The following is a 53,672-nucleotide window of genomic DNA, read 5'->3' as shown; positions in this document are numbered from 1 at the left end:
TTTAGTTTGTTTTTCACTACCTATATCATTCCACTAGTGTACTTGAAAAAAGTGGTTTCTTGGTTTTAGCCGAATCTTCCTGAGATGTAGTCTTCTGTTTCTTTTTTTCCTGGTTGTAAAAAGATTTTTTTCGTATCATCAAATTCAATCAGGTTTCCATCTAAAAAGAAGGCCGTTTTATCAGAAATTCGTGAGGCTTGGGAAAGATTATGGGTAACGATGATCATCGTATATTTCTCTTTCAATTCCAACAAGGTCCCTTCGATTCTCGCGGAAGAAATCGGATCTAGCGCACTGGTAGGCTCATCCAGCAAAATGATTTGCGGATCCACCGCTAGAACACGTGCAATACAGACTCGTTGCTGCTGACCGCCAGACAAGGACAACGCACTGGTATGCAATTTGTCTTTCACATCATCCCATGCAGAGGCAGCTTTTAAACTTTCTTCAACTACCTGATCAAAGACATGCTTGTCTTTTTCACCCTTTAATTTTAACCCATAAATGATATTTTCGTAAATTGAAAAAGGAAAAGGATTTGGCTGTTGAAAAACCATGCCGATTTCTTTACGCAATTCAACGGTATCCTGCCGAGGACTGTAAATATCCTGTCCTTTATATAGAACATTTCCGGTGATTGTCACATTTGGAATCAAATCATTCATTCGATTCAATGAACGCAGATACGTGGATTTCCCACAACCGGAAGGACCGATCATTGCAGTGATCTCCCCCTTGTTGATTCCCATAGAAATGCCTTTCAAGGCTTCTTTTTTTCCATAATATAAATGCAAATCTTTTGATGCAATAATTTCTTCTGCCATAAATGCCTCCGTTTTTCTCGACAACTTGGATTACCCAAAGTGGCCGGAAACATAATCTTCTGTCGCTTGGATTTTCGGGCGGGTAAAGATTTTTCTTGTCTTGTCATATTCGATTGCTTTTCCAAGATAGAAAAATGCGGTATAATCGCTGATCCGTGCCGCCTGCTGCATATTATGTGTCACAATTACAATCGTATAGTGTTCCTTCAAGTTTATCAGTGTTTCCTCCACCGTCCCAGTAGAAATCGGGTCCAACGCGCTGGCTGGTTCATCCAACAAAAGGATATCCGGTTTCATGGCGATTGCTCGGGCAATACACAGCCGCTGCTGTTGACCGCCAGATAGGGCCAAGGCACTTTTATCTAAACTGTCTTTGACTTGATCCCACAAAGCGGCTTGCTTCAAACTTGTTTCAACGATTTCATCTAATTTCTTTTTATTTTTTTCCCCATGGCGTTTAAGGGCAAAAGTGATATTTTCATAAATAGATTTACTGAAGGGATTTGGGCGTTGAAAAACCATCCCAATTCGTTTGCGCATTTCGTAAACGTCGACATTGTCCTGATTGACATCGACTTCTTTGTACATAATCTTGCCGGTAGTTTTCGTATTGGCGATTCCGTCATTCATTCGATTTAAAGATCGTAGATACGTTGATTTCCCACAACCGGAAGGACCGATTAATGCCGTGATTTTATTCTTTTCAAACTGCAAATCGACACCTTTGATTGCTTCGTTTTGTCCGTACCACACATGCAGATCTTCCGTGTATAACGCAATTTCCTGCTGTTCCTCCATCGTGATGATATGACGATCCTCTAAATTATATTTACTCATACTTGAATCTCCTTAAGCAGATGTCATTTTCTTATAAAGTCGTTTGCCCGCTGCCCGTGCACCTATGTTGAACAACAGTACAGCAATAATCAAAACAGCCGAAGCTCCAGCGGAAACCTGCACACCATCTGGCATCGTTCCTTCGGTATTTATTTTCCAAATATGCACAGCCAATGTTTCTGCTTGCCGGAAAATACTGATAGGGCTGGAAACACTTAATGGATTCCAATTACTAAAATCCAATGCCGGTGCGCTTTGTCCTGCGGTATAGATCAAGGCAGCAGCTTCTCCAAAAATTCTGCCTGAGCTAAGGATTACGCCCGTTAAAATTCCAGGGGTTGCTTCAGGAACAACCACTCGTGTCACAGTTTCCCAGCGTGACAAACCTAAGGCTAAGCCTGCTTCTCTTTGGGTGTAATGAATGGCTTGTAAGGATTCTTCCACATTTCTGGTTAATAAAGGTAAATTGAAAAAGGTCAATGCCAATGCACCGGAAATAATTGAGAAGCCATATTGAAATTGAATAACAAAAATTAAAAAGCCGAACAAACCGACAACAACTGATGGCAAAGAGCTTAGAATCTCGATGGATGTACGGATGACATCTGTCAGCCAATTTTTTCCCGCATACTCGGAAAGATAAATCCCTGCTCCCAAAGAAATAGGAAAACTGATTAGCATCGTGATAAACAGCAAGTAAAAGGAATTAAATAGCTGAATGCCGATTCCTCCACCCGTTTGATAAGCCTTCGAAGGTTGGGTTAAAAAGCTCCAAGAAATATGAGGTACACCTCGGACTAAAATATAAAGCAATAAGGCTGCCAAAATCAAAACAATGATTCCGGAGATTCCGTATAAAACCCCAGTGGCAATTTTATCTGAGCGTTTGGCATTCATTATTTCAGTGCCCCTTTCTTCCCAATCATGCGAATAATTATGTTAAATAGTAAGGACATCAATAGAAGAATCAATGCCAGTGACCATAAGACATTATTTTCCACTGTTCCCATGATGGTATTTCCGATACCCATGGTCAAGATGGATGTCAAGGTTGAAGCAGGGGTTACCAAACCGGATGGTAACAAAGCCGCATTCCCGATAACCATTTGAATCGCCAGCGCTTCTCCAAAAGCCCGTGCCATGCCAAAAACCACGGCGGTCAAAATCCCTGGAACTGCTGCACGTAAAACAACCTTATAAATCGTTTGCCAACGGGTGGCACCTAAAGCCAAGGACGCCTCACGATAATGGCGAGGAACAGCTTTCAAAGCATCTGCCGTCATAGTTGTTACGGTTGGCAAAATCATAATGAATAAGACAAACGTTCCTGCCAGAATCCCAAAACCAGTCCCACCAAAAACGGAACGAACGGCTGGAACAATGACGGATAACCCGATAAATCCATAAACTACAGAAGGAATTCCAACCAACAACTCGATGACTGGCTGCAAGATTTTCTGTCCTTGTTTTGGTGAAATTTCTGTCATGAAAACAGCAGCACCAATCGCAAATGGGGTCGCGATAATCGCTGATAAAAATGTCACAATAAACGAGCCGGCAATCATTGGCAAAGCCCCTACTAAAGGTTTGCCATTTGAACCAATTTGGCTAGGATTCCATTCAGTACCAAACAGAAAATCAAACACATTGATTCCATCCGTAAAAAATGTTGCCAATCCACGACTAGCAACGAAATAAAAAATCGACAGCACAACCAGAACAATCAATGCGATACATAAAAAGCTGATGATTTTTCCTCGTTGCTCAATTCGCGCACGCTTCGATTTCCTTAACAATACTTTTTTTACATCTTCCAAGAGGGCTCCTCCTCAATTTGAGTGTTTCATACCATACGCTCTTAGTTTACGCCGTCAACATCAATTTGCCTTTAACTTAATGTAAATTTTGTGTAAAGATTAGTTGACAATATTTCCCTGCCAATCCCGTTCGACTTTCATGTCAGAAATCGGGATGTAGCCCAGTTTGCCTACAATATTGTCTTGGACTTCATCTGACAGCATGTATTCCATAAATTCGGCTGTCAATTTTTCTGGTTTTCCTTTTGTATACATGTGTTCATATGCCCAGATTTTCCAATCATTCGTTGTCACATTTTCATCGGTGGGCGCTACTCCGTCAACCTTCAATGTCGCTACCGCATCCGTGACATAAGAAAAAGCAACATAGCTGATTGCCCCCGGCGTATCTGCCACGATTTGACGGACCATTCCACTGGAATCTTGTTCTTGGGCTCGGATGGCTGTTTTATCTTCCAACACCCACTTTTCAAAGGTGCCTCGTGTTCCACTACCGGCAGCCCGGTTTAAAATGACGATTGCCTGATCAGCGCCCCCAAGTTCTTTCCAATTGGTAATTTTTCCTAAGAAAATATCCCGTAAATCTGCTAATGCAATATCTTCAATTCCGATTTTTTTATTTACGATTGGTGTGATTCCCACCGCTGCGACTCTGTGATCCTGCAATTTTGATGCATCAATGCCGCTTTTTTCTTCCGCAAAAAGATCTGAATTTCCGATTTCAACAGCTCCAGATTGAACTTGACTTAATCCGGTCCCGCTGCCGCCTCCTTGTACATTGACAAATTTTCCCGGAAATTTATTTTGATATTCTTCAGCTACCGTTTCAACAAGGGGCTGTAAGGCGGATGATCCAACCGCTGTAATCGATTCTCCGCGATCGATCCATTTTGCACAGCCGGTCAAAAGTAGGATCATTCCCAAAAATGGGAGTAAAAATTTCAATTTTCTCATTTGATTTGCTCCTTAATTGGTTGATTAAAACAACTCTATTCTACCATTATCCACTAGGAATACGAAAGCCTTATTTACTGACCACCATGAAAAGAACCCCGAACTTTATTGTTCACTTTCTAAAATAGAAGCTGTACTAAGAAATCCAGGCTTGTTTCTACGTTTCTGTTTTCCTGCTCCTATGCCGAAAAAAAGCAAACCGAAACGATTTCCGGCTTGCTTTTATTTCTACAAAAAATTTTCTTATAATAATGGCGAAACCAAACGACCTAGTCCTTCTTTTAACTTGATCACCACACCTCGTTGTGCGTATCGTTCTTTTGTCAATACTTGCGATTTTTTTGAATCTTCTAAAAAAGCCTGCTGAACTTGTTGGGTGATTGCTTCATCATAAATGATTGCATTCACTTCAAAATCCAATCGGAAAGAGCGGACATCAATATTTGCCGAACCAACGGACACAATGCCACCATCGATAATCATCGTCTTGGCATGAACAAAACCATTTTCATAGGTTTCAATAATTGCCCCAAACTCGATTAGTTCTGCCGCAAAAGAATAAGTAGCCCAATAGACCAACGGATGATCCGGTTTGTTAGGGATTTGCATCTGCACTTTGACCCCTGACAATAATGCCAGTTTTAAAGCTTCATGAATTGATTCATCCGGAATATAATAGGGAGTTTGAATCAAAATTTCTTCCTTTGCCATGCTGATCATTTTCAAGTAAGTCATTTTGATTTGTTCAAACTTAGAATCAGGACCGCTTGTCACGATTTGAACCGCTTTCTTCCCATTTGACTGAATTGGCGGAAATAACTCTTTGGCATATTGGACTTCTTGAGTATGTTGGGAATTCCAATCCATTAAAAATCGGTTTTGCAAAGAATAAACAGCTGGACCATGTATCCTTAAATGATTGTCCCGCCAATAACCAAATTTTTTCACCAAACCTAAATACTCATTACCAACGTTAAATCCACCAGTATAGCCAATTTCTCCATCAATCACCACAATTTTTCGGTGATTCCGATAATTAATTCGGGGATTGATATAAGGAACAAATAATGGGAAAAAGAACGCCACGACACCACCATGTTCTTTCAAAGGTTGAAAAAAATTCTTGCGAACTTGCGTTGAGCCCCATGCATCGAGTAGTACCCGTACCTTGACTCCCCGTTTTGCTGCGTCTACTAATGCATTTCGGACCTCTACTCCTAAGGTATCATCCCGATAAATATAGTATTCAAAATGAATATGGTCCTTTGCGTGACGAATATCCTCAATCAATTGATCGAATTTTTCCCGACCATCGATAAATAATTGAATTTCATTAGTAGATGTATACAATGAATGCTCAAAAACCGTCAGCATATAAACTAACTGCTTGACGTTCACCTGTGCGGTAGATGGATGAGGAAATAAATCTCGCTTCAACGCTTGCCGTTGTTCTTCAATTTCCACATTCATCCCGATTTTTCCTTGCATTTTTAAATCGAAAATCTTATCCTTTGAAATTCCTCGGCCAAAGAAAATGTACAAAATAAAACCGACCACCGGAATAAACATCAATACCAGCAGCCAAGCCCAAGTTTGTGCCGTTTGTTTGCGTTCGCGGAAAACAATAATAAATGAAAGCAAAATATTTGCGACCGTCAAAATCGTAAACACATTTTCAGTAATGTACTGCACGTTTCTCCTCCTCTGTATTCTCTACTAAAGAATAGCGAAGTTGCGAAAAGAAGTAAAGGCATAACCGTTGATTTCTCCCCGTATTTCACATTTTTTCGTCAAAAAAGCACCCTGCAAAAATAGCAGGATGCTGTCAAAATCAATTGTTAAGCTTTTAAGAATCGACGCATGGAAATGATTGAACCAAGAGAACCGATTACCATACCCAAAACGACCATCAGTAAACAAATTTGCAACGTAAACGTATCCGGCTGCAATAAGCTGTAGTTGGAACGCAAGAGCATTGGATTGACTAAACGATAAACTTGACGATACCCAAAAACCATAATCAACACAGGAATCACAGCGCCTAAAAGACCAATCCAACCGCCTTCAAGGAAAAACGGCCAACGAATATACCCATTCTTGGCACCTACCAGACGCATGATCTGGATTTCCCGTTGCCGAGACAAAATAGTAATTCGAATCGTGTTGGAAATCAAAAACATTGCAACGAACAGCAGCAATACCGCTCCTGCTAAGCCCCAAGTTTTGACACCATCAGCGATTCCAAAGATTTTATCTGAATTGGCACCACCATAATCGGCTTTAAACACACTCGGCAGTTTAGCCGCTTCTTTTGAAATTTGTTTGGTGTAATCCGGACTCTGAGTGCTGACAACGAACACATCATAAAGAGGGTTACTGTCGCCTTCGAATAAATTCCAAGAATCTCCCATCGCTTTTTGGATTTTCTTTAATTCGTCATCTTTATTTGAAAAAGTGACTTTCTTTACGTGCTCAATCCCTTTTAATTCGGTTTCTAATTTATCAATATCCTCTTGTTTTGTACCAATATCGATAAAAACAGAAACATCCACGTTTTTTTCAATATCTTGTGCTAATTTTGTGGCATTCATGATAACTGCCATAAAAATTCCCACTAGAGTCAACGTAATGGTTACCGCACTGACGGAAGCGACTGTCATCCAGCCATTACGCTTCAGACTTTTCATGCTTTCTAAAAGATGTCGGAAAAAAGTTCTAATCATCGTATCCATATTCCCCTTCCGCTTGGTCACGAATTATCCGACCGTTTTCAATCGCAACCACCCGATGGCGGATCGTGTTAACGATCGTGCTGTTATGGGTTGCCATCACTACCGTCGTTCCTTGCGCATTGATGCGATCCAACAATTTCATGATTTCCCAAGAATTTTCAGGGTCAAGGTTTCCGGTAGGCTCATCGGCGATCAATACTTTCGGCGTATTGACGATTGCTCGGGCAATTGATACCCGCTGTTGTTCCCCACCAGATAATTCACTTGGAAATACCCGTACTTTATGTTTTAAACCAACCAAGTCCAAAACTTCCATGACACGTTTTTTGATGTCGCGTGGTTTTCTTCCGATAACTTGCATTGCATAAGCAACATTTTCATAAATCGTTTTCTTTGGCAACAATTTATAATCTTGGAACACGATACCGATTTCTCGACGCAATAAAGGAACATCACGGTTTTTTATTTTCAACAGGTCATAGCCTGCAACGTTGAGGGTACCCTTTGTCGCTTTTTCTTCACGATACATAAGTTTTATAAAGGTTGATTTCCCAGCCCCAGAAGGACCGACCACATAAACAAACTCACCTTGATCGATATTGATCGTGATATTACGGATGGCTGTAGTACCATTTGAGTACTTTTTCATTACATCCTTCATTTCAATCATGGCTATCTCTCCATCTTCTTTTATTCGATACTGACGTATTATAGCACGGGAATATTTCAGCATTTTTTCACAACTTTACAGTTTCATTTCAATTGAATGAAACTTGCTGATTCTTATGCTTTATTTAATTTCATTTTTAAATATGCATCAATAAATCCATCTAAGTCTCCGTCCATCACCGCTTGGACATTCCCAGTTTCATAATTGGTCCGATGATCCTTGACCATTGAATAAGGATGGAAGACGTAAGAACGGATTTGCGAGCCCCAACCAATCTCCATTTGATCCCCACGAAGAGCAGCGGCTTCTTGTTCTTTTTTCTCCATCTCCAATTGATACAATTTTGCCTTCAACATGCTCATGGCTGTATCCCGGTTTTGAAATTGTGATCGTTGTGCTTGACTGGCAACCACGATCCCTGTTGGAATATGTGTGATTCGAACAGCAGAAGAGGTTTTATTGATATGCTGTCCACCAGCACCGCTTGCCCGAAAAACATCGACTTTCAATTCATCCGGATTGACTTCAATATCAATGGTATCATCCAATTCCGGCATCACATCCACCGAACAAAAAGAAGTATGACGACGATTGGCTGAATCAAAAGGAGAAATTCGAACCAACCGGTGAACTCCTTTTTCTGATTTCAAATACCCAAATGCATTGTGTCCCTTGATTAATAAAGTCACACTTTTGATACCAGCTTCGTCCCCAGACTGATAATCCAGCATCTCCACTTGATAGCCATGCTGTTCGCTCCATCGCGTGTACATTCGCAAAAGCATGCTGCCCCAATCTTGAGATTCTGTCCCGCCAGCACCAGGGTGTAATTCTAAAATCGCATTGTTGCGATCGTAAGGTTCATCCAATAGCATCGCTAATTCATAGCTTTGCATTTTTTCCTGTAATTTCTGCAGGCGTTCTGACAATTCTGTTTCCATTTCCGAGTCAGATTCTTCCTCCAACATTTCTTCCATGACTGTCAATTCTTCCACTTCATCTGTCAATTGATGAAATTGATCGTAGGCTTCCTTACGGACATTGTTTTCACCGATGACTTGTTGTGCAGCTTCGGCATCATCCCAAAATCCCGGTTCTGCCATCTGAGCTTCCGCTTGAGCAATGTCTTCTTCCAACTGATCTAAGTCAAAGAGACCTCCTGAAGCTGACCGTTTTTTCTTTCATTTCTGTTAATTGATTTCGCATTTCCGCTAATTCCATTGGATAAGTTCCTCCTTAAAATGATGAAAATTTTTTAAAATTTCCACTGTTTTTTTCATGCAACAGAGGCTGGAACTTAACTCAACAATTGCGAGCTACGTCCCAGCCTTCCATTTCCACACGCGTATCTTTTAAAAGATACATTTATCGCCTAGATTCAGGCGTCTTTGCCATGACAATTTTTGTATTTTTTGCCGCTTCCGCATGGGCAAGGATCATTACGCCCCACTTTTTCAACGTGTACTGGTTTTTGTGGTGTTTCTTCTGTCTGCTCGGTTTGTTCTGCCTCACCTTGTGCCACTTGTTCCCGTTGAACGTTTTGGCGAATTTCTGCCTTCATGAAGAGTCGTGTTGCCTCATATTCGATAGCACCTACCATGTCTTCAAACATGTTGTACCCTTCCGTTTGGTATTCTACCAATGGATTGTTTTGTCCATACGCCCGCAAACCGATTGATTGACGCAATTGATCCATCGCATCAATATGGTCCGTCCATTTTGTATCGACAACCCGCAAGATAACAACTTTCTCAAATTCCAATAATTGTTCAGGGCTGTTTAACTGCGCCGCTTTTTCATCAAAAATTCGTTGTGCTTCTGCGAAAAGAGCATCTTTGATTTCTTGCGGTGTTTTTCCTTTGAAATCTTCTACGGATACTTTGTCTTCATGTACCAGCGCATTGCCGGCAAAATCAACAATCCCTTCCAGATTCCATTGGCTTTCTTCTACCTGAGTATGGCTGTCTACAACGCGTTCAATCGTCCGTTTGACCATATTCATCAAGGTCTGAGATAGACTCTTGTCTTCCATGATTACTTCTTGACGTTGTCCATAGATGACTTCCCGTTGTTCCCGCATAACATCATCGTATTGCAAAACATTTTTACGGGTATCGTAGTTATTTCCTTCAACCCGTTTTTGGGCAGCTTCTACTTGACGTGTCAGCATTTTACTTTGGATCACGGCATCGCCTTCTTCAATCTTCATCCGATCCAAGAATGCTTTGATCCGTTCTGAGCCAAAGCGTTTCATCAAATCATCTTCCAGAGAAAGATAAAATTGTGAAACCCCTGGATCTCCTTGACGTCCAGAACGTCCCCGCAACTGATTATCGATACGACGTGATTCATGACGTTCCGTTCCGATAACTGCCAAGCCGCCAAGTTCTGCAACTCCTAAGCCAAGCTTGATATCGGTTCCCCGACCAGCCATGTTGGTAGCGATGGTGATGGCACCTTTTTGCCCTGCATTTAAAATGATTTCGGCTTCTTTAAAGTGATTTTTCGCATTCAAAACTTCATGTGGAACTTTTTCTTTATCCAGCATGTTGGATAGCAATTCTGACGTTTCAACGGCTACTGTACCTACCAGCACTGGTTGTCCCTTACGGTAACGTTCCTTAATATCTTGAACCACCGCATGGAATTTGCTTGATAATGTCGGATACAATAGGTCTGCCCGATCATCCCGCACGATTGGTTTATTGGTTGGAATTTGGAAAACCTGCATGTTGTAGATTTCTCGGAATTCTTCTTCTTCCGTTTTTGCTGTACCGGTCATCCCAGCAAGTTTTTTATACATCCGGAAATAGTTTTGGAAGGTGATTGTTGCCATGGTTTTGCTTTCATCTTCAATTTCCACGCCTTCCTTAGCTTCAATCGCTTGATGCAGACCGTCAGAGTAGCGACGACCATCCATGATCCGTCCAGTAAATTGGTCTACAATTAAAACTTTCCCTTCTTGAACAACATAGTCAATATCCAGCAGCATGATATAGTTTGCCCGCAAGGCTTGATCCATGTGATGAGTCAGGGCAGTATTTTCAATATCATAAAGATTATCCAAACCAAATGTTTCTTCGGCTTTTTCGATTCCACTTTCTGTCAGACCAATCGTTTTTGATTGGATATCAATTTTATAATCTTCTTCATTTTTCAAACGTTTTACAAAATTATCTGTTCGCGTATACAATGCCGTTGATTTTTCAGCTTGTCCGGAAATAATCAATGGAGTCCGCGCTTCATCAATCAAAATCGAGTCTACTTCATCGACAATCGCATAGTTTAACGGACGTTGCACCATTTGATTGCGGTAAACTACCATGTTGTCCCGCAAGTAGTCAAAGCCTAATTCATTATTGGTACTATAAGTGATGTCGCAGGCGTAAGCAGCACGTTTTTCTTCTGATGATTTAGAATTGATATTCAATCCCACAGTCAAGCCAAGAAAATTATATAACTCACCCATTTCCGTTGAGTCACGAGTAGCCAAATATTCATTGACCGTAACTACGTGAACCCCTTCACCGGAAAGTGCATTTAAATAAACCGGCATCGTGGCAGTCAATGTTTTCCCTTCACCTGTCCGCATTTCAGGAATATTCCCATCGTGCAAGACCACGCCACCCATCAGCTGAACATGGTAAGGATAAAGACCCAACACCCGTTTGGCAGCTTCACGAACAACTGCAAAGGCTTCTGGTAATAATTGGTCTAACGTTTCTCCCTTTTGATAGCGTCCACGAAATTCATCTGTCTTATTTCGCAATCCTTCATCTGTCAATTTCGCCATTTCATCGGCAAAGGTTTCTACTTGATCGGCTATCGCAGACAGCCGTTTTAATTCTTTTTTATCATTTTCAATCAGGGTTTTTAAAAAATTGGCCATACGTAAATAAATCTCCTTTAATTTCCATTTTCTCAGTTCTAAAAGAAACTCTCCATCCTATTCTATCATTAGTTTTCTTCAAAAGAAATAGCTAGAATCTCATTAGAAGTTTGTCATGAAAAAAAATTAACTTTTTCGATTGATTTTTGAGAGAAAAAAAGAAGATACCCACTGAAAGCGAGTATCTTCTTGAAAATTTCAGAAATCAATCGGTTTCGATCAAACCATATTTGCCGTCTTTCCGACGATAAACGATGCTGGTACCATTTGTTTCCGCATCTTCAAAAATGAAGAAGTTATGTCCCAACATGTTCATTTGCAATACAGCTTCTTCACTGTCCATTGGTTTTAGAGAAAGACGTTTTGTACGTACGATATCTAATTCTGATCCGTTTTCTTCACCAGGCTCCTCATTAAAGATTGCCGTGGCTGCTGCTGTATCAGGTAATCCTGTTTCACGAGACTTGCGGTTGATTTTTGTTTTGAACTTGCGAATTTGGCGTTCTAACTTATCAACGACCAAGTCAACACTCGCATATAGGTCAGGCGAAGTTTCTTCTGCCCGTAAAACCAAATAAGGAAGTGGGATCGTTACTTCTACTTTCGCCGTTTTTTCTGTATAAACTTTCAGGTTCACATGTGCTGTTGCATTAGGTACATCATTAAAGTAACGTTCTAATTTCCCAACTTTTTTTTCGACATAGTCGCGAATAGCATCTGTAACTTCAATATTTTCGCCGCGTACATTGTATCTAAACATAACAATTGCCCCTTTCATCTACCAATAAAAGAAGGAGAAAGGACCACTCTTTTTTCCTTCTTCTTACCTTTATTATATCGAACTCTAATGCTTTTGCAAACTTAAACGCTAACAAATTCATCGAATTTTAAGTCCCGTTATTTTATCGAGCAAAAGAGAATGTTCGAATGAGCTTTGCATCAGCTTTTAGCAAGACCTCTGCACCATGAAAAAGCGTTCGACCAGTGGTATAGACGTCATCTACCAACAAAATTTGTTTATTTTTGACTTCTTCCATCGGGACCGCCAACTCATAAGGCTGCTCCATTGCTAGCCGTTCCTGGCGATTTTTTTGTGCCTGAGGTTTTGTATCCACCTTTCGTTGAAGAAAGGCATAACGGGAAATCCCGGCAGCTTCCAACACTCCCTCCACTTGGTTAAATCCCCGTTGAGCAAACCGCTTGGAAGATAACGGAATGCCACAAATCAAAAAGTCGGAATAGCCGCCTAATTCTTTTTTAACTTCTTTTGCGATTACTTGTCGCAGGCGATAATCCCCTAAAAATTTATAGGCATGCAGCCAGTCTTGAAAACCTGAATCATAGTGATACATGGCTCGATGTGCAAAATCATAGTTGCTGTATTTTTTTCGCCAATAGTCGCAATCATTGCAACGAAAATCCGGCGAAACAACTGGCTTCATACACGTTGGACAAGTTCCTTCTCTTGAAAGTTTCGCTAATTTTTTTTGACAGACTAAACAGCATTCTCCTTTAAGCTGCCATGGAAAAAATAGTTCTGTCAGCAATAAATTGCGAATAATCGTTTTTTGACACCACAGACACTTCATGTTTCCAGCCATTTCTTAGCAAGCAGATTCATTTCACGAATTTCTTTGCATGCGTTACGAATGCTTCGGGTTTGCTGATCATAGAAAAATAAAACTTCCCCTTGATTAAACTCTCCTTTACGATCGACTCTACCGGCGATTTGGACCAACGCTGATTTGCTGAAAACCGGATGATTGGCGCCTATTACGATGACGGAAACATCCGCAAAAGTCACTCCTCGCTCTAAAATCGTGGTACAAAGCAAGACATCATACGCTTCTTCCCGCATTTGCTGCACCTTCTCTAATCGCTGCTCATCTTCTGCTGAAACTGCCTGAATTTGGTAGTCCAATAAGATTTTTTGCAGTGGTATGACAAGAGCCTTCATCCATTCAATTTTCGGGCAAAAAATGAGCACCCGATTCTTTTTTCGCAAGTTTTTCACGACTTGTGCCAATCGTTTTAACTTGCCAAGAGACTGGGGCAATCTCTCCCATTGATGAAACCAGACCAGTTTCGGTTCAATCAATGGACGTTGATGAAAGCGCAAAGGCAGTTTTTCTACAGAAAATGTTTCACTGACTTCTTTTACTAATTTTTCAGAAGGTGTCGCAGTCAAATAAATGCGGCACCCGTCTTTTTTGGCCGCCTGCTTACTGGCAAAATAAAGGCGCGAATCCCCTTCATAGGGAAAGGCATCAATTTCATCGATAATCAATAAATCAAATACTTGATAAAAGTGAAGCAATTGGTGGGTCGTCGCCACCAAAAAAGCAGTATCTCGATAGTCTTCTTCCGCAGCTCCATGACTCAACAAAATATCCTCTTGCGGAAAAGCTTCCTTAAATCGTGGAAACAACTCCCGACAAACATCGATTCGTGGCGAAACTACTGCTACCCGCCCGCCAGTTTTTAAAGCACTGTAAATCACCGGAAACAGCATCTCGGTTTTCCCCGCCCCTGTTACTGCCCACACCATGGTTCCTGCTCTCTTTTCAAATTGCTGTTGCAACTTATCGGCAACTCGTTGCTGATACACCGTCAATTGTCCTTGCCATCCCCAAAAAATAGCGCGATCTTCCCTTTCAATTTTGAGTGTTGGTGTAAAAAGAACGGCATCGCTAGTAATACGCCCAAATTCGATACAGGCGGGACAATAATAAACACCGTTTGGCAGCTGCAACTGGTCTTTTTTTTCTTGCGACCCGCAACGCATACAACCAATTTTCCCCTTCCTTTCAATCATTGCCTCTCGAAAGGTTCCTTCTGTATCTGCTAAAGCTGTTTTTATTATGATTTGTTGTCGTCCCGTCCACTCCATGTCTTTTTCCCTCCCTAAAAGGAAGTACGAAAAAGTTTGCTTATTTTTTTTCAAAAAAATAGAAGCCGAAATTTGGCTTCGGCTTCTATTACTAGCTGCTTATTTTTCGTCGATTAATGTCAACGCTTGTTTCAATACTTTTTCACCATTCATCATGCCGTAATCTGCCATGTTGATGACATCCATTGGAATACCTTTTGGTGCCAAACGTTTTTCGAAATCACCCTTCATAAAACGAACTTGAGGGCCTAAAAGTAAAACGTCTACATCTTTCTTTTCAAGATTATTGTCAGCATCAGAAGCTGCGACCGCAAAGATATCTGCTTCCAAACCGTCTGCTTCCGCCGCTTTTTGCATTTTTGTTACTAACAGACTGGTACTCATACCAGCTGAACAAACTAACATAATTGTTTTTTTAGCCATGATTATTCTCTCCTTCTACAAATAAAGGAATAATTTTCAATATTGTTATCCCTGTATCTTATTATAAAACAACTACTCATTTTGTCAACGCTTTCCACTTTATTGAAGATTAATGGAGCAGCCAACTGGATTTAACCAATTTATTAAACACAACGTACTCTTTTTCCAAGTTGATATGAACGACCTCATATCCGGCATTCAGCCAGGCATAGGCGCCTTGCTCCGGATGCTTGTGGTCATTGGCCCACCAATCGGTTTGCTGCCGTGCCGATCGAGGCAGACCTGTAGAAGGAAACAGCAATTCATCAAATTGTGTAAAGGTCAGGGTGACCTGTGAACCACCATTCTTTTTTAAATAATGTGTGATCACATCATATTTTTTTCTGCGTTTGCCCATTTCCTTCACCCCTCTTTTATTATCACCATTTTTTGAAAATTATGCAACCGCTAGCTTAGTTGCAACTTGTCTTTTCTTTCACTATACTGAAAGAAAAAAGGAGAACTCCATGCTGGCTACTTATCTTACTATCAAAGAAGACGGACAAGCAGAAACAGAAATTAAAAAATCTCGTTTCATCTGTTCGCTAAAACGAGTACAAACAGAAGAAGAAGCAAAAGAATTCATTCAAGCAATCAAAAAAGAACATTGGAAAGCCAACCATAATTGCAGCGCATTTTTGTTAGGAGAAAAAAATGAGATCCAACGTAGCAGTGATGATGGTGAACCCAGCGGTACTGCCGGTATTCCCATGCTTGAGGTCTTGAAAAAAAACAACTTGATCAACGTGGCGGCAGTTGTCACCCGTTACTTTGGCGGGACAAAATTGGGGGCTGGGGGCTTGATCCGTGCATATTCTCATGCGGTTTCTAACGGTCTGGAAAAAATCGGCATCGTTCAGGGAAAATTGCAGCAGGAAGTTTTGGTAACCATCCCTTATCCATTGGTAGGAAAACTGCAACACTTTCTTGAAACCCAAAAAATTTCGGTGAAGGATACCATTTTCGCCACTGATGTTACAATGACCTGCATGATTGATGAAGAGCAGCAAACCCTTTTTATCCAGCAAGTAAATGATTTGTTAAACGGCAAAGGTCAATTTGCCAAAGGAGCCGTCAGCTATGTAGAAGAGCCCATCTAAAAAAAGAACTAGAAAGCACATGTTCCTAGTTCTTTCCTTCTATCTTTCTAAATAAAATTCAAAACGATTGCCGACATATTGGGTCCGCACATATTCAAAAGGTTGACCATCTTGCAAATAGGAGATCTGGCGCATTCGTAAAATGGCATCTCCTCGTTTGATTTGTAAATATTCTGCAATTTGCTCAGAAGCCAACATTGCTGAGACCGTTTGATTTGCAGGACCAATCTTTTCTCCTTTTTCTTCCAACGTTTTATAAAAGGACTTCGTGATTTCTGATTTACTAAAATCATGGATCAGCTTTTCAGGGATACTGGCCACTTCAAAACAAATTGGAATATCATCGGCAAAACGAATTCGTTCCATTCGCAGAATACTTTCATTTTTTGTCAAATGAAGTTTTTCCAGCTCTGAAGAACTAGGCGCTGTCACAAAATACGATACCACTTTGCTTGAAGGTACCTTTCCTTGGGAGAGCATAATTTCAGTGAAGCTGGTGGTACCAGACATTTTTTCTTGAACTTTTTGGCGAGCGACATAGGTTCCTGAACCTATTTTTCGATCTAAAATTCCTTCATCAGCTAAAGTTTGGATTGCTTGCCGTAAGGTCATTCGACTAACACTAAATTGGATGGCCAGTTCCCGTTCGGAGGGCAGTCGATCACCGATTCCCCAGACCCCTTCTTCAATTTGTTTTTTGATTTGATCATGGATTTGGATATAAACTGGTAAACTATCAGACACGATAGACTCCTCCTTAATTCTTCTTATCGAACATTATAACTGGTATATACCTAACTTGGCAAATAGAAAATACAAAACAGGCTGTTTTCCACGAGAAAAACAGCCTGTTTTGCTATATCGTTACTTCTTGTTTTCGTTTTGGTACAGTTTATTGATGTACCGTTTGTTTCTTGATTGCTTTATTGGCTGTCGCCATCATCAACCGAATGCGGTTCAATTGATTGACGATGGAAACCCCGGGATCATAATCGATTGCGGCAATATTTGCCATTGGGTATTGGTGCCGTAATTCTTTAATCACGCCTTTTCCAACCACGTGATTTGGTAAACAGCCGAAGGGTTGCATACAAACGATATTGTTGACGTCATTCTTCAACAAATCGATCATTTCACCTGTTAGGAACCAACCTTCCCCCGTGTGGTTACCGATTGAAAGAATTTTTCCAGCATCCTCTGCCAATTGGTAGATGGAATGAATCCCTTCAAAGCGTTGGGATGCCCGTAAGGCCTTATCCATCGGTTTTTCAACAAATTCAATCACACGAATGGCAAATTCTGCCAATGTTTTGCTCTTCTTTGCCATGCCAAGATTTTCATATTTCCAAATTTGATTGTACAAAGAATAATTCATGAAGCCAATAATATCTGGCACCACCGCTTCAGCACCTTCTGATTCCAGCAAGCGCACGATATCATTGTTGGCAGTTGGTGAATATTTTACCAAGATTTCGCCCACAACACCGACTCGCGGCTTCACTTCATCAGACAATGGTACCGAATCAAAATCCGTCACGATTTTTTTCATGTTGCGATTAAACAGCGTCAACGAACCATTCCGAATATTTTTTTCAACTTTTTTCAGCCACTCTTGATGCATGCGATCAATTTGTCCTTCTTCCAATTCATAAGGACGTGTCCGATAAACGACACGTTCAAAGAGATCGCCGTATAAGAAAGCAACAACTAATCGTTTTAGCATCGGCAACGTGAACTTGAAGCCGGGATTTGATTCCACACCCTTGTTCCCCATCGAAACAGAAACCACCGGAACTTGACCAAACCCGGCATCTTTCAATGCCTTACGCAATAATGGAATATAATTAGTTGCCCGACATCCGCCACCGGTTTGTGTCATCAGTACACTGGTATTGTTTAAATCATATTTTCCACTTTGTAGTGCTTCTACCAGTTGACCGATGGAGATAATTGCAGGATAGCAGGCATCATTGTTTACAAATTTCAAACCAACATTGATTGCTTCCCGATCTTCTGCCGGCAAACAAACCACATTGTACCCAGATGCCTTCAAGGCTGTATCTACCAGTCCTGATTGATGAATCGGACTTAACATTGGTAAAAGCAGTGTATGTTGTTTTCGCATTTCTTTGGTGAAAATGATTTTTTCCGGTTCTTCAAAACGTTTAACCGGCTCAAAATTCATTTTATCCCGCTCTTTTACTGCCGCTTTTAATGAACGCAAACGAATTCGGATCGCACCTAAATTCGAGCCTTCATCGATTTTCAATACGGTGTAGATTTTTCCATATTGCTCCATGATTTCTTCTACTTGATCCGTTGTCACTGCGTCTAGTCCACAACCGAAAGAATTCAGTTGAACCAGTTCCAGATTTTTTGATTTTGCAACTACTCTGGCTGCTGCATACAAACGAGAATGGTAGACCCACTGATTTACCACCCGCAAATTACCAACATCACCCAAATGAGAAATACTGTCTTCTGTCAATACATGGAATCCTTCTTGAGTAATAACTTCAGCAATACCATGATTGATTTCCGGGTCCAAATGATATGGACGGCCAGAAACCACGATTCCACGTTGATGGGTTTCCTGTAGCATCGCCAAGGTTTCTTCCCCTTTTTGCCGGACATCTTCTTTAAACCCTTCAAGTTCTTCGTACCCATGGTGCAATGCGGCTGTAATTTCTTCGTGAGTGATTCCTAAATCTTGGAAAGTTTGATACAGCACGTCAGCTACGGATGCTTCATTTGCCAAATTGATATAAGGATTGCGGTAATCAACTTTTCCCTCTCGAATGTCATCCACATTATTACGAATCACATCCGGATAACTTTGGACGATGGGACAATTAAAGTGATTATCGGCATTGGCTGATTCTTGTCGTTCAAAAATTACGCCTGGATAAAAAATCATTGGGATTCCTTGATCGATCAATGCTTGAATATGTCCATGGGTGATTTTTGCCGGATAGCAAGCCGTATCGCTTGGGATTGTCTCCATGCCTTTTTCATACAAGCCTTTATTCGAACGCGGAGACAATTCTACCCGAAAACCTAAATCAGTAAAAAAAGTATGCCATAAAGGATAATTTTCATACATGTTCAAAACACGAGGTATCCCAACCGTTCCACGAGTTACTTCTTTTTTCCGTAAAGGACGATATTTGAATAATCGTTTGTATTTGTAATCCACTAAATTTACTTTGCGATCCTCTTTTTTGATTTTGATCCGTGCACCGCGTTCACAGCGATTGCCGGTGATAAACTGACGACCATCAGAAAAAATTGTCACGGTCAGCATGCAATTATTTTCGCAAAGACCACAATGCGTAAATTCCTTTTCCGCAGTAAAAGCATCCAATTCTTCAAGAGAAAGCATGGTGCTTTCTTCGCCAATATCATAATTTTCCAAAGCGATCAATGCCGCACCATAAGCCCCCATCAATCCAGCAATCGATGGTCGAACGACTTGACGACCACTGATTTCTTCAAAAGCCCGCAGCACTGCTTCATTATAAAAGGTTCCGCCTTGGCAAACGATTTTTTCACCAAGTTCTTCGGGACGACGAATTTTAATAACTTTGTAGATAGCATTCTTGATGACTGAATAAGACAAACCCGCCGAGATATCCCCAACCGATGCTCCTTCTTTTTGAACTTGTTTTACTTTTGAATTCATAAAAACCGTACAACGAGAACCGAGATCTACCGGTGCTTTTGATTGTGTGGCGGCCAAAGCAAAATCCTTCACGTCGTAATTCAATGATTTTGCAAATGTCTCGATAAAAGAACCACAACCGGAGGAACAGGCTTCATTTAATTGGATTGAAGACAAAACACCATCCTTGATGGTCATGGCCTTCATATCTTGCCCACCGATATCCAAAATAAAATCTACTCCCGGTTGAAAATGGTTTGCTGCCTTATAATGGGCCATGGTTTCCACTTCACCGATATCGACTTTCAACGCATTTTTGATTAAGTGTTCGCCATAACCGGTAACCGCCGTTTTGCCAATAAAAACATCTTCTGGTAATTGATGGTACAACTCTTTTAATACCCGAATCGTTGTTTCCAGCGGCTGCCCTTCGTTGTTTCCATAGAAAGAATACATAATACGGCCGGATTCATCGACTAGGGTCACTTTTGTCGTCGTAGAACCGGCATCAATTCCAAGAAAAGCTGCCCCTTTATGTTGCGCCAATTCTTTTTCTTCCGGTGTTGCTTTAGCATGACGCGCATGAAATGCTGTCAATGCTTCCTCATCTGCAAAAAGTGGCGGCAACGTATCACTAGGTTTTAATTGCTGTTGATTCCCGGAATTTAACCGAGTCAATAAATCCGCCAGCGTGGTTGGTTCGGCTGTTTCTGCATAAAAAGCTGCACCCATCGCAACAAAAAGCTGCGGATTTTCTGGAAAAATTACATTTTCCGGCTGAATATCCAGCGTTTCGATAAATCGTTTTCGCAATTCTGACATGAAAAACAGCGGACCACCTAAAAATGCCACGTTGCCTTTGATTTTTCTACCGGCAGCTAATCCGGCAATCGTTTGGTTGACGACCGCTTGAAAAATACTCGCTGCAATATCTTCTTTGGCAGCTCCTTCATTGATCAGCGGCTGCACATCGGTTTTAGCAAACACGCCACAACGAGAAGCAATTGGGTAAAGGGTTTGGTAACTTTTTGCCAGCTCATTCAACCCATTGGCATCTGTTTTTAACAGCACCGCCATTTGATCGATAAACGCCCCGGTTCCCCCGGCACAACTTCCATTCATTCGCTGTTCTAACGAGCCTTCAAAGAAGGTGATTTTCGCATCTTCTCCTCCCAGCTCAATCACACAATCGGTTTGAGGAATCACTTCTTCTACTGTACGTGTACAAGCGATTACTTCTTGGACAAACGGAATTTCCAAGACTTCTGCCAGACCAATTCCACCGGAACCTGTAATATTCATTGCAACGGAAGCATTGCCAATAATGGCTTGGGCTTCTTCTAAAATTTTTTTTGTCGCCGTTTTAACATCTGAAAAATGCCGTTCATATTTTGCAAAAATCGTTTGGTTTTGTTCATCAAGGATCACCAGTTTGACCGTAGTTGATCCCACATCGATACCTGCTCTTAATTTCATACGATTCATCCCTTTTCATAAAAAATCAAACACTTTGTTGATTATCTTACAAGTCGTTTGATATAATACTTATGTCTATTTTAAATAGAAGCAGTTGATTTTTCAATAAACAAAGGACTTTCAATTGTGAGATAAACAACAATTAACGATTGTTTGTCGGGTAAAAAGAGAGGAATTTCACAAATGGCTAAAAAAACCGATCTACGAGTCAAACGTACCAATAAGATGATCATTGAGGCCTTTATCAAACTGGTGGAAAAAAAAGGATATGAACAGGTAACAATCCAAGACATTGCTGACGAAGCAATGATTAATCGTGCAACTTTTTACGCCCACTACAAAGACAAGCCCGATTTATACGAAACGATTTTTGATTACGCAGTCACCGCCTTTTCTGCCATTCTTGATCCAACGGAATTAGTAAAAGGCAACCGCATTAAGCTAAAACAAATTGAATTTGTACTGACCAATATTTATTTGAGTATCCAAAAGAATCGTGCTTTTTACTTAACGATTATGGACGGGTCCTCCAATGAACTGCTGCGAAAAAAAATTGCAGATATTTTATACGATCAATACGCCCACGTCTTCGATCGCTTAAAAATTACCGAAAATGATATCGAAGTTCCTATGGATTTCATTATTGAATATATGACATCCATTTTTATCGGGACACTGCATTGGTGGTTGACCACCAGCTCAGATATGACACCAGACCATCTGGCAAAGTTGGTTATCAAATTGGTAGGTAATGGTCATTTAACTGTTTTAGGTATCGAAATTGAGAAATAAAAAACTGTTTAGAAGCTTCTAAACAGTTTTTTATTTTAATGATTTTTTGACTGCCACTTGATGGTGTGGCGGGTCGGGCGTTGTCCGGAGATTTTTACTTTTGCTTTCTTGACATCCACTGCTACTTTGTATCGTTCCGTTTTCAACAAATCATAGACTTTTTCAGCCGCCTCAGTGATCGTTTCACTTAATTTCATTACCAAACACCTCCTCGCTTTACTACTAGCTTAGCTTATTGTCTTTTTTTCGGCAATTAAAAGAAAACCAGACGGATTTTTTTCGTCTGGTTTTTCCTAATTTTATTCTTTCACTCGCAAACAACGCATGGCGTTTAATACCGCTAGTAGTGTCACCCCTACATCAGCAAAAACCGCAGCACCCATTGAAGCAAAACCGATTGCCCCAAGAACTAACACGACTGCTTTGACCGCTAAAGCAAAGACAATATTTTGTTTGACGATCCGCAAGGTTTTTCTTGAAAGGCGAATGGCGGTTGCTAGTTTCGAAGGAGCGTCATTCATAATGACAACATCTGCCGCCTCGATTGCGGCATCACTGCCTAACCCCCCCATCGCAACACCAACATCTGCCGTTGCTAAAACCGGGGCATCATTGATTCCATCCCCAACAAAAGCAACATTTCCTTTTTCCTTCATGATTTCAGTTAAATGCGCAACCTTATCTTCTGGAAGCAATTCACTGAAAACGTGAGAAAGACCTAATTTTTTCCCAACATATTCACCAATTCGATGGTTATCTCCGGTCAACATCACCGTATTTTTCACACCCACCTGCCGCAAATCTTGAATTGCTTTAGCTGCATCTTCTTTAATTTGATCGGCAATGACCAAATACCCCACAAATTGCTGATCGATAGCGACGTAAATCGTTGTGCCGATTGCTTCGACTCTTGGCAGTTGAACATTTGAAAATAACTTTTCATTTCCAACTAACAATTGTTTTCCATTGACGCTAGCTTGAATGCCTTGACCGGCAATTTCTTGAAGATTTACGGCTTTTGGCAAACTGAACTTGCTTGCCGCATCTACGATTGAACGAGCGATTGGGTGAGTCGAATATTGCTCGACCGCAGCAGTATAAGTCAAAAATTCATCCTCTGGCAAATTAGTTTCAATTTGTTGTAGAGCAAAACGACCTTCTGTCAATGTTCCTGTTTTATCAAAAACTACCGTTTCAACGGTTGCTAAAGTTTCTAAATAGTTACTACCTTTAATCAAAATCCCTGCTTTGCTGGCACCGCCGATTCCACCAAAAAAACTTAGGGGAACAGAAATCACCAATGCGCAAGGACAAGAAATGACTAAGAAAGTCAACGCCCGATACAACCATTCATGAAAATCTTGTTGAAAAAATACCGTTGGTAAAATCACAAGCAATGCAGCTAAACCTACAACAGCTGGAGTATAGTACCGGGCAAACTTTGTGATAAATTTTTCTGCCGGTGCTTTTTGACTGCTGGCATTTTCTACTAAATCAAGAATTTTGCTAACCGTTGCTTCGGCAAAGGATTTTGTAACTGTAATCGCCAACCGACCTTCTTGGTTGATGCTTCCACTTAAAATTTCTTGTTCCGGTTCTAAAAATTGCGGAACGGATTCTCCAGTTAATGCAGATGTATCCACGTAACCACTTCCTTCTGCAATAATCCCATCCAACGGCACTCGCTCGCCAGGATTGACTACCACTACAGAACCCACGGCTACTTCTTCCGGTGAAACGATTTTTTCCCCCTCATCCGTACGAATACGCGCAGTGTCTGGACGCACGTCCATCAGCGCCTGCACATTTTTACGAGAACGATCCACCGCATAATCTTGGAAAAATTCACCGATTTGGTACAACCACATTACCGCGATGGCTTCCGGGTATTCACCGATTGCCAAAGCTCCAACCGTTGCCACAGTCATCAAAAAATTTTCATCAAAAATTTCCCCTTGAAAAATGTTTGAGACGGCCTTTTTAACAATATCTCCGCCAATCAAAAGGTACGTTAAGATAGATAGAATCGGTTGCCATAACCCCTTTGGTTGCAAAAGAATCAGACCGAAAAACAGTCCACCAGTTACTAGGATTCGCAGCAGCACCTGCCGAGATTCACCAGCTTCTTCTTGGTTCTGCTTTTTTTCTGCCGGTCTAACAGTGACCTCTGGCTCTAATTTTTTTATAAGCTTTGTTGCTTCCTCTTCCACACTGTCACAGGTATCCTTTTCACAGGTAATAGACATTCTAGTGGTGGCAAAATCGACCGTTGCCTTTTCTACACCCGGCAATTTTGTAACCGCCTGTTCGATTTTTGCCGCACAACTGGCACAATCCAAGCCATCCAATGTATATTTCTTTTCCATTGAAAATTCCTCCCCTCACAAACATATGAATGCTCTTTCATTTTTGATTATAAATGATTGGTCATTCATATGTCAAGCGGATCTATTTCCTTTCAACCAATTTTTTACAAAAAAAGAAAACCAACAAGCTGTCAGTTTTCTTTGATTGTTATTCCGCTGAATCTGAGTGGTCATCCGAATCTTTTTTCCTTTTTTCTGTATCTTCTGTTTCATCCGATTCTTTTTGGTTTTTGTCTAAAACAGATTGGCGAAACTGGCGATTCCCTAGAAATTTTAACGTCCGCATCAACGGCTGCCGATTTTCTCCCACCAGACCGATCAACTCGATAAAAATCTCTAAACCAAAGGCCGTACTGATCAACAATAAAATCGTCGCCCAAGTGCTTGCATAATTCATCAACAGCGCAATGAATGAAAAAACCAAAGCTAACGCATAAATTGTCAAAACTGCGCCGCGGTGCGTAAAGCCCAGTGATAACAACCGATGATGCAGGTGCATTTTATCTGCCGAAGAAATCGGTTGTTTGTTGAAGCGACGACGGATGATGGCATAAACCGTGTCTGTGATAGGCACACCCAAAATAAACATCGGTGTCAAAATGGTAATAAATGTCGCATTTTTTAACCCCTGTAAGGACAGAATCGAAATCATAAAGCCTAAAAACAGCGCCCCGGTGTCTCCCAGATAAATCGTTGCCGGATAAAAATTATAGGGAAAAAAGCCAATGATTGCAGCCACCAGAGAAAAAATGATGATGGCTAGAAAAACGCCTCTCGTTGGCAAAAAGAAGTAACTGATCAAGCCGATTGTGGTTAACCCGATAATTGAAATCCCCGCTGCCAAACCGTCTAATCCATCAATCAGATTCACTGCGTTGGTAATCGCCAGAATCCATAAAATTGTCACCGGTAAACTCAACCAGCCAAGATCAAATTGACCAAAGAAAGGTAAAGTAAAGGTGCTGATGCGAATATCTGCGACAAAGAAGGTTTCCAGTGCCGCCAACAAGATTCCCAGCGTTTTTTGCATGGGAGAAAGTTCAAATACGTCATCTAATAATCCGGTGATAACCACGATAGCCCCACCAAGCAGCATCGGCCAGACATAATGAAAAGCCAGCGTGTCATTGTACTCCCACAACAATGCGATACAAAAAGAAAGAAAGATACTCAACCCGCCTGCTGTCGGCATCGTCTTCGTATTGATTCTTCTTGCACCCGGTTTGTCGACTGCGCCGATTTGAAATGCCAGTAGTTTCACGATTGGCGTTAAAACCAGCGAAAGCAACATGGTTGTAAATAATCTAACGATAAAACGAAAAGTAAATCCCATTGAGCAAGCTCTCTTTCTAGATAGTTAATCTTTCTTTTTTTCACTGAATTTTGCGGAAAGCTCCGATACTGTACTTTTGCGTTCTTCCACTTCTTTTCCAGTCACCGTCTCTTCGATAATCCCATTAATGATACCCCCAAGGATGATGATTGTTGCAGCCAGATTCAGCCAAAGCATCAAGACGATAAAACTTCCAATAATTTGATAGCCGCTGAGTCGTGCGGCAAAAAATTTTGCATAAAGACCAAATAATTGTCCCAAAAGCATCCAACCCACCGTAGCAAAAATCGCTCCCGGTACAGTCGAGCGAACTTTGATTTTCGCGTTGGGCACTAACCAATAAATCAGCATCATTACAATCAGCAAAATCACGATTGTCAACGGCCACTTCAAAGTTTGGAACGTATCGATAATGGTTCCGGGAAAATGCAGAACGGGTTGCAATACATCTAAAACAATCTTACCAAAACCGAGAACCAGTGTCACCCCAACGATTGCTCCCATAAAGAAAACAATTGTGACGAGCGAAACCAACCGTACCAGAATAAAATTCTTGCGGTTTTCTACCCCATAGGCTTTGTTCATTGCTGTTTGCAGGGCGTTGATACTTTGACTAGCTGACCAAATCGTGACTAACGCCGAAATCGATAAAAGTCCTCCTGAGCCTTGTGTCAAAAGATTTTCAATCGCTGGTCCGATAAATTGATACACCTGCTGAGGGATCAGCTCTCTGACGTAAGGGAGCACAGAATTTGGGTCAATAGACAAAAACGGCAGCACATTTCCGATAGCAATCACTAAAGGAAAAAGAGAAAGCAATAAATAATAGGCAACTACGATTGATGACGTACCCATTTCCGAAGTCATAAAGCGAGTGTATGTCGTTTTAAAAAAGCGCATAACTTTCGTGTTGTTTTGTAACTTACGAATAAATTTCATTGCATTCTCCATTTCTTGCTGCTTAGTAAGTTCCCTCTTCCCCTTGAGAAGTCAAAATTTTTGGCCCGTCTTTTGTAATAGCAATCGTGTGTTCAAACTGACAGCTTAATCCACCATCTAAGGTGTAGGCTGTCCAACCATTTGGGTCCATCTTCATTTTCCATGTTCCGGTATTGACCATAGGTTCTACGGTGATGACCATTCCTTCTTTTAAACGCAGTCCTTTTCCTGCTTCACCATAATGAGGAATTGAAGGACTTTCGTGGATTGTTGGTCCAATGCCATGTCCAACAAAATCCCGAACAACAGAAAGACTTTCCCCTTCTACATAAGTTTGGATTGCATGACCGATGTCACCGATTCGATTGCCGATAACAGCCTGTTCAATTCCCAAATACATGGATTTACGGGTTACTTCCATCAAGTGGTCCAATTCAGGTGTAGAATCACCTACAACATAGGACCAGCAAGAATCAGACATCGCACCTTTTAAATCAATACACATATCCACTTTAATCAAATCCCCATTTTTCAATGGTTGCTTGCGAGGAAATCCATGACAGATTTCTGTGTTGACACTACAACAAGTCGCATATTTATAGCCTTCAAAGCCAATTTGTGCGGCAACTCCGCCATGGCTTTCAATAAAATTGCGAACAAAGACTTCGATATCCCAGCTTGAAACACCTGGTTTGATAAATGTGCGCAACTGTTTATGGACTTCCGCCAATAATTCACCAGATTCCTTCATTAATTCAATTTCTCTTGCTGATTTTAATGTAATCATTTTACTATCTCCTCTTTTCAAATCGTTCTTATTTTACCATAGTAGCGATTTTTCGCCAAATGCTGTTTATTTCACTTCGGGAGGAGTTTTCTTTCCAACCTACATTTGCTATAATTAAGCCGAGCCTAGAAGGAATAGTTTATAGAGAAATCGTAGGAGGAACCTCATGACTGTAGCAAAAATCGTTTATGCTAGTATGACTGGAAATACAGAAGAAATCGCGGATATCGTTGCCGAAGCAATGGAAAACTTAGCGATTGATGTCGAAATCAATGAATGTACACAAGTGGATGCCGACGAATTTGAAGATGCAGATATTTGCATCGTAGCGACCTATACATATGGTGATGGTGAACTGCCAGATGAGATCGTTGATTTTTATGAAGATCTGCAAGAACTTGATCTGAGCGGAAAAATTTATGGTGTTTGCGGATCTGGAGACACGTTTTATGATGATTTCTGCAAATCCATCGACGATTTTGACGCTGTCTTTGCCAAAACCGGTGCCACAAAAGGAGCGGAAAGTGTCAAAGTTGATTTGAACGCCGAAGAAGAAGATATCGAAAATCTGGAGACCTTCGCCAAAAAACTTGTCGAAGCAGCAAAATAAGTTGACGAAGCAAGAGGGACGCGCTTAACTGACGCGTCCCTCTTTTTGTCTTTTTTTAACAGGCTTAATAGTTTAATTGTACCGCCAACTGGTCATTGAGAATATCTCTGATACTTTCTTCCATCAATCCTTTGATCTGATCTTCTGTCGGAGCAATGATTCCTGAAGACATCAAGGAAGCAATACCCGTCGCAACGATCCAAGTACCCATATGAAGTTCTTCCAATTCTTCCTGAGATAAGTTTTGGTAGTTTTCATCATCTTTTACAGCTTGAACAAAATAATCGTAAGAAAATTTCTGGATTTTTTTTCCGCCGCCGTATTCTTCCAAATACATTGCGCGGTAAAGTCGTCGTTTGGTGGTGGCGAATTCTATGTAGTTCAACGCTAAGTCAATAATCGTATTGCCTGTATGTTCAATCGGAAAAACATCGGTCGCTAAATAATTTAAAATTTTGTCAATCAGCGCATTTTTTAAATCATCCATGTTTTGAAATTCTAAATAAATCGGCTGTGTCGAGCAATTCATCTCTGCAGCGATATTTCTTGCCGTAAAGCGAGCAAATCCATCTGCCGCAACAACATCATACGCCGCATCTAAAATTTGATCTCGGGTAATTGTTTTCTTTCTTGCCATGATATTTTAATCTCCTTCGTCATTTTGTATATCGCTTTCATTTTTTGCCTGAATTTATTGTATCATGTTTTTTTTTATCTGACAAAAACTCTTTTTTCTTCTTTTCAATTTATAGAAATAATTTCACTTGTTTTTTCAACATCAAAAAAATTTTTCAAAATCACAGCACTTTTGTTGTCTTGTCATTTTCCCAGTGTTATCATAAAAATGGTTATCTAATTATTAAAACCCTTTAGGAGGTAAATTATGGTACTCGCAAATTTTAAAGAATATCTAAACAAATATGCACAACTGATTACAGAGGTGGGTGTCAATGTTCAAAAAGGACACACAATTGTTATTCAAATCAGTGTGGAACAAGCAGAATTAGCCCGCTTACTTACAAAAAAAGCCTATGAACTTGGTGCATCAGAAGTCATTGTTCAGTGGACCGATGATTTTGTCCAAAAAGAATTTCTAGCGTTCGCAGCCCAAGACCGAATTGAAACGGTACCGCAATATAAAGTCGACCAAGCCGACGATTGGGTGAAAAAAGGTGCCAGCCGCATTAGTGTTGTCTCTTCCAATCCTGATTCACTGGCTGGAATTGATACTCATCGCGTGGCAACCTACCAAGCAGCCAGCGGAAAAGCTTTATTGAATCTGCGAAAAGCTACCCAAGCAAATAAAGTTAGCTGGACTGTGGTAGCCGCCGCTGGCCAAGACTGGGCACAAAAAGTTTTTCCAAATGATACACCAGAAACAGCCCAAGACCGTTTGTGGGACGAAATTTTCAAAACTACCCGTATCTACGAAGCAAATCCTGTAGCTGCTTGGAAAGCCCACGACGAAAAATTGCAAAAAAAAGCAGATGAATTAAATAAAGAACAATTCACTGCGCTGCATTACACTGCTCCGGGAACAGATCTGACGATTGGCTTGCCTAAGAATCACCTTTGGGAAGGCGCCGGTAGTTTTAATGCCCGCAACGAAAAATTCATGGCAAATATGCCAACGGAAGAAGTTTTTACTGCACCTGACAGCCGTCGGGTAGATGGCTATATCTCCAGCACGAAACCTTTAAGCTATGCGGGAACGATTATTTCCGGAATGACTTTTACTTTCAAAAATGGAAAAGTCGTTGATTTCTCCGCAAAACAAGGACAAGAAGTCTTGAAAAAATTATTAGAGACAGACGAAGGCGCTACCCACTTAGGTGAAGTTGCCTTAGTTCCTGATCCGTCCCCAATCTCACAATCCGGGATTACCTTCTTCAATACGTTGTTTGACGAAAATGCCTCCAATCACTTGGCATTAGGTTCCGCCTATGCCTTCAGCATCCAAGGAGGCACGGAAATGAGCGAAGAAGAATTGGACGCTGCCGGATTAAATCGCAGCCAAACACACGTTGATTTCATGGTAGGCTCTGATCAAATGTCGATCGACGGGATTCGCGAGGACGGTTCTACCGTACCAGTGTTCCGCAACGGTGACTGGGCATAAACGCTAAAAAATCGAGGCGGAAGCTTCGATTTTTTTGTAATGATTAATAATAGTAAATGCTGAGCTTTTTTGGTAGAATTTACTAGGATAGTCGTTGATGGAAAGGGTGAGTGAGAATGACTCCAAATCGTGAAGATTATTTAAAAATAATTCTAGAATTAGGCGGCGATGAAAACAAAATCAGCAACAAACAAATCGTGGCTGGCTTAGATGTATCCGCAGCCTCCGTCAGCGAAATGATTTCAAAATTAGTAAAAGAAGAACTTGTGGAACATTCCCCCTATCAAGGGGTTCAGCTAACACAAAAAGGCTTGAAATCTGCCAGTACTTTGATCCGTAAGCATCGCCTATGGGAAGTTTTTCTCGTTGAACATTTGAATTATTCGTGGAATGAAGTTCATGACGATGCAGAGGTTTTGGAACACGTCACTTCCGAACGTCTTGCAAAACGGCTGGAAAACTATTTAGGCACCCCGGAATATTGCCCCCACGGCGGAAAAATCCCTCGATTTGAAGAAACCATCCATGAAGAAAAACGCCAAACCTTGGCTGATTATGGCATCGGAACTTCCTTGAGAATCGCTCGGGTTTTAGATGAACGTGAATTACTGGATTATCTTGTCGCTATCGATTTGAAAATCCATGAAGAATATGAAATTATCGATGTTGCTGCCTACGAAGGTCCGATCACAATCAAAAATGATCAAAAAACCATCGCTGTAAGCTACAAAGCAGCAAGTACGATTTTTGTTGATCCATTAGATAAGGAGTGAGACCTATGTCAGAAAATAAAAAAGTTCTCTTCACCATTTTTGGTGCGACCGGGGATTTAGCACAACGAAAGCTTTATCCTTCCCTTTTCCGTTTGTATCGAAAAGGTGACATTCAAGAACAATTTGCCGTGATTGGAACGGCTCGTCGGCCTTGGAGCGATGAACATTATCGCGGCATCGTTAAAGAAACCATCGCTTCTCTAAATCCAACAGAAGAAGAAGCTGAAAAATTTGCCGCTCATTTTTATTACCAATCCCATGATGTGCAAGATACTGAGCACTATCTCACGTTAAAGAAATTGACCGATACACTAGATCAAAAGTACCAGCTTGACGGCAATCGTCTTTACTATTTGGCAATGTCGCCTAATTTCTTTGGGGTAATCGTAGAACACCTGCAATCACAAGGAATGCTGGATTCTACTGGATTCCATCGCATCATCATTGAAAAACCTTTTGGCTCCGATTATGAAACAGCCAAACAATTGAATGAAGAGATTAATGCGGTGTTTTCCGAAAATGAAATTTATCGGATCGATCATTACCTAGGCAAAGAGATGATCCAAAATATTTCTGCAATCCGCTTTGCAAATAATATTTTTGAATCTATGTGGAACAATCGCTATATCGACAACGTGCAGATTACGTTGACAGAAAGTTTAGGCGTGGAGGATCGCGGCGGTTATTACGACCGTAGCGGTGCCTTAAAAGATATGGTCCAAAACCATATTCTGCAAATCTTATCTTTGTTAGCGATGGAACCACCAGCTGCTTTTTCAGATCAAGAAATTCGTGGTGAAAAAATCAAAGCATTGAACGCAGTCCGAGTTTATACAGAAGATGAAGTGCGAGAAAACTTTGTCCGAGGACAATACAGCAGCGGAAGTTTGGAAGGCACAAATTTTGCCTCCTACCGGGAAGAACCAAATGTCAGCGAAACCTCTACAACCGAGACCTTTGTTGCCGGTAAATTTAAAATCGATAATTTCCGTTGGTCTGGCGTTCCTTTTTATGTTCGGACCGGTAAACGTCTGACGGAAAAAGGAACCCGTATCAATATCGTTTTCAAACAAGTGCCTGTCAATTTATTTAAAGCCGACATCAAGGAACCTTGCGAAAATAAAAAGCTCCCACAAAATGTTTTGACGATTTATATTCAACCAACAGAAGGTTTCAGCCTTTCTCTTAACGGCAAAGAAATCGGACAGGGCTTCAATACCCATCCGGTCAAATTGGATTACCGCAATAGTGCCGAGGCAGTAGAAAACAGCCCAGAAGCTTATGAACGCTTAATTTTCGATGCCTTAAACGGTGACAGTACAAACTTCACCCATTGGGATGAAGTTGCTCAATCTTGGCGAATCGTTGATGTAATCCGTGGTGTTTGGGATAAGGATACTCCAGACTTTCCGAACTACGCAGCTGGAACAATGGGGCCACAAGCGGCCTTTGACCTGCTGGAAAAAGATGGCTTCGAGTGGATCTGGCAACCAGATGAATGGTACCGCGAACGCAATTTATTAGATTAAAAAAACACTTCCCGACTTGAAATCGGGAAGTGCTTTTTTAGTTTTCGAAACCTTCTGCTACTGCTTCCGCAAAGTTTTCTTCAACAATATGCGCACAATGTCTACAAAGAGTTGGCAGTTTTTCATCTGAACCGACATCTTTTCGGACTTGTCGGCAACGGTCACAAACTACACCATCTGCTTTTTCCACCAGTAAAGCAACCTCTTCAAATTGATGTGCTTCATCAGGTACCGGTGTTCCGGCAGCCTTCACTTCAAAATAATCTGGTGAAACAATCAGTAATTGTGCAATGTTTTCATCTACTGCTTTTAGCATTGCAGCAGTTTGTTCATTTGGATAAACAGTTAGTTTTGCTTCTAACGATTTACCGATTAATTTTTTGTTCCGTGCTTCTTCTAACGCCTTCAAAACATCATCACGGAAATCCATAAATGCTGTCCAAGTATCCAACAATTCTTGTTGATTTGCAAATTCTTCATATGCTGGGAATTCAGCCAATTGTACATATTCTTCCTCTTCACTCAAGAAAGACCAGATTTCTTCTGCTGTATGAGGAATGATTGGCGTTAATAATTTTGTCAAAGCCACAGCGGTTTGATAGAATACCGTCTGCATGCAGCGACGTTGCGGATCATTTTCTGCTTCAATATACACAACATCTTTTGCAAAATCCAAATAGAAAGAGGAAAGATCTACCGTCAGAAAATTCATTACTGTTTTGTAGATATGCAGGAAGTTATAGCTTTCGTAGCCTCCACGCAATTCTTTCACCACTTGATTCAAGCGTACAGTCATATATTTATCTACGGAACGCAAGTCTTCATAAGGAACCGCATCTTTTTTAGGATCAAAATCGGCAGTATTTGCCAACAAGAAGCGCATCGTGTTACGAATTTTTCGATAAACTTCTGCAACTTGTTTCAAAATATCCATTGAAACTCGGACATCTGCTTCATAATCAACACTGCTGACCCATAGTCGTAAAATATCAGCACCCATTTGCTTGATTACCGTTTCAGGTACAATGGTGTTTCCTAATGATTTACTCATCTTACGTCCTTCACCATCTAGGGTAAAGCCTTGGGAAAGCACTGCTTTATATGGAGCAATACCATTGATTGCTACACTGGTAGTGATACTGGAGTTGAACCACCCGCGATATTGATCTGATCCTTCCAAATACATATCAGCCGGGAAAGTCAATTCAGGACGTTGACGAAGGACCGCTTCATGAGATGAGCCAGAATCAAACCAAACATCCATGATATCATTTTCTTTTGTAAACGTTCCATTTGGTGAACCTGGGTGGCTAAAGCCTGCAGGCAACAATTCCTTGGCTTCCCGTTCAAACCAAACATTTGAACCAAATTCAGCAAATAACTGAGCAACATGTTCCACTGTTTCCGGTGTAATGATGGCCTCACCGTTTTCTGCATAGAAAATTGGTAATGGCACACCCCACGCCCGTTGACGAGAAATTACCCAATCTCCCCGGTCACGAATCATATTGTATAAACGTGTTTTTCCCCAAGGAATAATCCAATCAACTTTTTCAACTTCATCCAAAATATCTTGACGGAATTTATCGATTGAAGCAAACCATTGCGGTGTAGCCCGGAAAATAACGGGTTTTTTCGTCCGCCAATCATGGGGATAGCTATGGGTGAAGAAATCTAATTTCAGCAGAGCGCCTTTTTCTTCCAATAATTTTGTGACCATTGGATTTGCTTTGTCATAAAAAATTCCTTCAAATCCTGGTGCTTCATCTGTGAAAACACCGCGATCATCAAGAGGAGATAACACATCCAAATGATATTTTTTACCCACAATATAGTCGTCTTCCCCATGACCAGGAGCGGTATGAACAAGTCCAGTACCAGCATCCAAGGTTACGTGTTCGCCACACATGACTAAAGACGTACGATCATAAAATGGATGTTGTGCAGTCATGTATTCCAATTGCTTTCCAGAGAACTCTTGCAAGACAGTGACTTTTTGCCAGCCTAATTCTGTCGAAACCGTTTCTAATAAGTCTTTTGCCACCACATATTTTTTGCCATCCGCTTCAACTTGCAAATAGGCAAATTTAGGGTGAACAGAAATTCCTAAGTTAGCCGGTAACGTCCAAGGTGTCGTGGTCCAGATAATAAATGATGTATCGGTATCCAACAAATCTTTGCCATCAACGACTTTAAAGGCCACGTAGATCGAAGCTGATTTTACATCCTTATATTCGATTTCGGCTTCTGCTAAGGAAGATTCACTGGACGGTGACCAATAAATTGGTTTCAATCCTTTGTAGATATAGCCTTTTTCAGCCATCTTGCCAAAAACGCGAATTTCAGCCGCTTCATACGCAGGATCCAATGTAACATATGGATGATCCCAATCACCGGAAACACCTAAACGTTTAAAATCACTGCGCTGTTTGTCCACCTGAGTCAACGCATATTCTTTACATTTTTCACGATATTCCGCTAACGTCATTTCTTTGCGTTTGATTCCTTTATTCGCCAATACTTGTTCGATTGGCAGTCCGTGGGTATCCCATCCAGGGACATAAGGCGAACGAAAGCCAGACATCGATTTTGAACGGATAATAATATCTTTACTGATTTTATTTAGTGAGTGTCCAAGATGGATATTGCCGTTTGCATAGGGTGGTCCATCATGTAAAACAAAGGTTGGTTTTCCTTCGTTTAATTTTTGACGACGTTGGTATAATTCATTTTCTTCCCATTCTTTTTGCCATTCAACTTCTCGATTAGGCAAATTGCCCCGCATTGGAAAAGCTGTTTTTCCAAGATGTAAGGTATCTTTGATTTTCATCTTTGACCCGCTCCTTTTAATCAATTAACGAAAGTCTCGTTGTGCAAATCCATTTCTGTTGTTTCCAAAAAATTTTTCAAATAAAAAAACGCTCCTCCCAAAAAGGGACGAACGTTTGTCGTGGTACCACCCAAAATATGAAATCTAAAACTAGATTTCCTCTTGTAATCGTTAACGGAATTACCCGTTGATTTTTACTGATTTTCAAAATCAAAACTGGTAGAGGATCTTTCTATTTGTAGGGTTTCACTAGACTCTCACTATCACTAGCTCGCTTTTAAAATACAAATAGCTTTTCTGTTCTACTTATTGGTTTCTTCGATTTTATTTAAAAGTTCTTTTGCATCATCAAGCGTGGTTACTTCCGTTTTTTCTGGAACACCGATGATTTTTTCACTTGATTCAACAATGGAAACACCAGAATTATCATTTGCTTCTGCCTCTGAGTTTACTTCAGAACCATTTTCATTGTCAAGCTCTTTTGCAACAAGTTCTTTGAAAACTTCATGTCCATCTTGTACATAACTTGAAAATGGTTTTAAGATTTCATCCCACTCTGGGCTCTTGACTTGTTCCAGTTGTGATTGCAACATCAACGCCAGATTTTGATGGAAGACCCGTGTTTTCGTCTTCAAATCATTGGTTTCCGTTGCTAATTGACGCGCATTTTGTGTAGCATCATTCAAGATATCTTTTGCTCGTTGTTCTGCAGAAGTCGTTAGTTGATGTGCTTGCTTTTCAGCCGTTGCAATCATTTCATCCGCTTTATTTTGTGCAGAGGTCACGATCACTTCCGATTCCTTGCTGGCGCTTGTTTTAACTTTGTCTGCTGTGTCTTGTGCCACGATGATTGATTGATTCAATGCATCTTTCAGTTCATTGAAATATTCCAATTTTTCTTCCGCATGTTTCAATGATTTTTCCATTTCACGATTTTTTTGAACCAATTCTTCGTAGTCACGAACAATCAGGTCTAAAAAGTCATCAACTTCGTCTTGATTGTAGCCTCTCATTTTTACCGGAAAGCTCTTATTTTGGATGTCTAATGGAGATAGTGCCATAGTTTATTCCACCTTTATTCATTATTTACGTAACACACCAAGCAACAGCCGGATCTTTTCTTTTTTTGTTGTTCCTTCTAACCCTTGAATCTGTAAACGACCAAATCCTCTTACTGAAACGATATCCAGTAAATCCAGAACAAAATCTGGTCGTGCAGCCTCCGCCCAATTCACCTTTACTTTTCCTGCCTCAATTAGCTGTTTTGAACGCTGACGAGAAATATTATAGATACTGGATACAACTGTATCTAACCGCAAAGAACTGACTGTTGCCCGTTCTTCCGTCCAACCATCTTTAGGAATCAAAATATCCGTATAATTTTTTTCTTCCAAACGAACACTGACATTGCCAATTTTAGTCACCTGCAATTGGACAAAGCTGCTGACCTCTGTCGCAACAAAAACCTGCCAGTTGGTGCCGTCAGAAATAATGTCACCGAAAAATTCCCGTTTGATTCCCGTTCCAACCAGAGTGCCAAGAACTTTTCCATGGCTCAAAGAGGCAAATTTTGTTGGGTAGTTGATTTCAAAAAGCGTAATCTCAAAATCACTACTCGTCGGTTCGTAATAATCAGGAAAAATCAAACAACGCTGACGTTCTGCCTGCTCATACCCACCATAAAATTGGAATTTCAAATCGGTCGACTGTCGAACCAGCGTCTCCACAATGTATGCTTGCCGCGGATCTAAAAAATCGGTCAAGTAAGGTGCGTACTGCATTTGAACCTGTTCAATCCAATCTTGAACGGCGTCAACAAAAGGGTGCTCTTCTGTGCGGAAATGTTGATAGACATTTGCATTCAAAGAAACTCCCCCTTTTTTTACATTATTCTAAACAGAATCATCGTAATTGCCCGACTTGCCAAATTCAAAACGATGACTGCAACCGCAATCGTAAAATCAATCGGTCCAACATGTAAGGGCAATCGGTCAAAAAGACTTAAATATGGTTCACAGATTTTTTTTAAAAAGCGTCCGAGTGCTGACTGATACCCACCGGGAAACCACGAAAGCAATGCATAGATCACTAATAAAATCGTATAAAAATAAATTGCTTGATTAAAATAATAAAGTAATGTGCTAATAAGTGCTTCCTCCTTGTTCCACTAACTTATTGATACAAGTGGAACTGACCATTTGTAAGTTTATAGATCGAACATATTCGTGTCCATTAAACTTTGGGCAGCGCCATCGATTTCAACACCACTTGGGGTACAAAGAAAGATTTCATCCCCCACTCGTTTGATATCACCATCTTGTGCATAGACAGTTCCTGTCAAAAAATCAACGATACGACGCGCCTGTTCTTCTTCAATCAGATGAAAATTAACCAACACCGATTCGTTATTCAATACATGCTTTGCAATATTCATCGCTTCAGAATAAACTCTCGGCTCCAAAATCGTAATTTTTCCAGACTGACTTTCCCGAGACTCCGCTTTTTTTCTTAAAGAACGTTGTGTCTGCGGTTGTGTCTGGTGCAGAGAAACAACCTTTTTTTCTTCTGCAGGATGAGACTGAGATTGTGCTTGCGGTTTTGGTGTTGATACTGGTTCACTTTTAGCAACCGCCACATTTGTGTTGTTATAATAACGATTTGAAGTTGCAGCAGTTTTTGATACTGCCGGTGTCGCTTGAACGACAGTCTGTTTAGGAGCTGCATATTCTTCATACTCGTAATCTTCATCAGCCAAACCAAAAAAATTCGCTGCCTTACTAAAGATCGACATCTAATTTCCTCCTTTTACATGTCTTTTACCAATGCTGTTCCTACCCGTATAAAGGTTGCTCCTTCTTGGATAGCAACGGAATAATCATTGCTCATCCCCATACTCAATTCTGTGCAAGGGGCATAAGATAGCTGCTTTTTCTGCTCATTTTCTTGAAGTAAACGTAGTCTGCGAAAAATTTCCCGCTGCTCTTCTTGGGTGGAATCAAAAGGTGCCATCGTCATCAGTCCAACGACTTGAATTTTATCAAAGGCAGCCAATTCCGAAATAAATTCTGAAAGTTGATCAGGAGAAATCCCCTGTTTTGTACTTTCCCCAGAAATATTAACTTCAACAAAACACTTGATAACTTTTTCCCCTCGCTTTTGGATTTCTCCAGCAAGTTTCAAGCTGTCAAGGGCATGAAAATAGTCTATCTCATTTATAATCAATTTTACCTTTCTCCGCTGCAAATTACCAATGAAATGCCATATAACCTGTGGAAAATCAGTCATTTCTTGTTTTTTCTCTAAGAATTTTTCTACACGGTTTTCTGCGCAATTCAACACACCAGCTCGGAGGACGTCTTTTGTTTTCTCAACATCGATCGTCTTTGTTACAGCTACGAGGGTAACCGAATCCTCGTTTCTACCAACAAGAGCACATGAATTCTGTATCTCTTGTCGGACCTCCCGCAAGTTGTCAGAAATCATGTGCTCTGCCTCCTATCGTTTACGACGGAAAAATGGTGGTGTACTTAATTCATCGTCGTCATTTGACTTCACTTCATCACGATTGAACGTATCGAATTCTTTTTTTTCGATGTTTTCAAATTGTGTGTCATCAACTCTTGGGCGAACATTTTGTTCTTTGCGAATATCCCAATCTCCAAATGCGTTGTCTTCTTCTTGAACAGGTTTTGCTTGTTCCATGTCTAAGACAGGTTTTTGGGGAACATTATGAAGTTGACTTTGTCGGGATGACCGGTTTGACCGATTTTCCTTTTTTGTTGGATCAATTCCTGTCGCAATAACTGTTACGCGAATTTCATCGCCTAGATCTTCACTGATAGAAGTACCAAGAATGATGTTCACATCACCAGTTGCGGCATTTGCAACGATATCTGATGCATCTTGTGCTTCAAATAACGTCATATCCAATCCACCGGTAATATTTAGCAGGACTTGTTCTGCACCATCGATGGATGTTTCCAACAATGGAGAAGAAATAGCTTTCTTCGTTGCTTCAATCACACGGTCTTCACCACTAGCAACACCGATTCCCATTAAAGCTGTTCCTTGATTTTCCATCACTGTTTTTACATCGGCAAAGTCAAGATTGACATAGCCTGGTGCAGTGATTAAATCAGAAATTCCTTGAACACCTTGTCGCAAGACATTGTCTGCTTCACGGAATGCTTCCAACATTGGCGTTTTCTTATCAACAACTTCCAACAAACGGTTGTTGGAAATAATCAACAATGTATCTACATTTTCTTTTAGTTTTGCAATACCTTCTGCTGCAAAGCGACCGCGTTTTGGTCCTTCAAAAGTGAATGGACGTGTAACAACACCCACAGTCAATGCGCCGATTTCCTTTGAAATCTTCGCTACGATCGGTGCGGCACCAGTACCAGTTCCGCCACCCATACCAGCAGTGATAAAAATCATATCTGCGCCGTCTAAAGCTTCACGAATTGATTCTTCACTTTCTTCTGCTGCTTTTTGTCCAACTTCCGGCTGTGAGCCAGCACCAAGACCACGGGTATATTTAGGTCCTAATTGAATGACCGTTTCAGCTTTTGAATTTTTTAAGGCTTGAACATCGGTATTTGCTGCGATAAATTCAACGCCTTTTACATTTTCTTCAATCATACGATTCACAGCATTGCCGCCGCCACCGCCGACACCGATTACTTTAATCACAGCGCCGTCATTGATGTTGTTATCAATTGAAAATTCCATAGTGTGTACTCCTCCTGAGGTTGATTAGTCGAAAATATTGGAAAAGAAGTCTTTGATTTTATCAGTTACACTTCCACCAGTTTTTTCTTCTGGTTCTTCTTCATATGTTTCTTCTGGATGGTCAAAGGTTTCATAGTTGATTTCTTGTTGAACGGCTGCTTGTTGCACCGGTTGTACTTTTTCGCCGGTTACAGCTGTTTTTGCTAATTGATAGACCTCACTAAGGTTCGCTGTATAATCAACGATACTGATGACATTGGTAAATACCGGATTACGCAAGCCCATGTGATTTGGCACATATAACTTAACATTCGTATCGAAGATTTCTTGTGCCAAGTCAACAACACCTGGTAAACTTGCTGCACCACCGGTCAAAATCACACCGCCCGGTAAACTCAAAGCATCAATTTCTTCTAAAACTTCTTTTGATTTAGCAAAAATTTGTTCCATCCGTGCTTCGATTACTTCTGAAAGGTAACGTTCATCGATTTTTACTGGTTCAGATTTCCCAATCACATCAACAGGAAATTCTTCACTAGCTGAAGTACGTTCAGGATAAGCATCCCCATAATTGATTTTTAATGCTTCTGCATTATTGAAGGATGTATTCAAAACAGTCGAGATATCTTTGGTTACATACTCGCCGCCTTCTTGGTTGACGTGCGTAAATTTCAACTGCTTGTCGTGCATGACCGAAGTCGTTGTTTGACCGCCGCCGATGTCGATTACGGTCGTACCGAAATCTTTTTCGCCGTCAGACAAAATTGTTTCGGTTAATGCAAGAGGTGTGATCACCAGTTCATTGACGACCAGACCGGCTTTTTCTGCACATTTACGAATATTGTGAAGAATCGTTTTCGGTCCTGTATATACAACACCGAACATCTCTAAACGAACGCCAATCATTCCGCGTGGATCTTTGATTCCTTCAAAGCCATCAACGGTAAATTCTTGCGGTAAAATCGTGATAATTTGTCTTTCTGGAGGTGTAGAACGGACTAAAGCGGCAGATGCCACATTACGAACATCCTCATCGGTAATTTCTTTTGATTCACTGTTAACAGCAATCATTCCTTGGCAATTTTCAACTTCTAACAGCGTTGCCGGTACACCGACACTCACACTGCGGATTTGAATACCTGCTTTTTCTTCTGCTTGTTTTACTGCACGTTGAATTGCTTGGACTGTTTTTTCAATATCGACGATGATTCCGCGATTGATTCCTTCTGATTTAGCATTCCCTACACCAATGATGTTCATTTGGTTGTCCACATATTCAGCAACTACAACTTTTACAGAAGTAGTACCAATATCAAGACCTACATACATTCCCGTCTTTGCCATGAATGGGATTCCCTCCTACTTTATTCCATATACCGCGAACAAATACTGCTCGTATTTATATACCATTTGATTAATTTATTCACTGCTACCAATTCTACCACAAAAAGCGGACATTTAGAAACCTGTTAATGAAAAAATATGTGGAAATTTTATTGATTTTTATTGATTTTCACTCTCTTGTGGCTCTGAACTCTCAGTTGTTTTTTTCTCTTCTTTCGGGTAGGCATAAGTAAAAATTCCTACCTCCATGTCCACAATGCCTTTTTCCTTCATATCTTTTGCAACCTGTGGATAATATTGCATTTGTTTTGTTAGGTTGGAAATATTTACGATCACCTGATTGCCATCGTTCATATAGAGATTTAGCAATTCATCGTTGCTTTTTGTAGGTGCATAATTAATTTGCGAAATCCCGCTGCGAATTTCTTGAGACAGTTTTCTATACTTCTTTAAGACAGATAGGATTTTTTTCTCTGACGTAAAATTTTCTAAAATTGGTAAATCCTGAGTTGGTTTTTTCAGCGTTTCTTCCATCACTTGCCCATTTTCCAAAATCGGTGAGTAGGTATCTCCTTTTGCCAGAAGTGCCACCTCCTGATATTCTGTTACGGTCAAATGAAAGTGATTGATATTTTCGATTGAAAGTGACGTACTCTTGATTCTTGGCTGTTCTGCAGTCAGTTTTTCTTCATTCTGCCCACGTTGGAAAAATTGAGTCCACAGGTTTTCTTGCAAGCGAAAATTGGTATCTTTTAAAATTTCTGCGGTAGCTACTTTGTTATTCCCCGAAACAGTAACTTTTGCCAGCTTACTCAAAGGTGAAACGTAATACAGCGTGAAAAGCAAGGGAATCGTGAAGAGTACGATTAAAAAAATCAATCGGCGATGAAGAAGCAAATCCCGCTGAGATTTTATTTTTGGTAAACGATCTGCAAATGAACCATTGGTCGGCTCTCCTTTGCTTTCTTCCATCTCGACATCGTCCGTTTTCGTTTCATCGGACGCTTCTTCTTCCACAATTTCTTCTGTCATCGTATCTGGACTACCATCAATGATTGATGGCGACCAGCTTGGTTGATCGCCTTTTTCTTTAAGATAACTCAAATTAGCTTTTTGCCACGGTGTCAACTCCGCCTCATTGATTTCTGGTTCTTTGGATTCAGATTCCTTTTTTGTCTCATCAGGAGTTTTTTTGCTAATGACGATCACCACCTTAAAAAAATAAATACTTAAATCAATGTCTGTACTAAGTTGAATAGTCGTTCTGCCGCATCAGGTATACCTTGCTCCTTGGAGGCAGCCGCCATCTGTTTCCGCAACTTCTTGTCTTCCATGATTGCATCAATTGCTAAAACCAGTGATTCACCAGTCAGCTCATCGTCGCGAATCATTCTCACGGCACCATGATCAACAAGACTTTGGGCATTCTTCGTCTGATGGTCATTTGTCACATAAGGACTTGGTATTAAAATCGCCGGTAAGCCTAATGCCGTAAATTCTGCAATTGAGGTTGCTCCGGCACGTCCAATCAGCAAACTGGAATTTGCCATGACTTCAGCCATTTTATCAATATACGGCTTAACACTGACAGTTGTCAATCTATCAAGTGAAATCGTTTCATTCTTTTTAATTTCTTCAAAATACCGTTCTCCCGAGGCATACAGGACCTGGTAGTCTTTTTGGGCTAACATCGGTAACGCAGCAACCACTGCTTGATTGATTTTTAGCGCTCCCTGACTTCCTCCAAAAATCAACACGGTTTCCTTCGCCGGATCTAAATCGAATTCTTTTAAAATATCAGATTTCCCACTGTCTCTGACTTCCGTTGCTCGAGGATTCCCTACAAGCACTGTCTTATCTTTTGGAAAGAAAGCAGCAGCATCTTGAAAAGCAATTGCAATTCGATCTACATAGCGGCTTAGAAATTTATTGGTAATACCGGGAACACTATTTTGTTCATGAACGATGGTTGGAATGTTCAGCTTCGCAGCAGCATAAACAACTGCGCCAGAAACATACCCGCCCGTGCCGATTACGATATCCGGTTTGAATTCTTTTACAATTTTTTTTGCTTGGCGAATACTTTTCATAAACAGATGAATAGTTTTAAAATTATCCAACGATAAGCTTCGCTTAAATCCTTGAATTTCCAATGTTTCAAAAGGAATATCTGTTTTAGGTAAAATTTTGTTCTCCAGACCTTTTTTCCCACCGACATATAGAAACTTTGCAGTTGGATCTTGTTTTTTGACATATTTCACAAAAGCTAACGCGGGATAGATATGTCCACCCGTACCGCCACCAGTTACTAAAACTCTCACTCGTTTTCGCTCATTTCTATTTGTATTTTCAGCGCTTCGATTGCTGCAATAAATCGATCCCCGCGAACTTCAAAATTAGGGTATTGATCCCAACTGGCATTTGCCGGAGATAGCAAGATCGTATCACCCGGTTGGCTAATTTCATAAGCCAAAGGAACCGCAGTCTCAGCATTTTCTGTAAAGATTATCTCTGGAATTTTGGCTTTTTCTGCTGCTTCAGCCAATTTATGCTGTGTTTCGCCAAAAACTATGATAGCTTTGATTCCAGTTAATGAAGGTACGAGTTCATCAAAAGAATTGCCTCGATCCAATCCCCCGGCTAATAAAATGAGTTTTGAATGTTCAAAACCGCCAAGTGCCATTTCAGTTGCCAGAATATTCGTCGCTTTCGAATCATTAAAAAATTGTCTTTTTTCAATCACATCAACAAACTGCGTCCGATGAGGAACACCGGTAAATTGTTGCAAGGCCATTCGAATCTTTTCGGCAGAAATTCCCCATGTTTTGGCTACAGCAATTGCTGCAAGTGCATTTTCAATATTGTGTTTTCCTGGTACACCCAGTCTGTCAGCTTCAATAATCGGTTCTGCTTTGAAATATAAGATACCCTCTTGTAAATAAGCACCTTCGACTTTTTCTACTGTTGAAAAAGGAACAATGGTTGCTTTTGTTTGATGGCTTAACTTTTGTAATTCTTCTTGATTCCAATTCAAAACAAGAAAATCATCCGCCGTCATATTTTGTTGAATGTGCCATTTTGCTTTCACATACTCACTGCGGCTGCCGTGGTAATCCAAGTGTGCTTCATAAAGATTAGTAATTACGGCTACTTTAGGGTGAAAGGTTTGAATTCCCATTAGTTGAAAACTCGAAAGCTCCATTACTAGTACATCTTCTTGTTGTGCTTTTTCTGCAACGGAGCTCGCAGGAAATCCGATATTTCCTGACAAACGTGCAACGCCAGAAGTCAGTCCGGCATTCAACGTTCGCTCAATCATAGTAGTTGTCGTCGTTTTCCCATTTGTTCCGGTGATTCCGATAATTGGGCAGTCAGCAATTTGATAGGCCAATTCCACTTCTGTGATGATTGGCATCCCTTTTTCTAACGCTTTTTTGATTAAAGGATGTGAATAAGGAATACCGGGATTTTTAACCATCAAGGAGAAATCCTCATCCAACAATTCAATTGGATGCTGACCAGTGATGACTTTGATTCCTAAAGCCAAAAGATCCTGTGCTTCGGGATTTTCATCAAAGGGCTTTCCGTCATTAACGGTGACAAGTGCGCCCAATTCATGTAACAATTTGGCCGCACTGAATCCACTCTTTGCTAATCCTAGCACAAGAACTTTTTTATTTTTATACATTGTTATTTTTTTCATTTTCTCCATCTCCTACAACACAATCACTAAAGTAACAATCGAACAAACTAACGCAATCAACCAGAAGGTAATATCGATCCGCCATTCAGACCACCCGCTCATTTCAAAATGATGATGAATGGGTGACATCTTAAAAATTCGTTTTCCGGTTAATTTAAATGATGTTACTTGTAACATCACACTTGCAGTTTCACAAACGTAAACAAGTCCTATAAGTAATAGTGTCCATTCTTGATGAAGAAGAATCGAGATTGCTGATAATAATCCCCCTAAGGCTAATGAGCCCACATCTCCCATAAAGATTTTTGCCGGTTTATGGTTGTAAGGAAAAAAGCCCAGCAAACCGCCGATGACGCTTAAACAAATGATCAATACATCAAACTGTTTCTGTTTCCAAGCAATGATGCCATAAGTAGCAAAGGAAATAATGCCGAGAATCGAAACTAACCCATCGATGCCATCGGTCAAATTGACGGCGTTAGAAAAACCAACTAGCCAAAAAATCACGAAAATGCCATAAATCAACGAAAGATTCAAATCATAACCAAAAAGATTTAAGGTATTTCCATTGCCATCCATCAGGTATACACCATAAAAAACGACTGCACCGACAATTTGACCAATCAATTTTTGTAAGGAGGTCAATCCCATATTTCGTTTCATAAAAATTTTGATGAAGTCATCTAAAAAACCCAGCAATCCATAAAGGAATAGGATAAATAACAGAATAGACAGTGCAGGTGTCAATTCCTTTTGCCACGCTCCTACCCAAAGTCCCGTAAGAATACTACTGATAAGGAAAACGACACCACCCATCGTTGGGGTTCCCGCTTTGACATTATGCCATTTTGGGCCTTCCGTTCTGATTTCTTGTCCAAATTGTTTTACTCTGAAGTAACCGATAAATAAAGGCATTATCGCAAACGTCATTGCAAAACTACTCACGATTGGCAATATCATTTTCGTCCATTCCATTTTCTTCTCTCCTCAAATCAATTATTCTGTAGGGTAAAGGTGACTTCTTCGTTGATTTTTTCATAAGGGGCAACACTTTGTTCTACACAATAGCCTTCCCCTTCAAAATTCACAGTAATATCCAGTAATTCTCCTAGTTTCAGCAAATCGGCTTTGGACCATCCGCTGGTATCCGGCATAGTGAATTCATCACCCGTCGTTTTTAGCAACAGCCGCTCTGAACTCATCAACTCAGAACCACTTGGTGTCGATTGTTCTTTTACTTTTTCACCGTTTCCGATAACGATAGGATTCAGTCCACTCTTTGTCGCATCATTTGCAGCTGTATCAACAGCAAGATTGCGATAATCAGCAACGGTGATTGTTTCAGAGTTTTCTTTGTCTGGCTGACTTTCTTCCGTTTCTTTGAAGTCCATTGCCCGTTTTAGTAACGGATTACCAATACTTGCCAATGCATCTTGTTCCCAAGTTTCCGGTACTTTCATTGTCATATATAAAATATACTCTGGTTCCTCGGAAGGAATCATCTCCACGATTGAGTAGAGATAGGAAGTTTCCCCTTCCAAATACCCACCATCTTCAGCGACCACTTGGGCAGTTCCGGTTTTAGCGGAAATATTGTATCCAGGAACCTCATAATGCCCATAGGCACTTCCGTAGTTCTCACTTTCAACAACATCTCGCATATACTCCCGCACTTTAGAAGCAGATTCTGCGGAAACAGGTTGTCCAAGTACTTCTGGTTGAGTTACCCGTTCTTTGCCGGTAGCAGGGTCAACGATTTTACTGATATATTGTGGTTTCAACATTTTTCCGTCATTAGCGATTGCAGAAAAGGCCTGCATCATTTGAAAATTCGTTACCCCAATGGCCTGACCAAAGGAACTCATTGCTTGGTCCACTACATTTGAAGTAGGCAATATTCCTACATTTTCATCCGGCAATCCAGAGTAAGTACTTTTCCCGAAACCAAACTGTTGCAGGTAACGTTGCCACCGGGTTCCCAATTTTTGTTCCAGTTTGACCATGCCGACATTACTTGACCACGAGAGCGCTTGGCGCATGGTTAGGACACCTTTTGCCCCTTGGTCATGGTCATTGATGGTTGCGTCAGCTACCTTGATTTTCCCAGAGACGAAGGTTTCATTCTCATTGAATACTCCATCATCCAATGCCGCAGCAGTCGTCATGACTTTCATGGTTGAACCTGGTTCATACCGATCCTGTACCAATAAATTGCGCCATTCAAATTCGCCGTCTTTAAATTCCGTTTCCGTTTCTGGATTAAAGGTTGGCCGTTGTGCCATGGCTAAAATTTCGCCTGTTTTGGCCTCCATCAACATTGCAGTCATATTTTCTGGTTTGTATTTTTTATTTGACGCATCCATTAACGTTTCCATATAGGTCTGCAGACGACTATCAATCGTTGTATAGATATCTTGCCCATCTTTTGCCTTAACTTCTTCTGCAACGGTTCCTGCCAAAGGGTTTTGATAGTTGTCCTTCTGATAAACAACCTTTCCATCTGTTCCACTCAACACATCATTGTAGGAAGCTTCCAGACCTAAAATTCCTTCTAAACCTTTGTCTATACCGTTTTTATCGACTTTTGACTCAGCGATACCAATAAAGTGAGAAGAGAAAACACCGTTAGGATAAATACGTGCAGGATGGTCATCGAAATACAGCCCGGTCAATTCTTGTTCTTCCAGCGTTTTTTCGATTTCTTCTTTTTTCGCTAACGTGATTCCTTTACCATTTTTTCCAAATTCCACTTGGTACCGTTCATCTTTTAGACCGTTTTCCAATTGTGACAGGGCGTATTTCTTTTCCATCCCCAATTTGTCATGGAGGATCTCAGCCAGTTTATCAAAGTTCTTTTCTTCGGCATATAACTTTTTAGAGCCGGTCATATATTTGGTGGATAGAATCGCTTTGACAGAATAGGAAGTCGCATCTTCCGCAATCGCAATCCCATTCCGATCATAAATCGTTCCACGACGAGCTTTTACTACACTAGACCCTTGGTACAGGGCTTCTGTTTTTTCTTTTAGTGAGGTACCAGCGACTTGACCAACGACCACTAAATAAGTCAGTCGAGCGGCAAATAAAAAGAACAACCCAATACTCGTAGCAAATAAAATAATACCTACTTTTTTGCGATTGTTCATCGGATTTAAATTTTTATTTTTAATGTATCGTTTGATTCGTTTAAAGCTCATTTACTTCACTTTCCTTAAGTTATCATCATTGATCGTCAAGCCTTGTTTTTCGGCAACCTTTTTGATGCGTTCCGTTTTGGAAAGCTCACTTTTTTCTTGTTCCAGACGTGTCGTTTCCTCATTTTGTTGTGTCGTTTCCGCTTGGATTAACGAAACATCATGCTCAAGTTGACTGATATCCGTGCGCACATAAATAGTAAGAACTGCTAGACCAATAATTGCGGCAAAAAGGATGGCACCTATCAATTTTTCAAGTTTGCTGATCCGTTTTAATCTGCGGGCTGGAGAATGAGGAACTTCAATAATCTCTGGCCGTTCAGGAGGTGTTTGAGCGGATTTGTTTGGTTGTGGTTGTTCGATGAGTGGTTCGGTATAACCATAATCGTGGGCTTTCAATTCCGCCATCTTAACTCTCCTTCCTTCTCGCTTTCTCTGCAATGCGCAATTTTGCGCTTCTTGAACGATTGTTTTCAGCCAGCTCTGCTTCCGAGGCAACCAGTGGTTTTCTCGTAATAAGTTTTAGTTCTGGTTGGTATTCATCAGGAACGACCGGTAATCCCGGTGGAAGATCCTGTGGACTGCTGTATTCTTTAAACATTGTCTTTACGATTCGATCCTCTAATGAATGGAAGGTAATCACGCTGACTCTGCCATTTTTTTTCAGTAATGCAATGGCCTGTTCCAGTGATTCCTCAATGGCACCCAATTCATCATTCACTGCAATTCGAACAGCCTGGAAAATCCGTTTTGCCGGATGTCCGCCTTTTCTTCTTGCCGGTGCCGGAATGGCTGCCTTGATTACTTCAACTAATTCACCAGTGGTTTCGATCGGTTTGTTTTTGCGAACCCGTTCAATTTCCCGAGCAACTTGTTTTGAAAATTTTTCCTCGCCGTAACGATAGAAAATTTTTACTAATTCATGAAAATCATAGCCGTTGATGACATCATAGGCAGAAAAATCCGCACTCTGATCCATACGCATATCTAATGGTGCATCTTGATGGTAACTAAATCCTCGTTCGGCTTCGTCCAATTGAGGCGAAGAAACTCCTAAGTCGTACAAAACACCATCCACTTGATGGACACCCAACTGGGCAAGTTCGTCTTGTAAAAAGCGAAAATTACTTTTGATAAAGGTCACTTGTCCCTTTTCAACATAAGGTGCCAAGCGTTGTTTCGCATGGTCGATTGCTTTTTGATCTTGATCGAAAGCATAGAGATGTCCTTTTGCTCCTAATTGGCTCAACAGGTATTCACTATGACCTGCGCCGCCTAATGTGCAGTCAACATATACACCATCAGGATGAATTGCTAATCCATCGACAGTTTCTTTTAGCATTACCGTATAATGTTGAAATTCTGCAGTCATCTGTTTGCCTCTTCCTATAGCCCAAAATCAATCATTGTTTCAGCGATTTCATCAAAGTTTTCCTCTGCTTCAATCGAGAATTCATTCCAGCGTTGTTCATCCCAAATTTCAATTCGATTCGCTACACCGGTAATCACGCAATTTTTTGTCAAATCTGCATGCTTTCTTAATGTCGCCGGGATATTAATCCGACCTTGTTTATCAATTTCACATTCTGTCGCTGCAGAATAAAAGAAACGGACAAAGGTACGGGCATCTTTTTTTGCTAGGGGCATTTCATTTAATTTTTTTTCTAAATTGTTCCATTCAGGTAAAGGGTAACCAAATAAACAACCGTCTAATCCTCGTGTCACCACAAACTTTTCGCCAAGTTTTTCACGTAGTTTGGATGGTACGATTAGTCGGCCTTTTGCATCGATCGTATGTTGGAATTCTCCCATAAACATCGACAAATATCCCCCAATCTCCACCTGATATTCATAGTCTACCACAATCCCCCACATTCCACCACCTTTTCTATGAAATGTCATGAGAAGTTTTTTGACTATTTTTTACCAAAGATTTTGAAAAGATTGGAGCCCTTTTGTCGCGTTCTTTAAAAGTCTTTTTATAAATAATGTAGCAGATTCAGGACGATCAAAACAACATATACGATAATCGAAAGCAGAAATACTAAGCGCCAAAACATTTTTCCGTAGCGGGCATATAAAATCTCACCATAGTAATACGCTTGAAAAACCGCCACGATAATTCCCGTAAATAAAATCGAAATGAAAAAATACGGTAAAAAGGAAGTTTCAAAGGTATTTTGTGATAATTGATGCAAGCCCAACCACAAAAAAGGCACACTAATATCAGGTGCTTTGATTTTTAACCGCTTTTGTAACGAAAAAGTGGTGACTAAAAAATTGGCTGCGAACAGCACGATAATCGGAAATAGATACCAAAACACTAAAACTGGCGTAAAACCTTGCATAATGCAGTTCCTTTCTTTTTAACTAGAGTAACTATACTTCATTTTCTTTACATAGATGTTTCAGTTCGTTTAAAAGTTTATTCAGATATGCAGCCTTTTCTAAAAAAATCAGAGGCTTATCCGAGAAATCCTTACTCTTTTCCCTTATAATAGTAGTAACAAGGATGTGAGCAGATGATTCAATACTATACGATCACAGATAAAAAGCTGGTGCTCTGTGGAGACAAAAAAGAGGATGCCTTATGGTTGCATATCGAAAAACCGGAGATTGAGGAAATCAGTGAAATATCGAAAAAATTTCAACTACCAAGTGATTACTTGACCGCCATTTTGGATGATGCCGAGAACTCCCGTGCAGAAGGCTTGGAGCAGGAAACTTTTTTGCGACCGGTTCTTTTGTTGCTGCAATTTCCCTATGTTTCGACAAGTCCCAGCGGGTATTTGCAATTTGAGACCTTCCCCCTTTCGTTAATCATTACGCCAGACAAAAAATTGATCAGCGTATCAAATTACCACCCAACATTTTTCAGCAAACTGATCCAACAACCTTTACCCAACAATGACATGAGTGATCGGGTCAATTTAACACTAGAGATTTTGTGGCATTTAGTCTTAACCTACAATGATCATTTGCGGGCAATCAAAGGACAGGTGGAAAAACTAGAAGGTCAAATCCAAGTCTCCACCCAAAATAAACATCTGTATCAAATCATGGATATTCAAAAAAGCTTGGTCTTATTTGAAGCAGCGACCGAGGCGAATTTTAATACCTTAAAAGAATTGGCCCATTCCCCCGAATTCAAAAAGAATCATGCGTACCGCAACCATCTCCATGATATTTTGGTGGAAACAGAACAATCGACGACTTCTGCAAAAATCCATTTGAAGTTAGTGAATCAGATGACAGATATTTTTTCTGCGATTGTTTCAAACAATTTAAACAATGTGATGAAAATCCTGACTTCATTAACGATTGTCCTGACAATTCCAACAATTGTCGGCGGCTTTTTCGGAATGAACGTGAAATTGCCCTTTGCCTCTCGAGCGGACGCCTTTTTTCTGATATCAATTGCTACCTTAATTTTATGCTATATCACGATTTATTATTTAAGAAAAAAAGATTTGTTGTGAACACCTTTCAAAAAAATTACCTATCTCTCCATCAAAAAATGCCTATACTACGACAGTAAATGAAAGTTGCTGATTTTTCAATAACAATCAGCAAGTGGCGCATTTTTCAAGTAAATGTTTCTTTTTCAGTCACAAAATTTTATACTGCAAAAGCGATGAGAGACTCAGTCACACAGTCTCCCATCGCTTTTAGATTGTTGTTGAAAGATGATACTCCCACGTGGAACAAAAAATACACGGTATTTACTTCTATTGTATTCGTAGTAATTTCCTGTTACAGGACTACTTTTTCGAAAGTATTTTTTATGTAACTATACACTTGAGACATTTTCTGTTTACGCCAATTTTTCATTGCTCTTTTTTGATACCCTCTCTAGCAAACAGAAGATGGACACCCCCACCATCAATTGGTGTTGCTTTCTTCAATGGAAAAGCCGTATTGTGATAATCAGCCCATAATTCTACAAAGGATTTCTCATCTCTATTTCCTTCCACATAAGGAGCAACCGTCAAAGATATTTCATCAATCAAATCTTCCTTGAAAAATGCTCCGTTGATAACAGCTCCACCGCACAATACCAGCGTTTCCACACCAAATTCAGATTTCAATTTCTTCAATGCTAACTCAATATCCATCTCTTCTTCGCCAGCAAAAATATAAGGAATACCGACCTCTCTTAAATATGCAAGGTATTCTTTTTTTGCTTTCTTTGTCAAGACCTCTACTAATAGAAGCCGCTTGCCTAAATGCTCGAAATGACTTGTTCCCCAGTTGCATCTGCCTTTTCTGTCAAAACTGACAAAATAATGCTGATTAGGGTCTTTGATGATATAGTCCTCATAGTCTACTTCTGTGTCGCTATACTTTGAAAAATCTATTTCGGCACTGCCAACTATTTTTAACGTTTCTTCATTTGTCGCTCTACCAGTCGCCATTGCTGTTCCAAATTCAAAGAGTGCCTGATAATAATAGGGAAACACAGATGTTTCAACAAGCGGTTCCTTTTCAAAATTTCCGCTGATTTTCCCATCTATCGATGTTACCATGTGACAAATTACGTTGCTTCTTTCCATAAAAAAATTCTCCTTTGATTCGTTATTATATCAATCTCGTGTTAAAAAAGACAAAATCTAGTGAGCGCTATCAGTTCACAGCTTACACCATGTTTTGTCTTCATCTTCAAACGAGAGTGGTATTGAAGTAATTCTCACAATATGATAAACAGAGGTGTAGCAGAACTTTCTTCATACTAGTTATGAAGAAAGTCTCGCCTTATATTCCGTAACCGTCTTTCCCGTCCACTTCTTAAACGCACGAGAAAATGATGCTTGATCTTTATAGCCCACCAAATAAGATATTTCTTCCGTCGCAAGTTCATCCACATGAATATAATTGACGGCTAAAAGCTCTTGCACCTTCTGGACAAGTTGCGCGTAGGTGGTTCCCTGTTCTCCTAATTTTCGCTGCATGGTACGAACGCTGACTCCCAAAGATTTTGCAACTTCTTCTCGGGAAAACCAGTCACTCGGAATAGCAGAAAACAACGTCTTCTCTACAAGATTGATAAACATATTCTCCTCTGAAAGTTCTGCAAGCCGCCTTTTTAATTCCGGTTCCAAATATTCCCACATAACATTATTGTGGGTAATATAAGGCCGAACAACCTCATCCAATCGAAAGGTGACCGCATTTGTTGCAGACATCTCAGGAGTAATACCCAAATATTCCGTCAGCTCTTCACTATATGGATACGGACTTTTTACTTTCAATGGCTTTATATCTTTTCCGGTGCCGGTGCGGATTAGACTGACCAACACAAGCTGTTCA

Annotated in this window: 49 protein-coding genes and 1 other annotated feature (1 of these 50 cut by a window edge); of the genes, 7 read left to right on the top strand and 42 right to left on the bottom strand. The window is 40.5% G+C overall.

All coding sequences use genetic code 11. The features are described 5' to 3' along the window. Window positions 1-65 precede the first annotated feature (65 nt). From pstB (BAU16_RS10400) to BAU16_RS10330, 15 genes are all read right to left on the bottom strand, one after another. Entirely contained in the window at window positions 66-824 is a 759-nt protein-coding gene (gene pstB / locus BAU16_RS10400) for a phosphate ABC transporter ATP-binding protein PstB (protein WP_161527030.1), read from the bottom strand. 30 nt (window positions 825-854) lie between these two features. Continuing rightward, window positions 855-1,661, bottom strand: coding sequence for a phosphate ABC transporter ATP-binding protein PstB (pstB, locus tag BAU16_RS10395; RefSeq protein ID WP_137605046.1), 807 nt, complete (start codon window positions 1,659-1,661; stop codon window positions 855-857). Window positions 1,662-1,673: 12 nt separating this feature from the next. After that, window positions 1,674-2,558, bottom strand: coding sequence for a phosphate ABC transporter permease PstA (pstA, locus tag BAU16_RS10390; RefSeq protein WP_048604915.1), 885 nt, complete (start codon window positions 2,556-2,558; stop codon window positions 1,674-1,676). After that, the gene (gene pstC / locus BAU16_RS10385; RefSeq protein WP_048604914.1) at window positions 2,558-3,478 is read right to left on the bottom strand and encodes a phosphate ABC transporter permease subunit PstC; all 921 of its coding nucleotides are present in this window, start codon (window positions 3,476-3,478) and stop codon (window positions 2,558-2,560) included. The genes pstA and pstC overlap by 1 nt, the downstream gene beginning before the upstream one ends. A 99-nt stretch (window positions 3,479-3,577) precedes the next feature. Then, the gene (locus tag BAU16_RS10380; RefSeq protein ID WP_048604913.1) at window positions 3,578-4,432 is read right to left on the bottom strand and encodes a phosphate ABC transporter substrate-binding protein PstS; all 855 of its coding nucleotides are present in this window, start codon (window positions 4,430-4,432) and stop codon (window positions 3,578-3,580) included. Between the two features lie 243 nt (window positions 4,433-4,675). Beyond that, window positions 4,676-6,124 carry a cardiolipin synthase gene (gene cls, locus BAU16_RS10375; protein WP_048604912.1) on the bottom strand — a complete coding sequence of 483 codons (1,449 nt, stop codon included), beginning with the start codon at window positions 6,122-6,124 and terminating at the stop codon, window positions 4,676-4,678. 146 nt (window positions 6,125-6,270) lie between these two features. Then, window positions 6,271-7,155: a permease-like cell division protein FtsX gene (gene ftsX, locus BAU16_RS10370; protein ID WP_082147287.1), complete on the bottom strand. Its 885-nt coding sequence runs from the start codon at window positions 7,153-7,155 to the stop codon at window positions 6,271-6,273. Continuing rightward, the gene (gene ftsE, locus BAU16_RS10365; protein ID WP_048604910.1) at window positions 7,148-7,834 is read right to left on the bottom strand and encodes a cell division ATP-binding protein FtsE; all 687 of its coding nucleotides are present in this window, start codon (window positions 7,832-7,834) and stop codon (window positions 7,148-7,150) included. Before ftsE ends, ftsX begins: the two co-directional genes overlap by 8 nt. A gap of 113 nt (window positions 7,835-7,947) precedes the next feature. Then, window positions 7,948-9,055 (bottom strand): peptide chain release factor 2 gene (prfB, locus tag BAU16_RS10360; RefSeq protein ID WP_137605044.1). Its coding sequence is split into 2 segments (ribosomal slippage): window positions 7,948-8,982 and window positions 8,984-9,055, totalling 1,107 coding nucleotides; the frame shifts between segments, so codons are not numbered across the junction. Window positions 9,056-9,212: 157 nt separating this feature from the next. Further along, on the bottom strand, window positions 9,213-11,723 hold the full coding sequence (gene secA, locus BAU16_RS10355; RefSeq protein ID WP_161527029.1) for a preprotein translocase subunit SecA: 2,511 nt from the start codon (window positions 11,721-11,723) through the stop codon (window positions 9,213-9,215). Window positions 11,724-11,928: 205 nt separating this feature from the next. Continuing rightward, window positions 11,929-12,483: a ribosome hibernation-promoting factor, HPF/YfiA family gene (gene hpf / locus BAU16_RS10350; protein ID WP_048604908.1), complete on the bottom strand. Its 555-nt coding sequence runs from the start codon at window positions 12,481-12,483 to the stop codon at window positions 11,929-11,931. A gap of 142 nt (window positions 12,484-12,625) precedes the next feature. Further along, window positions 12,626-13,165, bottom strand: coding sequence for a ComF family protein (locus BAU16_RS10345; protein WP_237579236.1), 540 nt, complete (start codon window positions 13,163-13,165; stop codon window positions 12,626-12,628). A gap of 143 nt (window positions 13,166-13,308) precedes the next feature. Then, window positions 13,309-14,613, bottom strand: a complete 1,305-nt coding sequence (locus tag BAU16_RS10340; RefSeq protein WP_161527027.1) for a DEAD/DEAH box helicase — start codon at window positions 14,611-14,613, stop codon at window positions 13,309-13,311. 99 nt (window positions 14,614-14,712) lie between these two features. Beyond that, complete coding sequence (locus BAU16_RS10335; protein ID WP_048604905.1) at window positions 14,713-15,036, bottom strand: PTS sugar transporter subunit IIB; 324 nt, start codon at window positions 15,034-15,036, stop codon at window positions 14,713-14,715. 109 nt (window positions 15,037-15,145) lie between these two features. Continuing rightward, window positions 15,146-15,433, bottom strand: coding sequence for a DUF7662 domain-containing protein (locus BAU16_RS10330; RefSeq protein WP_048604904.1), 288 nt, complete (start codon window positions 15,431-15,433; stop codon window positions 15,146-15,148). A 109-nt stretch (window positions 15,434-15,542) separates the two neighbouring features. On the opposite strand from BAU16_RS10330, the gene BAU16_RS10325 reads away from it, so the two are divergent. Beyond that, entirely contained in the window at window positions 15,543-16,175 is a 633-nt protein-coding gene (locus BAU16_RS10325) for a YigZ family protein (protein ID WP_137605041.1), read from the top strand. Between the two features lie 39 nt (window positions 16,176-16,214). Here the strand turns inward: BAU16_RS10325 and BAU16_RS10320 are convergent, their stop codons facing one another. Further along, complete coding sequence (locus BAU16_RS10320; protein ID WP_048604902.1) at window positions 16,215-16,919, bottom strand: GntR family transcriptional regulator; 705 nt, start codon at window positions 16,917-16,919, stop codon at window positions 16,215-16,217. 148 nt (window positions 16,920-17,067) lie between these two features. Next, on the bottom strand, window positions 17,068-21,312 hold the full coding sequence (locus BAU16_RS10315; protein ID WP_161527026.1) for a 2-hydroxyacyl-CoA dehydratase: 4,245 nt from the start codon (window positions 21,310-21,312) through the stop codon (window positions 17,068-17,070). Between the two features lie 183 nt (window positions 21,313-21,495). On the opposite strand from BAU16_RS10315, the gene BAU16_RS10310 reads away from it, so the two are divergent. Beyond that, complete coding sequence (locus tag BAU16_RS10310) at window positions 21,496-22,104, top strand: TetR/AcrR family transcriptional regulator (RefSeq protein ID WP_048604900.1); 609 nt, start codon at window positions 21,496-21,498, stop codon at window positions 22,102-22,104. A gap of 35 nt (window positions 22,105-22,139) precedes the next feature. On the opposite strand, the gene BAU16_RS13610 is transcribed toward BAU16_RS10310, so the two are convergent. From BAU16_RS13610 to map, 5 genes are all read right to left on the bottom strand, one after another. Next, a complete protein-coding gene (locus BAU16_RS13610; protein WP_171000785.1) occupies window positions 22,140-22,301 on the bottom strand; it encodes a hypothetical protein in 162 nt (53 codons plus the stop codon). A 102-nt stretch (window positions 22,302-22,403) separates the two neighbouring features. Next, the gene (locus tag BAU16_RS10305) at window positions 22,404-24,470 is read right to left on the bottom strand and encodes a heavy metal translocating P-type ATPase (RefSeq protein WP_161527025.1); all 2,067 of its coding nucleotides are present in this window, start codon (window positions 24,468-24,470) and stop codon (window positions 22,404-22,406) included. Between the two features lie 148 nt (window positions 24,471-24,618). Continuing rightward, window positions 24,619-25,803, bottom strand: coding sequence for a glycosyltransferase family 4 protein (locus tag BAU16_RS10300; RefSeq protein WP_048604898.1), 1,185 nt, complete (start codon window positions 25,801-25,803; stop codon window positions 24,619-24,621). A gap of 24 nt (window positions 25,804-25,827) precedes the next feature. Then, window positions 25,828-26,742 carry a YihY/virulence factor BrkB family protein gene (locus BAU16_RS10295; protein WP_161527024.1) on the bottom strand — a complete coding sequence of 305 codons (915 nt, stop codon included), beginning with the start codon at window positions 26,740-26,742 and terminating at the stop codon, window positions 25,828-25,830. A gap of 22 nt (window positions 26,743-26,764) precedes the next feature. Then, on the bottom strand, window positions 26,765-27,529 hold the full coding sequence (map, locus tag BAU16_RS10290) for a type I methionyl aminopeptidase (RefSeq protein ID WP_161527023.1): 765 nt from the start codon (window positions 27,527-27,529) through the stop codon (window positions 26,765-26,767). 166 nt (window positions 27,530-27,695) lie between these two features. Between map and BAU16_RS10285 the strand changes: the two genes are divergently transcribed. Further along, on the top strand, window positions 27,696-28,139 hold the full coding sequence (locus BAU16_RS10285; RefSeq protein ID WP_048604895.1) for a flavodoxin: 444 nt from the start codon (window positions 27,696-27,698) through the stop codon (window positions 28,137-28,139). A gap of 64 nt (window positions 28,140-28,203) precedes the next feature. On the opposite strand, the gene BAU16_RS10280 is transcribed toward BAU16_RS10285, so the two are convergent. Further along, window positions 28,204-28,776 (bottom strand): TetR/AcrR family transcriptional regulator, encoded by a 573-nt coding sequence (locus BAU16_RS10280; RefSeq protein ID WP_137605036.1) that lies wholly within the window; start codon window positions 28,774-28,776, stop codon window positions 28,204-28,206. Between the two features lie 246 nt (window positions 28,777-29,022). Between BAU16_RS10280 and BAU16_RS10275 the strand changes: the two genes are divergently transcribed. The 3 genes from BAU16_RS10275 (at window position 29,023) to zwf (ending at window position 32,560) form a co-directional block, all read left to right on the top strand. Next, window positions 29,023-30,258 carry an aminopeptidase gene (locus BAU16_RS10275; RefSeq protein WP_048604893.1) on the top strand — a complete coding sequence of 412 codons (1,236 nt, stop codon included), beginning with the start codon at window positions 29,023-29,025 and terminating at the stop codon, window positions 30,256-30,258. Between the two features lie 116 nt (window positions 30,259-30,374). Next, window positions 30,375-31,031, top strand: a complete 657-nt coding sequence (locus BAU16_RS10270; protein WP_048604892.1) for a metal-dependent transcriptional regulator — start codon at window positions 30,375-30,377, stop codon at window positions 31,029-31,031. Between the two features lie 5 nt (window positions 31,032-31,036). Then, a complete protein-coding gene (zwf, locus tag BAU16_RS10265) occupies window positions 31,037-32,560 on the top strand; it encodes a glucose-6-phosphate dehydrogenase (protein WP_048604891.1) in 1,524 nt (507 codons plus the stop codon). A gap of 37 nt (window positions 32,561-32,597) precedes the next feature. Here zwf and ileS read toward each other — a convergent pair whose 3' ends face one another. The 17 genes from ileS to BAU16_RS10180 all read right to left on the bottom strand — a co-directional run bounded on the left by ileS (window position 32,598) and on the right by BAU16_RS10180 (window position 50,713). Continuing rightward, complete coding sequence (ileS, locus tag BAU16_RS10260) at window positions 32,598-35,390, bottom strand: isoleucine--tRNA ligase (RefSeq protein ID WP_161527022.1); 2,793 nt, start codon at window positions 35,388-35,390, stop codon at window positions 32,598-32,600. 100 nt (window positions 35,391-35,490) lie between these two features. Next, window positions 35,491-35,709: a binding site (T-box leader), on the bottom strand. Beyond that, a complete protein-coding gene (locus tag BAU16_RS10255) occupies window positions 35,693-36,451 on the bottom strand; it encodes a DivIVA domain-containing protein (protein WP_048604889.1) in 759 nt (252 codons plus the stop codon). (Overlaps the previous feature by 17 nt.) Before the next feature lie 21 nt (window positions 36,452-36,472). Beyond that, entirely contained in the window at window positions 36,473-37,255 is a 783-nt protein-coding gene (locus tag BAU16_RS10250) for a YlmH family RNA-binding protein (protein WP_048604888.1), read from the bottom strand. Window positions 37,256-37,272: 17 nt separating this feature from the next. Continuing rightward, window positions 37,273-37,536: a YggT family protein gene (locus BAU16_RS10245; protein WP_048604887.1), complete on the bottom strand. Its 264-nt coding sequence runs from the start codon at window positions 37,534-37,536 to the stop codon at window positions 37,273-37,275. Window positions 37,537-37,596: 60 nt separating this feature from the next. After that, window positions 37,597-38,181, bottom strand: coding sequence for a cell division protein SepF (locus tag BAU16_RS10240; RefSeq protein WP_161527021.1), 585 nt, complete (start codon window positions 38,179-38,181; stop codon window positions 37,597-37,599). Window positions 38,182-38,195: 14 nt separating this feature from the next. After that, window positions 38,196-38,873 (bottom strand): YggS family pyridoxal phosphate-dependent enzyme, encoded by a 678-nt coding sequence (locus BAU16_RS10235; RefSeq protein WP_137605031.1) that lies wholly within the window; start codon window positions 38,871-38,873, stop codon window positions 38,196-38,198. A gap of 12 nt (window positions 38,874-38,885) precedes the next feature. After that, window positions 38,886-40,124: a cell division protein FtsZ gene (gene ftsZ, locus BAU16_RS10230; protein ID WP_048604884.1), complete on the bottom strand. Its 1,239-nt coding sequence runs from the start codon at window positions 40,122-40,124 to the stop codon at window positions 38,886-38,888. Window positions 40,125-40,148: 24 nt separating this feature from the next. Beyond that, window positions 40,149-41,468: a cell division protein FtsA gene (ftsA, locus tag BAU16_RS10225; protein ID WP_048604883.1), complete on the bottom strand. Its 1,320-nt coding sequence runs from the start codon at window positions 41,466-41,468 to the stop codon at window positions 40,149-40,151. A 159-nt stretch (window positions 41,469-41,627) separates the two neighbouring features. Then, the gene (locus BAU16_RS10220; RefSeq protein WP_161527020.1) at window positions 41,628-42,596 is read right to left on the bottom strand and encodes a cell division protein FtsQ/DivIB; all 969 of its coding nucleotides are present in this window, start codon (window positions 42,594-42,596) and stop codon (window positions 41,628-41,630) included. 101 nt (window positions 42,597-42,697) lie between these two features. Then, on the bottom strand, window positions 42,698-43,789 hold the full coding sequence (gene murG / locus BAU16_RS10215) for an undecaprenyldiphospho-muramoylpentapeptide beta-N-acetylglucosaminyltransferase (protein ID WP_161527019.1): 1,092 nt from the start codon (window positions 43,787-43,789) through the stop codon (window positions 42,698-42,700). Further along, on the bottom strand, window positions 43,786-45,171 hold the full coding sequence (gene murD, locus BAU16_RS10210; protein WP_048604881.1) for a UDP-N-acetylmuramoyl-L-alanine--D-glutamate ligase: 1,386 nt from the start codon (window positions 45,169-45,171) through the stop codon (window positions 43,786-43,788). The genes murG and murD overlap by 4 nt, the downstream gene beginning before the upstream one ends. Before the next feature lie 12 nt (window positions 45,172-45,183). Further along, complete coding sequence (gene mraY, locus BAU16_RS10205) at window positions 45,184-46,146, bottom strand: phospho-N-acetylmuramoyl-pentapeptide-transferase (protein WP_161527018.1); 963 nt, start codon at window positions 46,144-46,146, stop codon at window positions 45,184-45,186. A 17-nt stretch (window positions 46,147-46,163) separates the two neighbouring features. After that, window positions 46,164-48,368 (bottom strand): penicillin-binding transpeptidase domain-containing protein, encoded by a 2,205-nt coding sequence (locus BAU16_RS10200; RefSeq protein WP_161527017.1) that lies wholly within the window; start codon window positions 48,366-48,368, stop codon window positions 46,164-46,166. Continuing rightward, window positions 48,369-48,773 carry a cell division protein FtsL gene (gene ftsL, locus BAU16_RS10195; protein WP_048604878.1) on the bottom strand — a complete coding sequence of 135 codons (405 nt, stop codon included), beginning with the start codon at window positions 48,771-48,773 and terminating at the stop codon, window positions 48,369-48,371. It lies immediately after the preceding gene. Window position 48,774: 1 nt separating this feature from the next. Beyond that, entirely contained in the window at window positions 48,775-49,737 is a 963-nt protein-coding gene (rsmH, locus tag BAU16_RS10190; RefSeq protein ID WP_161527016.1) for a 16S rRNA (cytosine(1402)-N(4))-methyltransferase RsmH, read from the bottom strand. 14 nt (window positions 49,738-49,751) lie between these two features. After that, on the bottom strand, window positions 49,752-50,183 hold the full coding sequence (gene mraZ, locus BAU16_RS10185; protein WP_048605333.1) for a division/cell wall cluster transcriptional repressor MraZ: 432 nt from the start codon (window positions 50,181-50,183) through the stop codon (window positions 49,752-49,754). A gap of 161 nt (window positions 50,184-50,344) precedes the next feature. Next, window positions 50,345-50,713: a DUF3397 domain-containing protein gene (locus BAU16_RS10180; RefSeq protein WP_161527015.1), complete on the bottom strand. Its 369-nt coding sequence runs from the start codon at window positions 50,711-50,713 to the stop codon at window positions 50,345-50,347. A 174-nt stretch (window positions 50,714-50,887) separates the two neighbouring features. Here BAU16_RS10180 and BAU16_RS10175 point away from each other — a divergent pair, with 174 nt between their 5' ends. After that, a complete protein-coding gene (locus BAU16_RS10175; protein WP_048604875.1) occupies window positions 50,888-51,844 on the top strand; it encodes a magnesium transporter CorA family protein in 957 nt (318 codons plus the stop codon). A gap of 348 nt (window positions 51,845-52,192) precedes the next feature. Here BAU16_RS10175 and BAU16_RS10170 read toward each other — a convergent pair whose 3' ends face one another. After that, window positions 52,193-52,918: a dihydrofolate reductase family protein gene (locus BAU16_RS10170; protein ID WP_137605026.1), complete on the bottom strand. Its 726-nt coding sequence runs from the start codon at window positions 52,916-52,918 to the stop codon at window positions 52,193-52,195. Between the two features lie 180 nt (window positions 52,919-53,098). Then, a protein-coding gene (locus tag BAU16_RS10165; RefSeq protein WP_137605025.1) for an AraC family transcriptional regulator crosses the window boundary here: on the bottom strand, window positions 53,099-53,672 show its 3' portion. It continues 401 nt past the right edge of the window; 574 of the gene's 975 nt are visible here — the last part of the coding sequence; its start codon lies off the right edge, out of view — the gene reads right to left on this strand; it ends in the stop codon at window positions 53,099-53,101.

It is taken from the genome of Enterococcus sp. JM9B (assembly GCF_009933265.1).
Lineage (GTDB): Bacteria > Bacillota > Bacilli > Lactobacillales > Enterococcaceae > Enterococcus_C > Enterococcus_C songbeiensis.
This window is presented reverse-complemented; position numbering and strand designations above follow the sequence as displayed.

Excerpts from the sequence above, each read along its gene's own strand:
- BAU16_RS10180 (WP_161527015.1), bottom strand. The coding sequence starts at position 50,713 with ATGCAAGGTTTTACGCCAGTTTTAGTGTTTTGGTATCTATTTCCGATT.
- BAU16_RS10340 (WP_161527027.1), bottom strand. The coding sequence starts at position 14,613 with ATGGAGTGGACGGGACGACAACAAATCATAATAAAAACAGCTTTAGCA.
- zwf (WP_048604891.1), top strand. The coding sequence starts at position 31,037 with ATGTCAGAAAATAAAAAAGTTCTCTTCACCATTTTTGGTGCGACCGGG.
- BAU16_RS10325 (WP_137605041.1), top strand. The coding sequence starts at position 15,543 with ATGCTGGCTACTTATCTTACTATCAAAGAAGACGGACAAGCAGAAACA.
- hpf (WP_048604908.1), bottom strand. The coding sequence starts at position 12,483 with ATGTTTAGATACAATGTACGCGGCGAAAATATTGAAGTTACAGATGCT.
- BAU16_RS10235 (WP_137605031.1), bottom strand. The coding sequence starts at position 38,873 with ATGATTTCTGACAACTTGCGGGAGGTCCGACAAGAGATACAGAATTCA.
- BAU16_RS13610 (WP_171000785.1), bottom strand. The coding sequence starts at position 22,301 with ATGAAATTAAGTGAAACGATCACTGAGGCGGCTGAAAAAGTCTATGAT.
- BAU16_RS10295 (WP_161527024.1), bottom strand. The coding sequence starts at position 26,742 with ATGAAATTTATTCGTAAGTTACAAAACAACACGAAAGTTATGCGCTTT.
- BAU16_RS10305 (WP_161527025.1), bottom strand. The coding sequence starts at position 24,470 with ATGGAAAAGAAATATACATTGGATGGCTTGGATTGTGCCAGTTGTGCG.
- BAU16_RS10335 (WP_048604905.1), bottom strand. The coding sequence starts at position 15,036 with ATGGCTAAAAAAACAATTATGTTAGTTTGTTCAGCTGGTATGAGTACC.
- BAU16_RS10330 (WP_048604904.1), bottom strand. The coding sequence starts at position 15,433 with ATGGGCAAACGCAGAAAAAAATATGATGTGATCACACATTATTTAAAA.
- secA (WP_161527029.1), bottom strand. The coding sequence starts at position 11,723 with ATGGCCAATTTTTTAAAAACCCTGATTGAAAATGATAAAAAAGAATTA.
- BAU16_RS10200 (WP_161527017.1), bottom strand. The coding sequence starts at position 48,368 with ATGAGCTTTAAACGAATCAAACGATACATTAAAAATAAAAATTTAAAT.
- ileS (WP_161527022.1), bottom strand. The coding sequence starts at position 35,390 with ATGAAAATCAAAGATACCTTACATCTTGGAAAAACAGCTTTTCCAATG.
- BAU16_RS10275 (WP_048604893.1), top strand. The coding sequence starts at position 29,023 with ATGGTACTCGCAAATTTTAAAGAATATCTAAACAAATATGCACAACTG.
- ftsL (WP_048604878.1), bottom strand. The coding sequence starts at position 48,773 with ATGGCGGAATTGAAAGCCCACGATTATGGTTATACCGAACCACTCATC.
- BAU16_RS10310 (WP_048604900.1), top strand. The coding sequence starts at position 21,496 with ATGGCTAAAAAAACCGATCTACGAGTCAAACGTACCAATAAGATGATC.
- BAU16_RS10240 (WP_161527021.1), bottom strand. The coding sequence starts at position 38,181 with ATGTCGATCTTTAGTAAGGCAGCGAATTTTTTTGGTTTGGCTGATGAA.
- ftsZ (WP_048604884.1), bottom strand. The coding sequence starts at position 40,124 with ATGGAATTTTCAATTGATAACAACATCAATGACGGCGCTGTGATTAAA.
- mraZ (WP_048605333.1), bottom strand. The coding sequence starts at position 50,183 with ATGTTTATGGGAGAATTCCAACATACGATCGATGCAAAAGGCCGACTA.
- BAU16_RS10315 (WP_161527026.1), bottom strand. The coding sequence starts at position 21,312 with ATGAAATTAAGAGCAGGTATCGATGTGGGATCAACTACGGTCAAACTG.
- BAU16_RS10380 (WP_048604913.1), bottom strand. The coding sequence starts at position 4,432 with ATGAGAAAATTGAAATTTTTACTCCCATTTTTGGGAATGATCCTACTT.
- ftsE (WP_048604910.1), bottom strand. The coding sequence starts at position 7,834 with ATGATTGAAATGAAGGATGTAATGAAAAAGTACTCAAATGGTACTACA.
- BAU16_RS10175 (WP_048604875.1), top strand. The coding sequence starts at position 50,888 with ATGATTCAATACTATACGATCACAGATAAAAAGCTGGTGCTCTGTGGA.
- BAU16_RS10285 (WP_048604895.1), top strand. The coding sequence starts at position 27,696 with ATGACTGTAGCAAAAATCGTTTATGCTAGTATGACTGGAAATACAGAA.
- pstB (WP_137605046.1), bottom strand. The coding sequence starts at position 1,661 with ATGAGTAAATATAATTTAGAGGATCGTCATATCATCACGATGGAGGAA.
- BAU16_RS10255 (WP_048604889.1), bottom strand. The coding sequence starts at position 36,451 with ATGGCACTATCTCCATTAGACATCCAAAATAAGAGCTTTCCGGTAAAA.
- ftsX (WP_082147287.1), bottom strand. The coding sequence starts at position 7,155 with ATGATTAGAACTTTTTTCCGACATCTTTTAGAAAGCATGAAAAGTCTG.
- BAU16_RS10280 (WP_137605036.1), bottom strand. The coding sequence starts at position 28,776 with ATGGCAAGAAAGAAAACAATTACCCGAGATCAAATTTTAGATGCGGCG.
- pstB (WP_161527030.1), bottom strand. The coding sequence starts at position 824 with ATGGCAGAAGAAATTATTGCATCAAAAGATTTGCATTTATATTATGGA.
- BAU16_RS10170 (WP_137605026.1), bottom strand. The coding sequence starts at position 52,918 with ATGGAAAGAAGCAACGTAATTTGTCACATGGTAACATCGATAGATGGG.
- map (WP_161527023.1), bottom strand. The coding sequence starts at position 27,529 with ATGATTACATTAAAATCAGCAAGAGAAATTGAATTAATGAAGGAATCT.
- ftsA (WP_048604883.1), bottom strand. The coding sequence starts at position 41,468 with ATGGCAAAGACGGGAATGTATGTAGGTCTTGATATTGGTACTACTTCT.
- BAU16_RS10270 (WP_048604892.1), top strand. The coding sequence starts at position 30,375 with ATGACTCCAAATCGTGAAGATTATTTAAAAATAATTCTAGAATTAGGC.
- BAU16_RS10345 (WP_237579236.1), bottom strand. The coding sequence starts at position 13,165 with ATGAAGCCAGTTGTTTCGCCGGATTTTCGTTGCAATGATTGCGACTAT.
- mraY (WP_161527018.1), bottom strand. The coding sequence starts at position 46,146 with ATGGAATGGACGAAAATGATATTGCCAATCGTGAGTAGTTTTGCAATG.
- pstA (WP_048604915.1), bottom strand. The coding sequence starts at position 2,558 with ATGAATGCCAAACGCTCAGATAAAATTGCCACTGGGGTTTTATACGGA.
- rsmH (WP_161527016.1), bottom strand. The coding sequence starts at position 49,737 with ATGACTGCAGAATTTCAACATTATACGGTAATGCTAAAAGAAACTGTC.
- BAU16_RS10300 (WP_048604898.1), bottom strand. The coding sequence starts at position 25,803 with ATGGGATTTACTTTTCGTTTTATCGTTAGATTATTTACAACCATGTTG.
- murD (WP_048604881.1), bottom strand. The coding sequence starts at position 45,171 with ATGAAAAAAATAACAATGTATAAAAATAAAAAAGTTCTTGTGCTAGGA.